The sequence below is a fragment of the Clostridium celatum genome (assembly GCF_021412605.1).
Classification (GTDB): Bacteria; Bacillota; Clostridia; order Clostridiales; family Clostridiaceae; genus Clostridium; species Clostridium celatum.
The window spans coordinates 115,344-164,712 of record NZ_JAJKGM010000002.1 but is presented as its reverse complement, the minus strand read 5'-3'; the positions used below and the strand labels follow the sequence as shown (position 1 = coordinate 164,712).

Sequence of the window (49,369 nt, the reverse complement as noted above, 5' to 3'; positions counted from 1 at the left end):
CACTTGAATATAGGAGTCATACCTTAGCATCATAATTTTTTATTATTTACCCTGTCTACTTGACGGGGGGCAGTTCACGTAATTGGAAACTACTGTTTTTTATTAAATAACTTTAATGCTATCAACTGCCCAAACAACTAAAATGGTATATTAGGCAAATCAGAATATTTTTTTATTTTATTCTTGTGTATATATTCTACATAATTATGCTTATAACAATTTCTTGTATTCACTCATACTTTTCCCTGTCCATACTGTAAATGCCCTAAGAAAAGAATTTAGCTCCTGATATCCAAGTAAATATGCTATATCACTTGTTGACATATCAGTGTTATTTATATAGTTAATAGCTAACATTTCACGTGTATTATTTAACTGTTTTTGAAAAGTTGTACCCTCATCTGAAAGCTTACGTTGTAATGTCCGCTTTGAAACTCCAAGTTTTAAAGCTACATCATCTATTCCAAACATTCCTCCAGGTAGAAGCTCCGTTAATGCAGTCCTTACACGTGCTCCCATAGAAGTATCCACATCAAGCTCTGATAATCTTTTGGATAGCTCCGGTTTAAAATAATTCCACATAGATTCATCGTAACTAATAAAAGGTTTTTGAAGATCCTCCATATGGTATGATATTATGTTTCTTTCTCCTTTTTCTACACTTATACCTAAAAACGATTCAAAAGCTTTTGTTTTAACTGGTATTCTCATTTCTACCTTTGCTGGTATTATTACTTCATTTGTGGCTCTTCTAATAATTTCAGTCAAGAAAACAAACTCTGTTTCCACAAGGAACTGTGGTAACTCATAATTTCCATCCTCTGTTGTATATTCAACAGACATAATACCATCCTTTTCTATTAAAAGCATTACCATTGGACCAATTAGTTTCTTATACTTTGAAAGTCGTTCTAAACATCTAACTCCATTCTTACTGCAATAAGCTGCAAAGATAGGTGGTGAAAAACATTCAATATTATCCATACTTGCCATCTTAACTGGCACTTCTGAATTTTCAATAAAACCACCCACTACCTCCATAAACTTAAAATACTCTTTCTGTAACATAGTACTGGACTTTTTACTAAATAAATCTTCTGGTAATTCTGCTTTTCTTAATACTTCTTCCATGTTAATTCCGTAATGTTTAAATAAATCAACATATTTTCCCTCCAGTATAAACCTTCTCAAAATATCACATCCAATATTATTTTTTTGCACTTCCTGCAATCTGTTGACTATATACAAAATCTAGCATTGCTTTTTTAGGCATTATTGGTGCAAGAGACATAAATATTTTTTGCCATCCTGGTAATCCTGATATTACATTTAACTTACCAGATAACATTCCATTATAACCATCTCTTGCAACAGTATCAGGAGAAACAGCATTAGAAAATAATTTTGTATCTTGTAATCCTCCTGTTTTAGCAAATCCTGTTTCCATCGCTCCTGGCATTAATGCTGTAACAGTAACTCCAGTTCCCTTTAATTCTCTCCAAAGTGAATTAGACCAACTTGTAACATATGACTTTGTTCCATAATAAACAGCTTGTAGCGGTCCTGGGATTATTGCTGCTGTAGAAGATACATTCAATACTTTACCACTACCACGCTTAACAAAGTCAGGAAGAAACAACTTACAAAGTCTTGTTGGTGCTTCAATATTTACTGCTATCATAGACATATCCTGTGACATACTTCTATCCCTTGTAAAATCACCTTGTCCACCAAAACCAGCATTATTTATTAAATAATCAACTGTCCATCCATTTTCTCTACATGTATTATATATTTTTTCTGCCGCATCTAACTTAGATAGATCCACTGCTATTGTATGTACTATAACTTCATATTTCTTTTCAATTTCTTTCTTTTGCCTATCCAGTTTTGATTGATTTCTTCCTACCAGAATTAGTTCTCCACCCTTAGATGCATGAATATTAGCAAAACAAGTTCCAAGACCTCCGTAAGATCCTGTAATTAATGCTACTTTATTTTTCATAATAACATTCCCCTTTCCTACTTTGCATTTAACTGATAGTAATAATATAACCAAACAGCATTTTAATATGAACATCATTATGCGCCAAATTATCATTAGCTTATGCCACATTTCATCTTATATTTAAAAATAAAATTCTAGTAATTTTCTCTTTTCTAAATATAAACATTTATATAAAAATCAATTTATTATATAATTCTTAAGGTACTATACAGATTCCCTTAAGAATTATATTGTTTTAGTTTCTAAAATACATGTACAATTTTTTTAATAAATATTATATCCTTATTTTCGATACCTCTTCATTAAAATCACATACTATTAAATTCTCAGCTAAATGTATAGTAAAAAATATATTATTTATATTTATGCTTTTCTATCACTTATAAACTATTTTTCTTTTATATATCATATTTTTCATAATGCTGTCCTACTTTTGTCTATTAAAGTTGGCCTACGAAATCTACTTTAATATTGACAAAAGGAGTTTTTTCCATACTTACCGCTTAAGCTAATTTGAACACACTTGCATAGCAAGTGGTTTTTTAAATACAAAAAACACCATCAGTATTTATACTGATGGTGTTTTTTCACATATATTATATATCTCTTCTAAAATATTTTCCTTCAAAATTAACCATTTCAGTTAACTTATAAGCTTCTTCTCTAGCTTCCTGAATACTTCTACCTCTTCCAACAACAGATAAAACTCTTCCACCACTAGTTCTTAAAACTCCATCAACTAATTGAGCTCCAGCTAAGAACACTTTATCCTTAATACTTTCATCAATAGTTATTTCAAATCCTTTTTCAAAAGTTCCTGGATATCCCTTAGAAGCTAAAACCACATTAACACAAGCTCCATCATACCATTTAACTTCTACTTCATGTAATCTGCCCTCTAAAGCTGCTTCTACTAAATCTACTAAATCACTTTCCATTAAAGTTAATACTGATTGTGTTTCTGGATCTCCCATTCTTACATTATATTCTAAAAGGTAAGTTCCCTTCTTTGTTATCATTAATCCAAAGAATATAATTCCTTTAAAATCAAAGCCTTCTTCTTGAATTCCTTTTAAAGTATTAGCTACTATGTTTTCTTCAAAATCCTTCATTACATCTTCAGTAACAAATGGGTTTGGTGCTAAAACTCCCATACCTCCAGTATTTGGTCCTTTATCTCCATCAAAGATTTGCTTATGGTCTTTTCCTGAAATAAAAGGTATTAAAGTTTTACCATCAGTAATTGAAAGAATTGAAGCTTCTACACCTTCAAGGAATTCTTCAATAACAACTTTTTGTCCAGCTCCCTTAAATATATCTGAAATCATAAAATCATCAATAGTTTTCATAGCTTCTTCTTTAGTTTCTGCAATTACAACACCTTTACCAGCTGCTAATCCATCAGCTTTAATAACTATTGGATATTCACAGTTTTCTAAATAACCTTTAGCTTCATCACATTCTGTGAAAGTTCCATATTGAGCAGTTTTAACTCCATACTTCTTCATGAAATCCTTAGAGAAAGCTTTACTTCCTTCTAATTGAGCTCCCTTGCTATCAGGACCAAAACATCTCAATCCTGCAGCTTTAAATTTATCTGTTATACCTTTTGTTAGTGGATCTTCTGGTCCAACAAAAGTTAACTCTATATTATTTTCTCTTGCAAATACCACTAATTCATCTATATCAGTGATATTAACATTTTCACATTTATTTTCAATTGCAGTTCCACCATTACCAGGTGCTACAAATATCTTACTAACTCTTTCACTCTTAGCTAATTTCCAAGCAATAGCATGCTCTCTTCCACCAGAACCAACTAATAATACTTTCATACAAAATCCTCCTTCTATCCGCCCGCAGGGTCACTCCATTTTTTTACAATATATCTCTATACAAGTAACTGCCTCAAAAATCACCAACTGTTAATAATTGGTCTGACCCCTGAGGCAGTTTTTTTCTAGTGTTTGAAGTGTCTTATTCCTGTGAATACCATTGCTATTCCATGTTCGTTACAAGCATCAATTGATTCTTGGTCTCTCATTGAACCACCTGGTTGAATTATTGCTTTAATTCCATGCTTAGAACATTCATCAACTATATCTCTGAATGGGAAGAATGCATCTGAAGCTAGTATTGTTGCCCCTTCACCTCTTCTTAAAGCATCCATTGTTGGCCAAATTCTATTAACTTGTCCTCCACCGATTCCTACAGCAACACCATCTTTAACTGTAACTATAGCATTTGATTTAACGTATTTAACTACTTTCATACCAAATACCAAATCTCTCATTTCTTCTTCAGTTGGCGCTTTTTCTGTAACAACCTTTAATTCTTCTAAAAGCTTAGTATCTTCTTCTTGTACTAAAATTCCTCCATCAACTGTTACCATGAATTTCTTATCACATGGCTTAACGTTGCATCTAATTACTCTTAAGTTCTTCTTAGTTCTTAAAACTTCTAATGCATCTTCATCAAACTCTGGAGCTGCAACTACTTCTAAGAATATTTTTACCATTTCTTCTGCTGTAGCTTTATCAATTTTCTTATTGATAGCAACTATTCCACCAAAGATAGAAGTTGGATCTACGTCATGTGCTTTAGTGTAAGCTTCTAAAGCAGTTTCACCTATTGCAACACCACATGGAGTATTATGTTTTAATGCACAACAAGCTGTTTCTTCAAATTCATTAGCAACTTTCCAAGCAATATCTAAATCCTTTATATTATTATAAGAAAGTTCTTTACCATTTAATACTTCAAAGTCATTCATACCACCATCAAATTCATTTGAAACATAGTATGCAGCACTTTGATGTGGATTTTCACCGTATCTTAAGCTTTGCTTTTTCTTATATGAAACTGAAAGATATTCTGGATATTCTTCTTCATCAGCTAACATAAAGTTAGAAATTGCTGCATCATATGCACTCATTAAATTAAATACTTTACCAGCTAACTTCTTTCTTAACTTATAGCTAACATCTCCTGTTTCTTTAATTTCTGCCATTACAGCTTCGTAATCAGAAACATCACTTATAACAACAACATCTTGGAAGTTCTTAGCTGCTGCTCTTAACATTGTTGGACCACCAATATCTATAAATTCAACTTTTTCTTCAAAACTTAAATCTTCTCTTACTTTTTCAAAGAAAGGATATAAATTAACTATAACCATATCTATAGTTTCAATATTTCTTTCTTTTATAGTATTCATATGCTCAGCATTTCCTCTTATAGCAAGTATTCCTGCATGAATAATTGGGTGAAGAGTTTTAACTCTTCCATCTAGCATTTCTGGAAAGTTAGTAACTTCATTAACTTCTGTTACAGCAACTCCATTTTCCTTTAAGTGCTTATAAGTTCCTCCTGTTGAAATAACTTCAACACCTTGCTCTGCTAAAAACTTTGAGAAATCTAAAATTCCAGTCTTATCAAATACACTAATTAATGCTCTTTTAATCATGTAAAAATCCTCCCTATTTTAAAATATTTACTCTACCATCTATAATCTCAATCTTACCTCTGCTAAATAAATCAATAGCTCTAGGTAATAATTTATGTTCTTCCACCAAAACTCTCTTTTGTATATCTTCTGCAGTATCTTTAAAATATACTGGTACTACTTCTTGAAGAATTATTGATCCCCCATCAACTTCTTCATTAACAAAGTGAACTGTACATCCTGTAAATTTAACTCCTGACTTTCTTACTGCATTGTGTACATGCATTCCATACATCTTATCCCCACAAAAACTTGGTATAAGTGATGGATGGATATTAATTATCTTATCTTTAAATTCTTTCAATATTTCCCCATCTAATATTGAAAGATATCCAGCTAAAACTATTAAATCAACTTTTCCTTTTGTTAATTCTAATATTTTATTAGAAGTTTCATTTCCATACTCTTTTCTTGAAACAACATGTATAGGAATCCCTGCATTTTTAGCTCTTTCTAACCCATAAATGCCATCTTTACTTCCAATAACCATTTCAACCTTAAAAGAATCTTGTCCATAATCTAAAATTGATTGGAGGTTTGATCCTCCACCAGATACAAGTACTGCTACTTTAAGCAAACTCCTTCACCTCCAGCTGTTACAACACCAATTTCATAAGCTTTTTCACCTAATTCAATAAGTTCTTTAATAACAGCATCAACATCTTTTTCATCAACGCATAATACAAAACCAATTCCCATATTAAATGTGTTATACATATGATCTCTATTTACACCTTTGTTAATCATATCTTCAAATATTGATGGTAATGGATAGCTGTCCTTTCTTATTTCAGCAGTTAATTCAGATCCATTAAACATTCTTGGAACATTTTCAATAAATCCTCCACCTGTTATATGAGACATCCCCTTAATATCAAACTTTTCAATTAATCTTAATATTGGTTTAACATATATCTTTGTTGGAGTTATTAATGTCTTCCAAACTTCTTCTCCATTAAATTCTTCATTTAAGTCTGTATATAATTTTCTAACTAAAGAGAACCCATTTGAATGTACTCCTGATGAAGCAATACCAATTAGCTTATCTCCCGGTTTAATATTTTTTCCGTTTATTATTTTATCTTTATCAACAATTCCTACTGCAAACCCTGCAATATCGTATTCCCCTTCTTTATAAAATCCAGGCATTTCAGCAGTTTCTCCACCAACTAAAGCACAATCTGACATTACACATCCATCTGAAACACCTTTAACTAAATCTGCAGCAACTTCTGCTTCTAGCTTTCCACAAGCTATATAATCTAAGAAGAATAATGGCTTAGCTCCATGACATAAAATATCATTTACACACATAGCTACACAGTCAATTCCAACTGTATCATATTTCTTAGTTTTGAATGCTAATTCAAGCTTAGTTCCAACACCATCTGTACCTGAAACTAAAACTGGTTTCTTATAACCTTCTGGTAATTCAACCATTCCAGCAAAACTTCCAAGTCCATTTAAAACATATTCGCTCATTGTTCTTTGTGCATATTCTTTTATAAGCTTTACTGATTTGTAACCTTCTTCTATATTAACTCCTGCGTCTTTATAAGTTATCATTGTAAATTACCTACCTTTCAGTTTCTATTGGTGTTGCAACAGGATATACTCCATTAAAACATCCTACACAATATCCTTGGTTTGCATTAAAGCACTTATACATACCTTCCATAGATAAATACCCTAAAGAATCACAACCAATTATTTCTCTTATTTCTTCTAAAGAATGGTTGGCTCCTATAAGTTCTTTTCTATAAGGAGTATCAATTCCAAAATAACATGGGTATTGAACTACTGGTGATGCAACTAAGAAGTGAACTTCTTTTGCTCCAGCTCTTCTAAGTGAATCTACTAAATGTTTTGAAGTAGTTCCTCTTACTATTGAATCATCTATAAGAATAACTCTTCTATCTTTGACATTTACTTTTAAAGGATTTAATTTAACAGCTACTGCTCTTTCTCTCACTTCTTGAGAAGGAGTTATAAATGTTCTTCCTACATATCTATTTTTAACAAATCCAGTATCGTAAGGAATTCCTGATGCTTTAGCATATCCTATAGCTGCTGGTATTCCTGAATCTGGTACTGCAACTACTACATCTGCATCTATTTGATTTTCTCTATATAATTGCTCACCTGCTCTTACTCTTGATTCGTGAACATCCAATCCATCTATTATAGAATCTGGCCTTGCAAAATATATATATTCAAAAGCACAAGTTTGACATTGTGTATTTTCAGAATATCTATATGATTTAATTCCATTTTCATCAATTACAACAATTTCCCCTGGATCAATATCTCTAACAAGTTCTGCTCCGATTGCATCTAATGCACAACTTTCAGATGTTAATATATATCCTTCTTCTATTTTTCCTAATGAAAGTGGTCTAATTCCATGTGGATCTCTTACACCTATAAGTTTATTCTCTGTTAATATAACCATTGCAAATGATCCTCTAACAGCTTGGATAGCATCTAATACTGCTCTTTCAATACCTTTTTTAGCACCTCTTGCAATTAAATTAGCAATTACTTCTGAGTCAATTGACGTGTGGAATACATGGCCACCATCTTCAAGTAATTCTTTTATAACATCGGCATTAACTAATGTTCCATTATGAGCCATAGCAATTGGACCAAGCTTTGTTTGGCTTAATAATGGTTGTGCATTTTCTATTCTTGTATCACCTGATGTTGAATATCTAACATGTCCTATAGCTGCAAAACCTTTTAAGCTATTTATATCCTCTTGAGAAAAAGCTTCTGTAATAAGTCCCATTCCCTTTTTAATATTTACTTCTTCACCATTCGCTACAGCTATACCGGCACTTTCTTGCCCTCTATGTTGAAGTGCATATAATCCGTAATATGTCATTGAAGCTACATCCATTTCTCTATTGCTGTAAACTCCAAAAACTCCACATTCATCCTTAAATTTATCATTACTTGGATCCATTATTATATTATCTAACTTTGGATTCATAACTTTTAACCCCCACCATTAAATTAGTTTTTAGTTAGTAGTTTAAAGTTAGCAGTTTAAGTTTATTTTTCATTAACTCCTAACTACTAACTTCTACCTCCTAACTATTCTTGTATTCTCTTTAATATTTCAACGTAAGCATCTTTAACATTTCCAAGATCTCTTCTAAATCTATCCTTGTCTAATTTTTCTCCAGTAGTTGCATCCCAGAATCTGCAAGTATCTGGTGAAATTTCATCTGCTAAAACTATTTCTCCGTTATATCTACCAAACTCTAATTTGAAGTCTATTAATCTAATGTTAGATTTTAAGAACATCTCTTTTAAAATATCGTTAATTTTAGCTGTTAAAGAATATATTTTTTCTAATTCTTCAAAAGTTGTTGCTCCAATACCAACTGCATGGTAATCATTTATTAATGGATCTCCCAGTGAGTCATCTTTATATGATAATTCAAATACTGTAGTTTTAAGTTCCGTTCCTTCTTCTAGTCCTAATCTCTTAGCCATAGAACCAGCCGCAACATTTCTCACGATAACTTCTAGTGGTACTATTTCAACCTTATTACATAATTGCTCTCTATCATTTAACTTTTTAATAAAGTGAGTTGGAACTCCTTTGTTGTTTAACATTTCAAATAACATTGAAGTTATAGCATTATTTAAAACACCTTTGTCTTCGATTTGGCCTTTCTTTTCTCCGTTAAAAGCTGTTGCATCATCTTTGTAGTAAACTACTACTTCATCAGATTTGTCTGTAGCGTATATTTTTTTTGCCTTACCTTCGTACATCATTTCTAATTTTTCCATTACAATTCCACTCCTTCACCATTTTCAGCAATAAACTTTTCTTTCATATTTTTTCTATATTCAACTAATTTAGCTTTTAATTCTTTATCATTAACTGAAAGCATTTGTACTGCAAGCATTCCAGCATTATAAGCATTATTTATTCCAACTGTTGCAACTGGAATAGATTTTGGCATTTGAACTATTGAAAATAATGCATCTAATCCTTCAATTGCTTCTTTACATGGAACTCCTATAACTGGCATTGTTGTTTGTGAAGCTATTACTCCTGGTAAGTGTGCTGCAAGTCCAGCTCCTGCAATTACAACTTCACATCCTTGTTCTTCAACTTCTCTTAAAGTTTCTTCTAATTTTTCTGGAACTCTATGTGCTGATAAAACAAATGCTTTATACTCAATACCAAATTCCTTTAAGCAATTAGCTGCTCCTCTCATTATTTCAGTATCAGATTTAGACCCAAAAAATATTGCTACTTTCATACTAACCTCCACCTTTTTAGTTAAGTAGTTAAGAAATTAAGTTTTCCACTTAATTTCTTACTATCTTAACCTTGCTTTAAGCAAATTTAACTTTTATTTATTCGCTTCTAATGTAACTTCGCTTTTACGAAGTAAGTTCATCTTGCTAAATCAAATATTTGTAGATTTACTTGAAGTATTTAACTCCTGATTCAAAAATCTTTTGATCAAAGCTTCCTGGTACATTCTTATAAAGGTTATCCCCTATTCTTTCAGAGTGACCCATCTTTCCAAGCACTCTACCATCTGGACTTGTTATCCCTTCTATTCCAAGCATTGAACCATTTGGATTGAATGGCATATTTAATGCTATATTTCCTTTATTATCAACATATTGAGTTGCTACTTGTCCATTTTTAATTAATTGTTTTAATAGCTTTTCTGGAGCAACAAATCTACCTTCTCCATGAGAAATTGCTACATTATGAATATCTCCAAGCTCTACCCCACTAAACCATGGTGATTTTCTAGAAACAACCTTAGTTTGAATTATTGAACTCATATGTCTATTAATTTCGTTATAAGTTAATGTTGCCATGTCTTCTTCTATATCAACAATTTCTCCATATGGTACTAAACCTAACTTGATTAATGCTTGGAAGCCATTACAAATACCTAACATTAATCCATCTCTATTCTTTAATAAATCCATAACAGCATCTTTAATTCTTTCATTCCTAAATACTGTTGATATAAATTTACCTGAACCGTCTGGTTCATCACCTGCAGAGAATCCTCCTGGTAACATTATTATTTGACTTTCTCTAATTTGCCTTTCTAATCTTTCAATTGATTCTACAAAAGCATCCTTAGAATAATTTCTAAATACTAAAGTTTCTGTTTCTGCACCAGCATTTCTAAATGCTCTTTCACAATCATATTCACAGTTTGTTCCTGGGAATACCGGAATTACTACCTTAGGTTTAGCAACCTTTATAATAGGTGACTTACTATTTTCTTCTTTATATAAAACTGTTTCTACTTTTTCATTCTTATATTCAGTCTTAATCTTAAATACTTTTGATAATTTACCTTCATAAGCTTCTTCTAATGATGTTAAACTTAAATTTAAATCATATTCTTCTGAAATTATTGCCTCATCTTCTATTGCATATCCTATTGCCTTATAAGCGCATCCTTCAAATTCTTTATCTATATTTACATCTTGCTTCACTTCTAAAACTAAACTTCCATAGTTTAATCCAAAAAGTTCTTCCTTATCTAGATTAAAGAATTTAACCCCAATTTTATTTCCAAAAGCCATCTTTGAAAGTGTTTCAGCAACTCCACCAAATTTAACTGATGCTGCTGATATTACTTTACCTTCTAAAATTAGCTCATGTAACCTTTCTAAGTTTTTCTTATATTCATCAACTTTCAATGTATAATCTTCATTTCTCTCTGCCTTTAAGAATACTAGCTTCGAACCTACTTCTTTAAGTTCTGCACTAATTATATTCTTTGCTTTTTCAACTCCAACAGCAAAAGCCACTAATGTTGGAGGAACATCTATCTCCCCAAAGCTTCCTGACATTGAGTCTTTACCACCAATTGCAGGTATTCCTAAATCTATTTGAGCTTGGTATGCACCAAGTAATGCTGCAAATGGTTTACCCCATCTTTCTGGATTTTTTCCTAGTTTTTCAAAGTATTCTTGAAGAGTTAATCTTGCCTTTCTGTAGTCGCCCCCAACTGCTGCAAGCTTTGTAACTGCTTCAATTACTGAGTAATATGCCATATGATAAGGACTCCATACTCCTAAATCTGGATTAAATCCATAGCTCATTACGCTAGCCTCTTTAGATACTCCATTTAATACTGGAATTTTAGCTACCATTGCTTCTTGCTCTGTATTTGAATATTTACCACCAAATGGCATAAGAACTGTTCCTGAACCTATAGTTGAGTCAAATCTTTCAACTAATCCTTTTTGTGAAGCTACATTTAACTTCTTTAAATTATTAAGCCATTCTTCTTTAACATCTACATCCCCAACTGTTAAAGGATATTCGCTTGGTAATTTAACTTCTATATTAGTTGATTGTCTTGCTCCATTTGTATCTAAGAAACTTCTTTTTAAATTAACTATTTCTTTGCCTCTCCAATACATTCTTAATCTTTCTGTATCTGTAACCTCTGCAACAACAACTGCTTCTAAGTTTTCTACTTTAGATAATTCTATAAATCTATCTGCATTTTCTTTATTTACTACTACAGCCATTCTTTCTTGTGATTCAGAAATTGCAATTTCAGTTCCATCTAAACCTTCATACTTCTTAGGAACCTTATCTAAGTTAATATCTAGTCCTCTTGTTAATTCTCCAATTGCAACTGATACTCCACCAGCACCAAAGTCGTTACATCTTTTTATCATCTTTGCAACTTCTGCATTTCTAAATAATCTTTGTATTTTTCTTTCTGTTGGTGCATTACCCTTTTGAACCTCTGCTCCGCATTCATTTATTGAATCTTCAGTATGTTCTTTTGATGAACCTGTTGCTCCACCAACCCCATCTCTACCAGTTCTACCACCTAAAAGTATTACTATATCTCCTGGATTTGGCTCTTCTCTAACTACATTTTCCTTTGGTGCTGCTGCTATAACTGCACCAACCTCCATTCTCTTAGCAACATAATTTGGATGATATACTTCCGAAACTTGTCCAGTTGCTAAACCAATTTGATTTCCATATGAACTATAACCATGTGCTGCACCTAATGTAATAGTTCTTTGTGGTAACTTACCTTTTATTGTTTCTTCTACTGGCACTGTAGGATCCGCTGCACCAGTAACTCTCATAGCTTGATATACATATGTTCTACCTGAAAGTGGATCTCTTATAGCTCCCCCTAAACAAGTTGCCGCTCCACCAAAAGGTTCAATTTCAGTTGGGTGATTATGTGTTTCATTTTTAAACATCACTAAGTATTCTTCATTCCCATTATCTGTTTCTATGTTAACTTTTATTGAACAAGCATTTATTTCCTCGGAAATGTCTAAATCATCTAACATCCCTCTTTTTCTCATTTCTTTCATAGTAATAACTGCTATATCCATTAATGTTTCATCTCTATCAGTTTCTCCATAAACGAAATCTCTTGATTTTAAATAAGCTTCATATGATTTTTGTACTGCATTATTTAATTTACCTATTTCAATTGTTACATCTTCAATTGCAGTACTAAATGTTGTATGTCTACAGTGATCTGACCAATAAGTATCAATTACTTTTATTTCTGTAATTGTTGGCATTTTGTTTTCTGATTTGAAATAATCTCTTATCATTACTAAATCATCAATACTCATTGCAAGTCCTAGCTCTTTATGGAATTCTTCTAATTGAGCTCTATTTTTGCCAACAAAATCTTCAAGGATTTCTACATCGTTAGGTTCTGCTAATTTTGAAGAAAGTTCAATATTATCTATTGTTACTTCTCTTGAATCTACTGGATTTATATAATAACTTTTTATCTTATTTACATCTTCTTCAGTTAAATTTCCCTTTAGAACTATTACCTTAGCTGACTTTACTTCTACCCTATCTTCAGCAGTTAATAATCCAATACATTCAGATGCTGAATCTGCTCTTTGATCGTATTGACCTGGTAAAAATTCAACAGCAAATGCTACTTCATCATCAGTTATCGGAAAATTTTCTTCATATAAATTGTCTACTGTTTTTTCAGCAAATATGGTATATAGTGATTTTTTATAATAATCTTCTTTTATTTGTCCCAATATATACTTATTAATAACTCTTACACCCTGAAGATTATCTATTCTAAGGTTACTTTTAAAATCTTCCATAAGACTTTTTGCTTCAACATTAAAACCGTCTTTCTTCTCTACAAAAATGCATTTAAATCCTAACATCTTATACCTCCACACCTTTTAAAAACACGAACATTTTTCATATTTTTTATTTAATATTTCGTATTGATTAAATTTTACCAATCCTTTTTTATTTTGTCAACATTTATTACATTTTATATTTCTATTTTTCGTCACTATTCCGAACTTTATTTTAATTATTATTTATTTTTTTCGGTATAAATTATTTTCTATATATTTTTATCCCTTAATTATATTTTTCTAAATAATATTTTATATTTTTATTTTTATTAAAAATGGATAAATTAGTATTAATATCTATTAAATAAGCAATACTATATAGAAGAATTTATTTAACTATATTTATAGGGAGTGGTATTAAATGAAAATTCCAAATCATATTGGAATAATTCCTGATGGTAACAGACGTTGGGCAGAAAATAATGGCTTAAATAAAGAAAATGGATATAAGTGTGGTATAAATCCTGGTCTTTTTCTTTTTAAACTTTGTCATGAGCTAGGCATAAAAGAAATTACATATTACGGATTTACCACTGATAATACAAAAAGACCTAAAGTTCAAAAAGACGCCTTTACTCAAGCTTGCATTGATGCTGTAAATCTTTTATCTAAAGAAAATGCTGAATTATTAGTAGTTGGAAATACAGAATCTCCTTGCTTTCCAAAAGAACTCCTTCCTTTTACTGAAAGAAGAGTATTTGGTAAAGGAGGAATCAAAGTTAATTTTCTTGTTAATTATGGCTGGGAATGGGATTTAAATTTATCTAGACTTACTCATAAACAAAGAAAGCCTATTGATATAGCACTTCATTCAGAAGATATATCTAGGATTGATTTAATTATTCGTTGGGGTGGCAGACGCAGACTAAGTGGATTTTTACCAATACAATCTGTTTATTCTGATTTCTATGTAGTAGATGATTATTGGCCAGATTTTATACCTCAACACCTTTATGATGCCTTAGATTGGTATTCTGATCAGGATGTTACATTAGGAGGATAATAAGAATAAGGATGTGATTGAAATGAAAAAAGCTATTGTAATAGGAGGTGGAGTAAGCGGATTATCTATAGCTGCTAGACTTTTATATAAGGGATTTAATGTAGAGATTTATGAAAAAAACAAACATATAGGTGGTAAAACAAATTTTCTGACTCTTGGTGATTTTAGATTTGATTTAACTGCCTCTTTAATAATGATGCCTAATGATTATATCCAAGTGTTTACTGATTGCAATAAAAATTTTAAAGACTATTTTACTATTAAACCTATAAATACTTTATATAAAGTTTTTTACTATGATGGTACTTATTACGACTTCAAAACATCATTGCCACAGCTTTGTAAAACAATTGATAATATTAGCTATAATGACATTGCTAGCACCTACGGTTATTTTAACTTTATTTCTTCTAATTATAAAAAATATTTACTTTCTGAAAAATATTTTTTAAATAAACCTTTTATAAATAATCTTGATTTTTTTAATCCACTAACTTTAAATAAAGCTTCAAAACTTCATACATTAACCTCTTGTTATAAAGATTGTAGTAAATATATAAAAAATAATAAACTTAAAAATTATTGTCTATTTCAAAGCATGTATGTAGGTGTATCCCCATATTCATCACCTAATATATATAATTTAATTCCTGCTGTAACTCAATACAAAGGTCTTTATTACATACAAGGTGGAATGTATGCTTATGTAAAAGCTTTAGAAAAGTTAGTTCTTGATTTAGGCGGATCCATTAATACTAGCTCCGCTGTAAAAGAAATAATATTTAATAATAAAAAAGCTGTTGGAGTTAAAGTTAAAAATAGAACTAAATTTTCTGATATAGTAGTTTGTTCTACTGATTATTCTTATGCTATGTCAAAACTTATTAGTTCAAAAAAAATTGAACCATTTAAAACTGATATTAATAATTTTAAATACTCCTGTTCAACTTTTATACTATACTTAGCATTAGACAAAAAATATCCTGTACTTAATATACACAACATATACATAAATAAAGATTTTAAAAAAAATTTAGAGGCTCCTTTTTATAATAAGCTATCTAAAGATCCATCCTTATATATTTATTGTCCTAGTTCAATAGATAACTCACTTTGTCCTAAGAATTGTGAAACAATAAATGTAATGGTTAGAGTACCAAACTTATTATCAAAAGATATAGTTTGGAATACATCGACCATAAAAAACATTGAAAAAAGCATATTTAAAATCTTATGTGGCATAAAAGGCCTTGAAGATATTAAATCTCATATAGTGTATAAATCCTATCTTACTCCTGAAGATTTTAAAAATACTTATAATACATACTATGGATCAGCTTTTGGTATTAGCCATAATTTAAATCAAAGCTTAATATTTAGACCTCAATACTCTATACCTAAGATTCATAATCTTTATTTTACTGGTGCTTCTATCCACCCTGGAAATGGAATATCAATGGTTTTAAAATCTTCTAAAATATGTGCTGACTCAATAAAAAATTAATAGAAGGAGTTAAAACTAACTCCTTCTACATCTTAATTAATAAATATTAATTATCTTTTTCTTTTAAATAATACTATACCTGCAACAGCTAATATTCCACCAACTAATCCAACAGCCATAGCTGATCTTCCACCTGTTTGTGGTAATTTACCACTATTAGATGTACTTCCACTATTTCCTGAATTGTTTGCTGTGCTATTATTTGATGTATTATTTGAACCATTACTATTTTCTGCATTACTTGAATTATTATTTTCATTTCCTGCATTTGATTGTAATGAATTCATAGCATTTCTTAAATTAGCTTCAGCTTTTGCAATTTCTTCTGAAGTTGCATCTTCACTTGCAAATACTTTATTTGCTTCTTCTAATGCTTTTTCAACTGCTTTAAAGCTTGCAACTGTATATTTATTACTATCTAAGCTTTCTGCTTTATTTATTAATTCTTCTAACTTATCCTTACTTGGTTTTAATCTTAATTGTAAGAATGATTTTAATAAGCTTGTATAAGTTTCTGATACTTCATCTTCCATTGCATTTTCATCTGCTATTACATTATTTGCAATAGTTAATGCATCTTGCATTTTGCTCCAAGTTGAAGCTATATATTCTGACTCATTTAATCCGTTAATTCTTTCTATTAATGTTATTAAAGCTGTCTTATCGCCCTTCTTGAATTCTAACATTTGCATTGCATTACTTAATCTATCAAATGATGCATTTACTTCTTCTTGAGTTGCTTCATCATTTGCTAAAATTTCTTGTGCTTCTGCAAGTGCTGCTTTAAATTCATTTGCAACTGCTGGCACTACATTAGAAAGTTCTTCATCAGTTACTTCTAAAGCAGTTTCTACAGCTATTTCTAAATGTAATTTAATTACATTGCTTGGAGGTGTTACTGGCTTTTCTACTAAAGCTTCAATTGCTGCTTCTAAAGCAGATTTTGCAGTATCAACCTCTTCTTGAGTTGCTTCTTCATTATCCAATACTTTATTTGCTTCTTGTAAAGCAGTAGTTAACTTACTCCAGCTTTCTTGAGTATATTCACTTTCAATTAAAGTGTTAGCATTATCAACTACAACTTGTAATACTGATTTATCAACTTCAGGTGTTGGTGGAACTTCTTCTCCATTATCTGATGTTGTGAAGTTTACGCTTGCTGGTACTAATGAAGTATTTCCAGCTGCATCTACAGCAATTACTTTAACAGTATAATTAATATCTTTATTTAATTCTTCTAAAGTATAAGTTAATTCTGATACTTCACCTTGAAGAACTCCATTTAAATAAACTCTGTATGCAACTACAGCAACATTATCAGTAGCTTCACTCCATGTAACTTCTGCAGTTGTTTCAGATGTAACATTTACGTTAATAGCTTCAATATTACTTGGTCTTTCTTTATCTGCACCTACTGTAGTTATAGCAGTAACAGCTTCAAAAGCACTTGCTCTCCCAGCTTCATTTACAGCTTTAACAACAAAAGTATATTCAGTATTTTCATTTAAGTTTGAAACTCTGTAGTAATTGCTTACTGTTTCACCAATCTTTACATCACCTTCATAGATTTCATAAACTACAGCTTCATCTATTACTGGCCATGTAAGAACTAATGTAGAGCTTTCAACACCAATAGCTTCAACCTTTGAACCTGCTGGAATAACTGGCCCTTGCGCTTCTTGAGCAACTAAAGCATTTGCTTTTTCAGTAAGCGTAGCTACTGCATTTGCTACTTCTTCAACAGTCGCTTCATCATTATTCATTACAGTTACAGCATTATTATAAGCATTTTTAAATTCGCTCCATGTTTCAGCTGTATAGTTAGCTTCAGCTTTGTGGCTGTGTTCTTCAATTACATTTTGTAATTCTGATTTATTAACAATTTCACTATCTACTGGTTTTAATACCTTGAAGTAGTCTAAGTTAACTGCATTTTTACCATCACGAGCTACAGCTGTCATTAAAATAGTGTGTTCACCATTTTCTAAATCTTTAAATGCTGCGACTAAAGATTGGTCATCTCCAGTACTACTTCCTGCTAATGAGAAGTTTCCTTGCGCTTTTCCATCAATTGATATATCAAAGCTTGCAAAGTTTGCATGTTTTTGAGCATAAACTTCTATGCCAGTTCCTGTGAATGTGTAAGAAATTGTAGCACCTGTACTTGATTCTGTTTTAGTTCCACCATGGTGTCTATCTGATTCACCAGCCCAAACTGACCAGTTTCCACCCCAAGTTATATCTGGATTTTTAGTATTATCCATATATCCATCTTCAACTATCACTTCATTAACATTTACTTCTGCAAGAGCTACTGTTATATCAACATATCCACTTATAGAAGCATCATCTTTTGAAGTTGCTGTAACTCTAACAGTTCCATTAACTTCACCAGTAGTTAATACTCCATTTTCATCAATAGTTGCAATAGTAGAATCATTTACAGACCATGTAACATCTTTATTAGTAGCATCATTTGGAAGAACTGTTGCTACCATTTGAACTTCACTATTAGCCTTACCTACAGTTGTTATTCCTGATTTAGTTCCAACTGATATTGATGTTGGCTTAACAGATGAATTATCTAATACTTTAAATGCATCAAGTTCAACTTTAGTTCTACTTGCAGCATCAACCTTTGTATTTGTTGCTTTAACAACAATTGTATGCTTGCCATATTCTAAATTTTCATTAGAATATACAACCTTTTGTCTTACTGTAGAAGCACTATATGTGCTAACTTCACCTTGGCTAACTCCATCAATAATTATTTCAAACTTACCTCTATCGTGATTAGTACAGCTAATTACTTCTATTCCTGTACCAACGAATGTTAAAGTAGCTGTTTCTCCACCAACTGGACTTTCAATAAATTTAATTGTTCCAGCATAGTTTACAGACTCACTCCAGTTACCCCATTCACCTGAATAAGAAATACGCGCATCTCTATCATCAATATATCCAGACATATTTCTTAAGTCGTTTACTGATACACTTGAAGATATATTTGATTCTATTCCATTTACTACTGCTGAAACGCTATAAGCAAATGTACCTAATATATCTTGTGCATTATTATCTTCAAAAGTAACTTCTGAAATATTTTCTGCAACTAGTACAACATCACCATTATTAACTTGACGATATACATTATAAGTAACATTGTCTCCTTCAACTGCATCCCATGATAAATTTACTGAACTATCTAATATTCTTTCTGCAGTTAAACCTGTAGGTGCATCTAACTTTTCTTCAGCTCCTGGAATTTCAGTTATTGTATAAGTTTCACCAACTTCTGTATTAAATGAAATCTTATCTTCTTCAACAACTGTAAACTCTATATTTTCTCCCTTAGAGTTAGTTACTTTAGCAAGATTTAATCCAGCATACTTAGCTACTGCTTCTCCACCATTGTTAGATTTAACAGTTAATTCATATGCAACTCCATTTGACCATTTTGCACCAACTTCAAAGTTTCCTCTTGCAAGTAATCCATCATATGAACCATCAGCCCATGTATCTGGAAGTGCTGGTAAGAAGTATACATATCCCATATTACTTTGCATTAACATTTCAGCTATTCCTGCTGTTGCTCCAAAGTTACCATCGATTTGGAAAGGTGGATGTGCATCCCAAAGGTTAGAATAAGTTCCTCCCCCGTTAGCTTGTCCTGTTCCAACTCTCTTTAATTGCTTAGTTAATAATTCATAAGCTTTATTTCCTTCACCTGCTCTAGCCCAAGAATTAATTCTTTGTCCCATTCCCCATCCAGTAGATTGATCTGTTCTATTATTTAATGATACTAAAGCAGCATCTAAAAGCTCTGGAGTTTCAACTGAAATAGAATCTCCTGGGAATAATCCTAAAAGATGAGACATATGTCTATGTCCGTATCCTTCACTTGGAATACTATTTAAAGTAGTTTCTTCAAACCATTCTTTAATTTGACCATCATCACCAATTTGAATTGGATCTAATTTAGATTGAGTATCTTTCCACTCTACAACTAAATCTGCATCTACACCTAATGTTTCTGCAGCTGTAATTGTATCTTCATATAATTGCCATATTAATGTTTGTTCGTATGTGTTACCAACTGTTCTTGGTCCATGTTCTGGAGAATATGTTGGTGAAGAAACCATTCTTTGTTGTACTTCATCCCATACTAACATATTTTCATAAAGATTTACTTCTTCTTTCATCATTGGATAAATTACATCTCTCATGTATTCAACATCACCAGTGTATTCATACATTTCCCAAACATTTTGTAATATCCATGGCACTGCTGCTGGAGACCATCCCCAGTCAAAGCTCCAACCTGGACAAGTCCATCCAAATGGAGTATTTTGAGTATGAGCCATAAATCCATTTGCTTCAATATATTCTCCATTTTCATCCTTAGCACTTTCTACTCCAGCATAAATTCTTGCTGTTTCACGTCCTGGCTCTCTTAATGAATCAATATACTCAACTAAAGGAGTAGCACATTCAGCCATATTAGTAGAATAAGTTGGCCAATAATTCATTTGAAGATTTACATTCATGTGGTAATCTGAACTCCAAGCAGGGTTATTTTTATTATTCCACACCCCTTGTAAGTTAGATGGAAGTTGAGAATCTTCTCTTGAAGAAGCAATTGTTAAATATCTTCCATATTGGAAGAACATTACTTCAAGAGCTCTTCTTGCTTCTTCAGAAACTGTGTTGTTTCCATATCCACTTAAAAGTTCATCTGTTGGAATATTGGGTAAAGCTTGTCCTAAATCTAAATCAACTCTATCAAATATACTTTTATAATCAGCTATATGATCAGCTTTAACCTCTTCATAAGATTTTCCATCTAAAGCTTCAATAACATCTCCAACTCTAGCATCTAATTCTTCAGCAGTTTCTCCTGTACGATACTCAGGATAATCATTTTTATAATCTGTAGCTGCTGATATATAAATTGTAGCTGAAGTTGCATTTTCTACTGTTAACTTATCAGTACCTTCTGTAACTTCACCATCATCACTTACTATCTTTAATTGTGAGTTATATTTTAATTGATTGTCTGATACTTCACCTTCTAATGTAATAGTATCATTTTCTACTATAGTTGTTGCTCCTTGCTTTGAAGGGAAACTTACATCGAAATTAAGTTTATTTTCACCATTAGCTTCAACTCTTATAACCATAACATCATCTGGATGACTTACGAAGTTTTCTCTAATATATTCAGTATCTCCATAAGTATAATTTACAGATGAAATAGCATTTCTTAAATTAAGATCACGAACATAATCTGTTACGTTATTTTCGTCAATTCCAATAAAATCTAAATTTATTTCTCCCCAAGCTTGATATGCTCCATATCCATCACTAATACCAACTAATTGATTACATAAAGAACTAGCTGTAGCATCACCTTCATCTGTATGAAGTGCAAAATTTTCTCTAACTTGTTGTAAAATTTCATACATTGGTGTTATACCATCATTAGCATATTCCTTGTTACCACCATTATAATTAGGACGTTTGTCACTTGGACCGCCTGTCCAAAGTGTCTTTTCATTAAATGTGATACGTTCATGTACTATTTCTCCGTATACATTCCCTCCAATATCTCCATTCCCAATAGGTAAAGTATACTCTTGCCACATATTATCTTCAGTAAGCCCAGCTGCTCCTTGTGAAGAAGGCTTTGTGTACCACAATCTCAAATCGTTTTCATCAAAATGTGAGTTCTTATTGGCTTCAGTATTTGTATCAGCTACAACAGTTTGGCATAAAGATACTGCCATTGTACCTGCTAATACTGCAGACAAAATCTTTTTTCTTCTTTTTCCCATATTATCCTCCTCATTATTTTTAATTAGCTTCCCCTTTAACCTAATTGCAATCCAGTTTTTTTCAAAAAAATATATTTTTCCCTGGATAATTTCATATTATCAAACTTAACTTTTTAGGTCAATAAAATAGCAATTTAGTTACTTTTTTTGCCAATATATTTATATAAAAAAAAATTGCCGCAAGCCTAAACTTACGACAACAAATCCTACGTAACCCTAAAGGGTTATTTATATTATATCCGTTTTCTAGCACATTTATTCATAAATAAAGTTAATATTCCTTACTTGACACAAATTAATATAAACATTAAAATTTAATGACCGTTATTATAAGGAGAATGATGAAATGTTAATTGGAAAAAACATTAATTATGAAAATAAATATTTAAAAAATACTATAAAAAAAATAAATGAACTTTTAGATTCTTATGGTGTTTCAAGTGAAAAACAAGATAAATAAATTATTAATCACAGAAAATTCTTATGGGATAATAGAGCTGAACTAGATGAAATTGAAATAAATGAAAATTGTAGCCAAGTTGCTTTAAATGAACAGCTACACTCTAAAAAACTTTCAAGAATAAGAACATTAGAAAAACAACTTAGCAATCCATATTTTGCAAGATTAGATTTTAAAGAAGATGGTGAAGAACTTGAAAGCTTTTATATAGGATTATCTACCGTTGAAGATGAAGATAATTTTGAAATGTTAGTTTTCGACTGGCGTTCTCCTGTAGCAAATATGTTTTATGATTTTGAAGTTGGTCCTGCATATTATGATGCTCCTGTAAGAAGAATTTCAGGACAAATTGATTTTACTAGACAATATAATATAAAAAATGGTGAAATTGTGTTTATGCATAATTCTGATGAAAGTTTATGTGATGAAGCATTAAATTCTATGCTTAGCAATAATGCAACAGATAAAATGAAAAACATAGTAGCAAGTATTCAAAAAGAACAAAATGATATTATTAGAAGTGATGATAGTAAAATATTATTTATACAAGGCGCTGCTGGTTCTGGTAAAACTTCAATTGCATTACATAGATCTGCTTATCTTTTATATAAGCATAGAAAAAATCTTACTGCAGATAACATTTTAATCTTCAGTCCTAACGAAGTATTTGCTGAATATATTTCTGACGTATTACCTGACTTAGGTGAAAGTAATATTCGCCAAACAACTTTTGAATTATATGCTAAAAAGTTCTTACCTCAAAACTTTATTTATGAAAATAAAAATGATCATTTAGATTATATTTACTCTAATGATAATAACTTAAGTGAATTTAAAACACGAGCTAAATCAATGGAATATAAAAATACTAAAGAGTTTATGGATGTTCTTAATAATTTCGTAATAGATATTCCTAAATTAATAACTAATATTAAACCTATTACTATTGAGGGAACTCAAATAATTTCTAAAAAATCAGTAGAAAATACAATTTTTGAACGTTTTAACGATATTCCATTCTTAAATAGAATTGATGTTATTAAGCAAAGTCTTTTCTCACAAGTTGAAAATAAATATTTATCTAAAAAAGATAATTCTAATTTTGACTATGTAGAGGATAAAAAATTATTCTATGATTATTGCCTTGAGCAAGTTAACTTACAAGTTGATAATATGATAGATACTTTAAATAGCGTTTCTATTTATAAATTACTATGGGAAAACATAGAAAAGTATACTGATAGTAACTTAGATGAAATTAAGAATCTTACATTAAAGTATATTGGATATAACGAAGTAAAGTATGAAGACATTACCCCTATAATATATATTAGAGCCGCATTAGAAGGTTTTAGAAGTTATGGAAACATGAAACATGTTCTTGTAGATGAATGTCAAGATTATAGTCCATTATTCTATGAAATAATAAAGAAATCTTTCCCTAATGCTTCAATAACTATTATGGGAGATTTAAATCAAAGAATAGATAAACATTCAAATGTAAAAAATAGAAATAGTATTACTGAAGTATTTGATGATGTTAAAACAGTAGTTTTAACTAAGAGCTATCGTTCTACTTATAACATAACTACATTCACTAAGGATATATTAGATACTCATGAACCTATTGAAGCTGTAGATAGAATTGGTGAAAATCCAACTATTCATATTACAGATAGTAATGTGGAAAGTTTAATTTCTTCTACAATTTCATCAATGAAAGATAAAGGATATAAATCAATAGCTATAATCTGTAAAAACAAAGAAAATTGTGAAAAACTTTATGATAAATTAAAAGCAATTAATTCTCATATAAACTTAATAACTAGTGATAAATGTGAATTTAAAGTTGGTGTAAATGTAATATCATCTTATTTAGCCAAAGGCTTAGAATTTGATGGTGTTATATTAGCAGATGGTGAAAATTATCTAGGTTTAGAAGACAAGCATCTATTCTACACAGCCTGTACGAGAGCATTACACGAATTACACATATACACTAATAAATCACTAGAAGCTATCCTTCCAAAGGATACTACCCTTTACACAATCACAAGTGAATATTAAAATTAACTATAATGCCGAAAAGTTTGTTATATATCCTTCAGGAATATAACAAACTTTTCTTTATAACCTACTTTAATAATAATACTAAAGTAGCTAAACCTAAAATTTAATACTCTTATTCAAAAGGAGTATTTTCAAATTCCATGAAAAATCCCTTAGGATGTAGGCATACTGGACATGCTTCTGGTGCTCCATTTCCTTCGTAAATATATCCACAATTAGTACACATCCATTGCATTTTAGTTTCATTCTTAAATAACGAATTATTTTCTAACTCTTTTGCATATTTAGAAAATCTATTTGCATGTACTTTTTCAATAGAAGCTATTTTTTCAAATAAAATAGCTATATCTTTAAAACCTTCTTTTTCAGCTACTTCTGCAAAATTCTTATATATTTCATCATGCTCTGCATTTTCATGTTCTGTTGCTAATTTTAAAAGACTTAATGTATTTTCTCCACTTTCTGCTGGATACCCTGCTGTAATAACAATTTCCTCACCTGAAAAATCTTTTAATTTTTTCATAAATTCTTTTGCGTGAGCCTTTTCTTGATTAGCTGTATAATTAAATAAATCCTGTAAAATTGAATATCCTTCTTTTTTTGCTACTGATGCAGCAAATTCATATCTATTTCTCGCTTGACTCTCTCCTGCAAAAGCCCTCATTAAATTCTTTTTAGTTTCACTATTTTTAAAATCAACCATACTTTACCTCCCTTTATATACTAACTTTATATAAGTAATTATATACACTTTTCCCATAAATATACATATAATAATGTTGTTTATTTCTCAATTTCATTTATTACTTATATTAATATACTTTAATCTCTTTTGTATATTTATCAATTTATTTTATTAATCTACTATTTGAATAATTTCTATTAATAAATTTATCTTTAAAATATTAAAAAGTAAAAATGGCAAATGAAAGCTTAAATTCTCTAAAAGTTTATTGAAATAATTAAATTTAATCTTATTCAATAACATTCAACTTTAAGAATTTATTCCTTCAATTTGCCGTTTTATTTTAATTTACTATTTTAAGTTCATTTTTTATAATATTTTTAGCTATAATAATTATTTTTTAATACTATCTTAATGTTTTTATTTATTCTTTATTACCTTTTAGCATTTCTCCAATAGCAGCAATACTTCCAAGTGAAGATAATGTTTCATTTGGTAATATAAGTTTATTAGCTGGATTATTAGCCATTTCTTTTAATGCTTCAACTTGTTTTAATGCTATAACTGTCTCGTTAGTTCCTGATTCAATAATAGCTTGGTTTACTTTCCTAATAGCTTCTGCTTCTGCTATTGCTATTTGTTCTATAGCCTTAGCCTTACCTTCTGCTTCAAGTAATTGAGATTCTTTTAAACCTTCTGCTCTTCTAATATTAGCTTGTTTTTCAGCTTCTGCTCTTAATATTTGTGATTGCTTTTCACCTTCAGCCTTTTCAATTTGAGATTGTCTTAAACCTTCTGCTTGAAGAATCATAGCTCTCTTATCTCTTTCAGCCTTCATTTGTTTTTCCATAGCTTCTTGTATTTCAGCTGGTGGAATTATGTTTTTAATTTCTACTGATAACACTTTTATTCCATAAGCATCTGTAACTTCATCAATTATACCTAATAACTGTTGATTTATAGCATCTCTTCCTGCTAGAATTTCGTCTAAACTCATATTACCTAAAATATTTCTTATATTAGTAGTTGCTGAATAAACTAAACCTGATTTATAATCTTCAATATTATATACAGCATCTTTAGCATTTAACATTTTATAGAAAATAACATTATCAACTGAAATCTTAACATTATCTTTAGTAATAACTGATTGTGGTGGTACATCTAAAATTTGTTGTTTAGTTGATACCTTTTTTCTCACAAAATCTATACCTGGAATTATGAAATGCCATCCTGGTTCTAAAATTCTATGGAATTGTCCTAACCTTTCTACTACATATAAATACCCTGTATTTACAACTTTGATTGATGATAATAACAAAATTAATATAATTACTAATAATGCTACTAAAAATATCATGCCCATCATAATTAATCCTCCTTTAAACTTACAACTAATTTATTTCCTTCTATACCTATTATAGTATATTGTTCACCTTTTTTTATAATTTTTCCTTTATTATAAGCAGTCCAATAAATACCACTTACTTTTATTTTAGATGTTTCTCCCATATCTTCTTCTGCAGTCATAACCATCCCAATGTAGTTTTGTTCCATTGTTTTTACATGATTTACATCAGCTTTGAATTTTTTCTTTGCCCAAGGATAACCAATAGAAACCGTTGCAACACCTATTATTAAGAATGCTACTATTTGCCACGTTACTGATACACCTATTAAAGAAAGAATTATTGCAACTAAAGCTCCGATAGAAAACCACATAAATATAAAACTACTAGTAACAATGTCAATAGCAATTACAACAATAGCAACAATTATCCAAGTAATTACCTCCCACATTCACTTTCCCCCTTCCACTTACTTTATTCTATAAATTTAATAGACTACTTATGATTATATTAATTTAATTATACACCATTTTATTCTATTTTTTCATAAATTAATATTTATTAAATATTAACTACAATCTTATTATAATTTATCACAAACTATTTTGCAAGTTATTTTTTATCTTTAAAAGAGTTATTTTTTATCACTTAATTCTTTTTAAATTGATTCTCCGTTGAATTTCATTGATTTTCTAAGGTTTTCCTTTTATTATTTACTTATGTGTATTTTATTAGCTCACTAATACAATACTAAATTTATATAATGTAATGGAGATGATAATATGGATTTTATTAAAGTAGGATCTGCTTGTCCTAAAACCAAAGTAGCAGATGTTCTTTATAATGTTGAAAATATATGTTATTGCATTGATAAATCTTATGATAGTAATGTAAAGTTTCTTGTTTTTCCTGAGCTTTGCATAACTTCATACACTTGCTCTGATTTATTCTTAACTTCCACTCTTTTAAATAAAGCATTAGACGGTATTAAATTGATTTGTGAAAAAAGTGTTGATAAAGATATGCTTTTAGCCGTAGGTGCACCTTTAATACATAATAATGTTTTATATAATTGTGCCATTATTATATTTAATGGGAGGATTTTAGGTATTGTTCCTAAATCATATATTCCTAATTATAGTGAATTTTATGAAAAAAGATGGTTTACAGAAGGTGTTAATCTAATAGATGAAATAATAAATCTACCTTTCCAAGAAAATATTCCTTTTGGAACTAATTTAATTTTTGCAGCTGGCGACTATAAATTTGGAGTAGAAATTTGTGAGGATCTTTGGGTTACTATTCCACCTAGTTCATACCTTTCACTTTTAGGAGCAAATATTATAGGAAACCTTTCTGCTTCAAATGAACTTGTAAGTAAAAAGGATTATAGAGTTTCATTAATTTCTAATCAAAGTGCTAGATGTATGTCATCATATATTTATTCTTCTGCAGGAGTTCACGAATCCACTACTGATCTTTTGTTTAGTGGTCATTTAGTAATAAGTGAAAATGGTTCTATCCTAAAGCAAAATGATAGATTCCAAAGAGAAAATGAAATTATAACTTCTTGTATTGATATATTTAGACTTAATGCTGAAAGGCTTAAAAATTTAAGCTATAGGGATGCAAGTAAAATGGTTCCTTTTAAAGCTAAAAATATATATTTTAATTTTAAAGATACCAATATTAAAGAATTTGATAGATATGTTGATAAGCATCCATTTGTTCCATCAAATGAACATGAAAGAGAAGAAAGATGTAAGGAAATCTTCAACATTCAAGCTTCAGCTCTTGCAAAGCGTTTAGAGCATACTAACTTAAAGAAAGCTGTTATAGGTATTTCTGGTGGTCTTGATTCTACGTTAGCTCTTTTAGTTGTAGTTAAAACTTTCAAGCTACTTGGTATTGATAATAAGAATATCATAGCAATAACTATGCCTGGCTTTGGTACAACAGATAGAACTTATAATAATGCTTTAACTCTATGTAAAGAATTAGGTACAGACTTACGAGAAATTAATATAGTAGATGCTGCTCTTCAACATTTCAAAGATATTGGTCATGATAAAGATATACATGATGTAACTTATGAAAATGTTCAAGCTAGAGAAAGAACTCAAATTCTTATGGATTTAGCTAATAAAGAAGGTGGATTATTAATTGGAACTGGAGATTTATCTGAACTTGCTCTTGGATGGTGTACTTATAATGGGGATCATATGAGTATGTATTCTGTAAATCCTTCAATTCCTAAAACTCTTGTTAGATACTTAGTTAAGTATGTAGCAGAAAAAGAATCTAATAAAGAAGTATCTCATACATTGTTAGACATTTTAGATACTCCTGTTAGTCCTGAACTTTTACCTAAGAGTGAAAAAGGTGATATAGTTCAAAAAACGGAAGATATAGTTGGACCATATGAATTACATGACTTTTTCTTATATCATTTTATAAAACATGGATCTTCTAAAGAAAGAATACAATTCTTAGCTGAAATTGCATTTAAAGATGATTACTCTAAAGAAGAAATTAATAAATGGTTAGATAAATTTATTTATAGATTTTTCACTCAACAATTTAAGAGAAGCGCACTTCCTGATGGCCCTAAAGTTGGTTCAATTTCTTTAAGCCCACGTGGAGACTGGAGAATGCCTTCTGATGCTTCTTTCAATTCATTTAAATAAAGTTAAATTAAAAATAGCTGTTGCATAAATTGCAACAGCTATTTTATTATTTATTTCTAACTTCTTTTAATTTATCTTCTACCATTTTTATTAATTTATCTTTATCTTCTTCACTATTAACCACATCCATATTGTCCATATCTACAATAAGAACTTGTGATGCTTTATAATGGTTATTAACCCAATTATCATAATCTCTCCATAAGAATTGATAATATTCTTTTAAACTATCGTCAACCTCAAAATCTCTACCTCTAAGATTTATTCTATTTATAACAGTTTCAAATGATCCTTTAAGATAAATCATAATATCTGGAGCCTTCTTTGGTAAAGATTCAAGCTCTTCCATCATATTATTTAATAAATTTTCATATATATTCATTTCTAATTCTGAAATTCTACCAAGCTCCATATTTTTCTTAGCAAAATACCAATCTTCGTATATTGATCTATCTAAAATATTATTATCATTTATTAATGCTTCTTTAATACTTTTAAATCTAGTATTTAAGAAATATAATTGTAATAAAAATGGATATCTCTTTCTTTGAATCTCTTCCTCTGATTCACTGTAAAATAGAGGTAAAAGCGGATTGTCATCCACACTTTCATAAAAAACATCTGATTTAAAATGTTCACCTAATATCTTTGCTACAGAACTCTTTCCAAGTCCTATCATTCCACCAACAACTAGCAACATACTTCACCTATCCTTCATCCTTAGTGCACGTTTTATAATACTTTGTAATATTTTCTGTGTCAAGCTTTGAATTAAATCTCTAATTTAAATATCCTATACTCTCATCTGCCATCATATTTAAAGTTGCACTTACTTCTTCTATTACATCTACATAGCTTAAAAATAAATCTACTTTTATTTCTGAAAAATCTTCACTTATATCAGTTATTTCTCCATAAATAATTTTTCCATAATCAATAAGATTTTTTAAAATTACATTTTCACTCTTAGGAATATACCCTAATAAATATCCATTGTCAGCTAAAATCATTATAGAATTCTTATCATATAAATTATCTTTTTCCCTTTTTAAAAATACTTCTTTTCCCTTTATAAGTTTTTCTTCTATTATAGTTAAATCTCTATATTTAATTCCTGCTATATGAGTTTGTAATAAGAAAATATCTTTTGAATGTGGTTTTACCTTAACATCTTCTATGTTAATAAAACGACTTTCTTTTTCTTCATCATTTCTATTATTTAAAAAACGTTCCATACTTCTTTTTAAATTTTTATCATCCTCTAAAGAACATGCTATTTTAATTTCCTCATTAATTTCTTTGCTTTTATATTCATAAAAATTCTTTAAATTAGCAAAAGCTGCTCTTCTTGTAGCTATATATCGTGTTTTTAACGCTTTAATATTAATATCTATATAGTCTTTAGCTAAGTCTTCCATATCTGAAATTATTAGATATAAAGCAATATCTTGTGCATATCTATAATCTATATATTCTTTATTTATTTCTTCCTCGTATATAGTTTCTTTTTCATAATTTATTTTATCAAAGTCAATATTTTCACATGCAAATTTTATTAAATTATTCTTATCTAACTTGTCCTCTTTTTCTAAAATATATTGATAAATGTAATTATTAAATGGCTCGTACTTTAATACATCTTTAAAATCATTAAATTTTAATTCAATATCAAATACACTTGCAATATCAATTGCTATTTTTTTATCATAACTCCCAAAACTTATTTCATCTTTTATTATTTCTTCATAATTATAAGATAAAATTTTATTTGTAATATTATCTCTTAATTCCTTTTCAAATTCTGAAAGTTCACTTGCCATTTTATTATCTTCATCATATAGTAACATCAACATACTATACATTACATATAAATTATCAAAATTAATATCAAATTTTTTATAGTACTCAAAATATAGATTTATTATCTCAAATGTTATATATTCTCTCAATGTATCTTCAATCTGACACAATAACTTTAAATTTCGTGTAAATATTTCATACTTATTTTTTGTTTTTCTACCGCTACCAAAATAATTTAAATAATCATATTCATTAAATTTTAATATAAGTAATACCTCTTCTAAAATGTTATTTAAACTTCCCTCTTCTATAATCCATTCTTTAATTTCTTCAGTTAGTGGTTCCAAATTACTTACAGCAATAATCTTCCCATACCCATTGCTTGCTTTAGCAATATTGAAAATAATAGAATTACACATACTATATTCTTTTATTGCCTCTATGCAATAAAAGATAAACTCATTGTGATTTGAATATATCTTTAAAATTTCTAATGCATCTATATTATCTGCAAATCTTAATAATGTTAATCCTAATTTAATTCCTTCGCTCTCTTCACATTCATTTGCATAATATTTTCCTGTAATAAACAATTCCTCTTTAGTTATCATTCTTTCTTTCAATAAAATTTTTATTTTATCTATAAATATAAAATAATAATCTATTATAGGAAATCTTTTTATAAATCTAATAACATCTTCAGCTTTTCCCTCATATTTGAATGATTCTATTAAAATTTCTAATAACCCATTAGCTAGTTCTTCTTTTTCCCTTGCTGTAATAGATTGATCTAAATAAATTGCGTCACATTCTTTTTCCCCAGCCATTAGCATATCAATTTTTTCATAGGGTTTATATTTATACTTATTCCACCATTCCATTAAATCTACAAACTTTTTTGTTTTCATACCCCACCTCTTTATCCCATTATTTTAAGTACTTATATTATATTATATTTTATCATATCATTTAACGTTTTAGTAAAAAAAATGATACCTTAAAGATTTAAGATATCATTTTTAATATTATTTATTTTTTAAAGAATCTATATATTTTACTGCACTTAAAGCTGCAATATTTCCTTCTCCAGCTGACTTGATATATTGATATGGCTTTCCTACACAATCTCCGGCTGCAAAGCATCCTGATATATTTGTTTTCATTTCTCTATCAACATTAATGTGTCCATCCACTATCTCTAGTCCTGGTACTAATTGACCTGGTGATATGCTATCTTTTAATACAAATACACCATCAGTTTGTAATTCTGTATTTTGAAGTTTTAAACTTGAAACTTTTCCTTCACCAATAATTTCTACTGGTTTTTCTTCTATAACTTCTACATTTTCACCAATATCATAATTATCTTTATACATAGGTACATAATATACTTTGCTAGCAAGTTCACTTACGTACTTAGCTTCTTCTTCAGCTTCTTTATTATATCCAACTATAGATACAACCTTATCTCTATACAATGGTGCATCACAAGTTGCACAGTATCCAACACCTTTTCCTAAAAGTTCAACCTCACCTTTAATAGGCTTATTGTATTCCATACCAGTAGCTAAAATTACAGAAGTTGCTTCATACATTTTATCATTTACCATTAAAGCAAAATAATCTCCCATGGCGTAAATATTATTAACTCTTTCCTCAGTAATTTTGATCCCCATTTTATTAATATGCTCTAAAAACATGTCCTTAAGTTCACTACCATTAGAACCATAAAAACCCAAATAATTATTAATTTTTGGAGCTTTAATAAGCTTATTACTTAAATCTTTATGTCCGAAGATAATAAAACTCTTATTTCTTATCTTTGCATTTAGAGCTGCTGATAATCCAGCTGGGCCGCTACCTACTATGGCTATATCATATCTCTCCATAGTATTCACCTTTTTTATAAATGTTTTGCAACAGCATCTTTTAATTGAGTTTTAGGCATAAATCCAACTAAAGTATCTATAGGAGCTCCATTTTTGAACACCATAATTGTTGGTATACTTGCAACTCTATATTTTCCTGCTAAATTTGGACATTCATCAACATTAACCTTTGTGAATTTAGCATTAGTTAATTCTCCTGCTACTTCTTCATATATAGGCCCTATCATCTTACATGGTCCACACCAATCTGCCCAGAAATCTACTATACTAACACCATCAAATTCAACAACTTCTGAATTAAATTCATTTTCTTTTAAATGTTTAACCATTATACTTCCTCCTAATACCTATTATGGCATATTATTATTTTTATTAATTGTACAGCGATAATAATTATTAGTCAATAATTTTATGTTCCTAATAAATTTACCTTTGTACTTATTTTACCCCTTTTAACTTTAATAATTCTATGACTTAGTCACTTTTAGTTAGCTTTTGCATATTTATTTAAATTATTATAAATTCCCTTCTTTTTGATTAACTCATCATGGCTTCCTCTTTCCTCAATTCCATTATCAGTTAATACTATTATTTCATCTGCATTTTTAATAGTTGATAATCTATGTGCCACAACTATTGTTGTCCTATTTTTACAAAGCTCTTCTAAAGATTTTTGGATTAAATATTCAGTTACATTATCTAATGCCGATGTAGCTTCATCTAAAATTAATATAGGTGGATTTTTCAAAAATACTCTTGCTATAGAAATTCTTTGTTTTTGTCCACCAGATAATTTCACACCTCTTTCCCCAATAAAAGTATCATATCCATCCTTTAAACTCATTATAAACTCATGAATATTAGCTTTTTTTGCAGCTTCAATAATCTCTTCATCTGTTGCATCTAACTTACCATAGCTTATATTTTCTTTTATTGTTCCTGTATACAAAAATACATCCTGTTGAACTATACCTATATTTTGTCTTAATGAATCTAACTTTAAATCATAAATGCTAGTCCCATCAATTTTAATATCTCCACTATCAACATCATAAAACCTTGGTATTAAACTACAAAAAGTTGTTTTTCCTCCACCAGAAGGTCCAACTAAAGCTAACATTTTTCCACTATCAATAGATAAAGAAAGTCCATCTAAAATTTTTTCATTTTCATATGCAAAAGTAACATTATCAAAAGTTATTTTTCCTTGTACTTCCTTAAGTTCTATTGCATTATCTTTTTCCTTTTCGCATTCAACTTCCATAATATCCATAAATCTTTTAAAGCCTGTCATTCCATTTTGATATTGCTCAACAAAATTTATAAGTTTCTTTATTGGGTCAGTAAATAATTTTACGTATAAAAGATATGCAAAAAAATCTCCTAAATTTATTGTTCCATAATAAGTAAATACTCCACCAGCAATAAGAACTACATAATCAAGTATATCTACTCCAAAATTAACACCTGAAAAATACTCAGCCATAACTTTATAAGCCTGTCTTCTTACTTCCTTAAATCTATTATTACCATCATTAAATTTTTTCTTTTCATACTCATGAGCAACAAAAGCTTTAGAAATTCTAATTCCTGCTATTGAATTTTCTAATGTAGAATTTATTTCTGAAGTATGTACTCTAGTTTCCATAAAGCATTTATTCATTTTTTCTCTTTTCTTTAAAGTATAAATAACTATAAAAGGAACAAATGCAAATATAATAATAGTAAGTGGAACATTAATTGTACATAAAATTATAAATGATCCTAAAAACATTATAATTGATATAAATAAATCTTCTGGACCATGATGAGCAAGCTCTGATACCTCCATAAGATCATTAACCATTCTACTCATTAAATCACCTGATTTATTATTATCAAAATATGAATTTGGTAAATTTTCAAGATGATTAAACATATCTCTTCTCATATCACCTTGCATTCCAACACCAACAAGATGTCCAAAATATTGCATGAAATACGTACATCCCGCTTTTACTAAATACAGTATTATTAGAACTATAGCAAATATCCCTATTACTTTAATATCATTATTAGGAATTGCTTCATTTACTAAATTTCTAGTCATCATTGGATATATTAAATTGCATATTGTTGCCACAGTTGCAACTAACAAATCTAAAAAGAATAATGTTTTATATGGTTTATAATATGATATAAATTTTTTTATCATTACACCCTCCCCTTTTCTATATTACAAAAATAAGAACAAGGAACTGTACACCTTGTTCTTTAAAATATTATTATGTAAAAATCTAAAAACATTTCTTATTATTTAACGTTCAAAATTTGCTTTTATTTTAATTATTAAAGAAATCTTCTAAAATTTTCATATCTTCATCATTAAATTTATAGTTACTAACTTCTTTTTTATTTATCCACTTAATACAATTTATATTTCTATGGCAAGTCATATATTCTTTTACAGTGCCCTTAAAAACTTTTAGTGTTTCTTCTGTTTCTCCTAATTTATATTCTTTAAAAGGTTCTAAATCAAATATAGTACATTTTAATTCTTTATCTATAGCTTTACAAATACACTTATCCTCTGTTTCTTTCCCTTTCATTTCTTTTCCAAATAATCCCCAAATTTTATCTACCTTTTTTCCTCTCTCTGCTATTAGCACATTATTAAAGTCATCATAAATAACAATTGAACATCTTACTACTTTCCCCATTTGTACCTCCAATAATATAAATATTAGCTTATGCTATACCTGTATACTTAATATTAATTATAATACCTTTAAATAGATTTTTAAATATTTTTTTACATAAATATGCTAAATTTTAGCTTATTTTGCTTTAATTATCTGTATATACTTGTAATTTATGGATAATAATTATATAGGAGGTGATTTTTTTGATTATTAAATATATTCCACTTTTAGTACTATTATTTTTTTCCTTAAAACTTTTAATTTCATACGTAGAAAAATCTACAAATTCCTTAAAAAACAAAGTAGAGGATTCTAAAATAGAAAATGGTATTTTATCAATAAAAGATTTGCAAAAAAATAATTATGATAGATTTATAAAAACAATAGAATATTATTTGAAATTTAATGGCTTTACCAATATATCATTAATTGAAAATGGAACTAGTGAATTAACAAGCTTTACAGCAACTTTAAATAATGAAAAAATCTATATAAGTTGTTCTCAAAATACTTTACTTGGTAAAGAAGCTAAAGATGAAGATAATTGGTCATTAACAGGCAGACCTGATATCCAATGCTTTTTAGCTAGAATAATTAGCAATAATTATTCTAAAGGTATTTTTATTACTAACAGTTCATTTACCCCATTAGCCATTGATTTTGTTAATGAAGTAAATAATAAAAATTCTAATATAGAATTAAAACTTATTAATGGCTATGAATTAACTAGATCAGTTAGAAACTTTAATGATTATTGTTTTAAGGAGGATTTAATTAATGAGGTTTAATACATTATTTGGTTATTTTATATTAATAACATTTTCTCCTTTAATAGGAAAATTAATTAAAAATATTATTTTACTTTATAAGCAATATAAAAAATTTAAAACGCCTAATTCATTGGTACAATTAATATATAGGCTAACCCCTTATGAATTTGAAATTTGGAGTGGTGAATACCTTACAAAATTAGGCTTTACTAATGTAACTGTACTTCCTTTAGAAATGGATGGAGAGAAGGACATAATTTGCTATAAAAATAATGAAAAATACTATGTAAAATGTAAGAGGTATTCTCTAACTAACTCAGTTACTTTATATCAAGCAGAAAAATTATTAGGTGCAATGATTGCTGATGATGTAGATAATGGAATAATAATCACAACAGGACATATTTCAAAGGATGCTAAAGCTTTCTTATCTTCATTAAAAAAACCCTATAATATAGATATAATAAGTGCTGATGATTTAACCTTAACATATTCCCAATACATTTTAGAAACTAAAACTTCCTAATTATATTAAAATAAAAAAGCTAAAGACTATATCAAGCACACTTATTATAGCTTGATATAGTCTTTTAATTTTCACCTAAAGAAGTCTACTTCCTTCTTTGTCTTGTGCAAGCTTTCCTGCTTTCATAAGACCACCTAATGCCATTTTAAAGTAATTTTTACTAGTTCCAAAAGTAGCCTTTATATCTTCTGGATTAGATTTATCATTAAATTCCATAAATCCTCCATTTTTTCTCATATATGCTACTATTTTTTCTTGAAGCTCCTCTCTTTCACTTAATCTAGTTTTTCTTGGTGTTAATCCTATAACCCCATCTTCATAAATTCTTTTAACTCTTAATTTCATTTCATATCCTGGATGAACTTCATCATAATATTCATTAGGTAAAACTAGTCCACGATATTTAGCATCAATTGCAACATTTAATGTTCCAGATGGTGTTTTTGAAAATACCATTGCAGTTACTTCATCTCCAACTTTAAAAGTTCCCTCTTCTGCAATTTCTATATAATTTTCTACTTCTGTAGTTGCTGCAAGTCTTCCTGTCTTATCTAAATATATGTAAAATAAATATTTTTTACCTGTATGTAATTTATATCTTTGCTCTTTTAATGGAACAAATATATCTCTATCTAATCCAAAATCAACAAAGGCACCAAAATCGCCTTGCTGTACAACCTTTAAATAAGCAACATCACCAACTGTAGCTAATGGCTTTTTAAAAGTTGCTATTGGTCTATCTTTAGAGTCTCTATAAATAAATACCTCTACTTCCTTTCCAACTTCAACTCCCATACCTTCTGCTAGCGATTTTGGTAATAATACATCCTCTTTACTTTGTTTGTCAAGTAGATAGAACCCAAAATCTTTTTCTCTATCCACTAATAAAGTATTATACTCACCTATTCTTAACATATATCCTCCTATTTTGTATATTTTTTACTTAAGTTAACATAGTTATTAGCTGAATTCTTTATGCTTTCTATTTCAGCTTCACTTAATTCTCTAACAACTTTTGCTGGATTTCCTAAAATAAGAACACCCTCTGGAAATACTTTTCCTTGAGTTATCAAAGATCCTGCTCCTATAATAGTATTCTTTCCAATTTTAGCATTATTTAATATTATTGATCCCATTCCAACTAATACATTATCACAAATTTCACATCCATGTATAATAGCTCCATGACCTATAGTTACATCTTTACCTATTAAACATGGGCAATTTTTATCTACATGGACTACTGTATTTTCTTGAATATTAGTGTTTTTTCCAATAACTATTTTATTCATATCACCTCTTAATCTAGTTCCAAACCAGATATTAGCATTTTCTTCAATAGTTACATCACCAATTATATCAACACTTTCTGAAATATATGTACTTTCATCTATTCTAGGAATATTCCCCTCAAACTCTTTTATCATTCTGAATCTCCTTATGACCTTTTAAATTACCATAAAAGTTTAACTTTATTTTATCACCCTTTATAATTATTGTCATTATTTTAATGTATTAAGTACTATATATTAGTAATGAATAATTTTAAGAGGCGTATATGTGAGTAAAAGTAAGCATAAAAATAAAATAATATTTGATCAAAATAAAATTAAATACTACTATGGTATACCTCATTGTCATTCTAGCTACTCAACGGGGAAAGGTACTCCTTTAGATTTATATGAATATGCTATTAAATGCGGTTTGGATTTTCTATTCATAACTGATCACAATGACTTTTTAATAAATAAGGCTACAATAAAAAGCAATACTGTGAATAGATGGACTGCTACTAATTATTATGCAAATAAAATTAAAAAAAATAAAGAAAGCTTTTTGCCTATAGTTGGTTTTGAATGTAAAACAGTTTCTTATGGTGACTTAAATATAATTAATCCACTTAATTTTTTTAGTGGTACTGTTAAAGACATAAGATTACTTACACTATGGATGTTAAATAATAGTAATGCATTTATTAGCATTAATCACCCCCATAGAAACGTCACAACTTTACCTTATAATGAAGTTTTAAATAAACTAATTACATCAATTGAAGTTTTTAATGGAAATCCTGCATCTAGATATACAAATCATGAGAAGCAATATTATACTTTGTTAGATCAAGGCTGGAAACTTGGTGCTATTAATGGTCAAGATAATCATAAGGTTAATTTCGATGAATCTGAAAACCTAACTGTATATATAGGAAATAGCCTAAATAAGGACTCTCTTATAGATGCCTTTAGAAATCATAGAACATATTCTACAGAATCTAGATTTTTAAAACTTTATTTCACTATTGATGATACCTTTATGGGTGATACCCTATTTGTTAGCTCTTCAAAAATAAAATTTTGTATCTTTGCTGAGGATATAAGATATAAAATTAATGAGATTCAAATTTTATCAAATGGTGGAAAAATAATAAAAAAAATAACAGACATAAATTTAAGCAGTATCAAATACATTTACGAACATACTACCTCATTGGAGGAAAACTGGTATGTTATAAAACTTCTTCAAGATAATAAAAAAGTAGCTATAAGTTCTCCTATTTTTATAAAACATCCTGATCGAAGTTACATCTAAATAATAAAACACCAGAATATTCTGGTGTTTTATTGTTATTTCTTTTCATTATTTTTATTATTATTTAAATGTTTAACTCTATTTGGTTTTGCCTTAGGCACAATTTTAATTTCTTTTTCCTTCTTCTTTGGTCCTCCAGTAGTTTGGATATCTAAGAACCATAAGAAGAAAGTTAATGTTATTATCATTAATATAAATGAAACCCACCAAATGTTTCTACCTAAAATCGTAGGCATAAACAGTTGTAATACAAAAAATGCAATTGCTATTCCTAAAGGTATATACTTATTAATCTTAACTTTTGAAAATATGTATTTTCTACCTAAAATCATTATACCAAACATGATTGCTAATATTATTACAAAATATAGTATTGTAAATAAAAAATTTCCCATCAATATTTCTCCTTCCTTTAACTTTCTCATAGTATATATTACCGATTATTTCACATATTTTCAAGATACTTTCCCTTCCAAATTTTATAAATTGTTAATTTTATTATTAGTTTCGTAAAAGAATTTTATTTTTCACTTCATTTTTCATATAATATTTGATAAAATGTATTAAAGATATTATAAATTTATTAAAGGGGTGTTATCATGGGTTTAAATCAGTCCTATCAACTTGATGAATTAGATTTTCAAATTTTAGATATATTAATAAAAGATTGTAGAACTCCATATTTAGAAATAGCTAGACTTTGTCACGTTAGTGGTGGTACTATACATGTTCGTATGAAAAAAATGGAGGAACTTGGAATTATAAAAGGCACTAAAATATTATTAAACCTTCCAAAACTTGGATATGACGTTTGTTGTTTCGTTGGTATATATATAGATAAAACATCTTCATTCTCTGCTGTATTTGATGAAATATCTAAAATTAATGAAGTTGTTGAATTACATTTAACTACTGGTGATTACTCTGTATTTGCTAAAGTTATATGTAAAAACATTAGTGATCTTCAAGATATTCTACTAAATAAAATCAATGTAATACCAGGAATTCAAAGAACAGATACAATAATTTCATTAAATCAACCAATCGATAGAAATATATCTATATAATTATATATTAATCCCCTCTCTAAAGTAGATAAATTTAATTATCTTCTTTAAAGAGGGGGATTTTAATTAGTTCATAATCTATTTTTATAAATTATTTATTATATTAAATAATTCTATAGCAGCTTTTCTTGGTCCATTTTGTTCTTCACCCTTAATTCCTAAGCAAGTTTTTATTTGTCCAACTTTTACATTTTCTTTAAACATAATCTCAAAATAATCATTTATTAATATTTCCATTTCTTCTTTCTTTTGAGCTGGTCCAAATGGGTTAGCAAAATAACTTTCCACAAATCCTTTCTCAGATGTAGTCCCTTTTGCCATTCTTGGCCCTGATTTGAATAAATTAATTGCATCTTCTACATTTTCAAAATACTCAATAGATTTTTCATCTTTATTAACCTTAGTAAAGTTATTAGCATATAAAAATAAATCTACTTTATATCCCTTTACAATTTCACTATATGGTGCAATTGGCATAACTAATCTAGCATTAATCTTATCTGGATTCATAAATATACTTCTATCAATTTCTCTAAATGCATACCCTTGTGATAAATCGTCTAACCTAACAAAAGCTCCAATCTCAGTTCCATAACCGTAAATTCCATCCTCTTTCTTTTTAAATGTCCCCATATCATCAAAAATAACTGTCATATTACTAATATATTCTTCACTTAAAGTACGAAAAGCTTCTAAACTTTCTGATTTACCTGCTCCACTGTCTCCCATTATCACTACATTAGCACTCTTTCCATTTTTCAATTCAACATTTACCATTGCACCATGTATAGGTAAATTTCCTCTTTTTATCATTATTAGGTTATGCAATGTTAATATCATCTTTTTCATATATCCAAAATAATCAATTTCTTCTGAATAATTTATATAACCTAACATAATATTATTCTCATCATCATCATAAAATATAGTTTTTAGCTCTTCTTGATCATTAGCTCCAAATACAAAAACTATATCTGGCTTTCTTCCTCTACACTCTTCTATCTTTGCCATTTCAAATAAATTACATAGAGTAATACCATGACTCATAAAATCTCTATGAAAATAAACATATGCAATTAATTCTCCTACCTTTGCTGGATAGCAAAACCAATGATCCTTATTTATATGCATATACTTTAATGGATTATACTTAACCTCAGTAAACATCCCACTTCTAGTATTTTTCTTTGGATATGTTATAAAAGGTGGTTCTAAAAGAATACAATCTATAAAATTAATATACTCTAGTGCTTCATAATCATTAGGTACTGGCCACAAAAGTCTCCCTATCATAACACTACAATTTCCACCTGCTGTTATTTGTCTAAATACTTGTGGACTTCTTCCTAAAACATTTTGTTCTACTTTTCTATAAAGCTTCAATATAAGCTTTGAAAAAGATGAATTTGCCTCTGTAAAATTCATAGCTGCAAGACCTTGACTCACCTTATCATTTTGAATAATTGTATATCTCTCGAGATTTCTCCAAAATAAATAAAAATCTTCTATTAGATTTATAAACTCGTCCTTATTTCCTAAAAGTTCTAAATATGATGGATTAAGTTCTATAACTTCTTTAACGCCCATTATTGTTAAGCATTTAAAAACTTTAGTAAGAGTATCTCTTATCTCATTTTTATCCTCTGTATTTAAAGTTCTAACTAAATATCTATAAGATAGACTTCTTTTCTTCTCTGATTTTTTTAAATATACATTTAGTACCCTTCTAAATCCCTCACTTTCTAATAAACTCTCAAAATTATTACAAAATTTTGTTGAAAAGTTTATCAGCACCTTATTATTGCTTATTGAAAATTCATTTTTCACATATAGCCCCCCTTTGATAAACTATCTAATTTTTCTCAAACAATCTATTATTTGATTATACCATTTTTTACCTAATGTTTCATTAAACAAATTTTTATTTAATTTTTAATTAACTGTAAATATTATTTATTTAAAATTTGGATATAATTTATACTACTATGATAAGTTTATAAGGGGTGATTTATGCGATTAAAAAAACTAATATATTTATCCTTATCTTTATTTATTTTATTATGCTTATTTAAATCTCCTATAAATTTCTTTAATAAAAATATAAATTCCAATAATCTACTTATTCACTATATTGATGTCGGTCAAGGTGATTGTATTTTAATTCAATTAAATAATAAAAATTTATTAATCGACTCAGGCCCTAAAGATAGTAAAAAATCATTAATTTCATATCTTGATAATTTAAATATTAAAGTTATTGATTATTTAATAGCTACCCATCCACACGAAGACCATATTGGCAATATGTCTACAATTATAAAAAGGTATGCTGTAAAAAAATTTTATGCCCCAAAAGTTTCTCATACATCTACAACATTTGAAAATATGGTTTCAGCATTAATTGATAAAAATCTAAAAATAAGTATTCTTAAAGAAGGTACAGATAGTATTACCTTAGGTTTAAACGCTAAATTTTCTGTGTTTTCTCCACCTGAAAATCTTATTTCTGATAACTTAAATGACTATTCTCCTATTATTAAGCTTGAATACTTAAATACTTCTTTTTTATTTACAGGTGATGCTGAAAGTATATCTGAAAATTATGTTTTACTCTCAAAATATAATTTAAAAGCTGATGTTCTTAAAGTAGGCCATCATGGTTCTTCAACTTCAACTAGTTCAAACTTTTATAATTCTGTAGCTCCCTCTATAGCTATAATATCAGTTGGATTAAATAATACTTATAATCATCCTACTTCTGAAACATTAAGCATATTAGAATCTAACAATCCCCTTATTTATAGAACAGATATTAATGGAACTATAATCTTAAATTCTGATGGTAATAAAATAGAAATAACTACCAAAAATAAATACTCCTATAAATGATAGATGCTCCTAAAAAATTTAGGAGCATCTATCATTTAAGGATATTAATCCTTAAAATAATACAAATCTATCAATTTGTAACTTATTCTAAAAGATATCTATCTTCAGTATTATTTTTTTCTTCTTCACTTTCTTCTAGGCTATCTTCACTACTTTCTATATTATCGCTCTCATCATTATCGCTATCATCAACTTCTTCAATTTCATCTATATCTATGTTTTCAACATTTTCTAAAGATTCTTCTATACTATTATCCATATCAATTTCTTCATCTTCAATGCTATCTTTACATTTTATATACTTTTTCCAATCAACAAATATTTTATATAAATTCACTACATCTTGTTCATTATATAATAATATAGTTTCAATTTTTTCTTTCGGCATTCTTAGTATATATTCTTTATCTTTTAATACTTTATGGAAAGTTTTAGCTAAATTAGATCCACTAATAACTTCACTTTCTCTATATATTTCAAATACTTTCTCTAAATTTTTAAGTCCTATAGATGTATTCATTTCTTTTTCATATTCTTTTTGAATATCAACTGACTTAAATTCTTTTTCAAAATCATAATAAATATTGAATTTATTAAATAAATATTTAATAACAGTAAAATCATTATTTCCCGAAAAAGTGACTATTACCTTTTTACCTAACCTTTTCATTCTCATGAAATACCTTTTAGCTAAAAGAAGTATTTCAACTACCTCTCCTTTATTTTCAATCATATATTGAGTAACATATATTTTCTTATCACTTTTATTATATACACATGCTCCAAATACACCTATACATTTTGGTTTCTTATATACATAATGTTCTAAATCAAAAAATATAATTTCTTCTGGACTACACTCTCCCTCCTTACTTTTTAATATTGTTTGTAGATTATATTCTCCTACATCAATAACATTTTCTCTAATTATCACACTATCACTCTTTCTTACATTTATTTTATCTCCTGTATTAAAACTAATGCTAGTATTTTTATCTTTTTATTATACCATGTAATTAAATTAGTGAATACCTTTTAAATTGCCTAAAAACACCTAATTCTATACTTATCTAACACTTTACTCTGCTCCTCCTAATATTGACCTTTTTTTTATTTTCTGATATTATATTTGTATAAATTTATTTGATAATGATTTTCAATTTGAGGTGAAATAAATGTGCATTTGCGATTTAAAACTTGGTGAAAAAGCCAAGATAGAACAAATAAATGGAGATTCAAAATTAGCTAAAAGACTTTCTGCCTTAGGTCTTATACAAGGTACAGAAATTGAACTTAAAAGAGTTGCCCCTTTAGGCGATCCTTTAGTAGTAAACTTAAGAGGTTTTGATTTAGCCATTAGAAAAAAAGATGCAAAAAATATATTATTAACAGCATAGTTTATAAATTAAAAGGGGATGACAAAATGAAAACTATTGCTCTACTTGGTAACCCCAATGTTGGTAAAACCACACTTTTTAACAGCTTAACAGGAGCTAATCAAAGAGTTGGAAATTGGGCCGGAGTAACTGTAGATAAAAAAGAAGGTTCTTTTAATGATTTTAATATCATAGATTTACCTGGAATATATGCAATGGATACTTATTCGAACGAAGAAAAAGTATCAAAAGATTTTTTAGAAAACGGACAAGTTGATTTAATATTAAATATTATAGATGCTTCAAATATAGATAGAAATTTATATTTAACAATGCAATTAAAAAGATTTAAAAAGCCTATTATATTAGCTGTTAATATGATAGATGTTGCTGAAAAAAAAGGAATAAATATTGATTATGATAAGTTATCTAAACTTCTAGATGTCACTGTAATTCCTATACAAGCATCTAAAGAAGAAGGAATAGACGATATTAAAGCTGCATTAGAAAAAATTAATTATAAGACTATAGATGAAAATGATTATAATTTTTCTTCTGAAAAAGAAACGTATAAATACATAGAAAATATATTAGATGATTGTACTGAAAAAGTTAATAGCACACATAAGTCTACAAAAGAAAAATTAGATAACATAATGCTTAATCCATGGCTTGCATATCCAATTTTCTTTGCAATTATGGCATTAACTTTCCAAATTACTTTTTCATGGATTGGACAACCACTTTCTGATCTATTAGATACATTGCTAAATGATTCATTAGTTCCACTTATAGAAAACTTAATTCATGGAATGTCACCATGGTTTCAATCACTTATTCTTGATGGTATCATAGGTGGAGTTGGTGGAATATTAGTTTTACTACCTATAATTTTATCACTTTTTGCTTGTATTACTGTCTTAGAAGATAGTGGTTATATGGCAAGAGTTGCTTTTATAATGGATAAAATCATGAGAAAAATGGGGCTTTCAGGTAAAGCTTTCATCCCAATGATTGTTGGATTTGGATGTTCTGTTCCTGCAATTATGACTGCAAGAACTTTAGAAAGTGAAAAAGATAGAAAACTTACTGCGCTTTTAATTCCACTTATGAGTTGTAATGCAAGATTACCTGTTTATAGTGTATTTGCTGCTGTATTTTTCCCAGATAAAATCGGGCTTATAGTTGCCTCTCTTTATTTCCTAGGAATTTTATTAGCATTTATACTTGGTATTATATTTAAGCATACAATATTTAAAAATGAAGAAGAACCATTACTTATAGAGTTACCAGAATATAAGTTACCATCACTAAAAAATCTTTTTAATCAACTTTATGAAAAAACTAAAGGATTTTTAGTTAAAGCAGGTACTTTAATCTTTGCAATGAGTATTGTTCTTTGGTTCTTATCAAACTTTAACTTTAACGGAATGACTGATGTTAATAATAGTATTTTATCTTCAATAGGAGGATTTATAGCACCTATATTTAAACCACTTGGATTTGGTAACTGGCAATCTTCAGTATCATTATTAACTGGTTTAATAGCTAAAGAAACTGTTGTTTCTTCAATGGGGGTAATATTTGCTGGAGATTTATCAGCTATGCTTCCACTTCACTTTACAACACTTTCAGCTTTATCTTTCTTAGTATTTGTATTATTATATACACCGTGTATAACAGTAGTTGGTACTATGAAAAAAGAATTTGGTACAAAAATTACTTTATTCTCAGTATTTTATCAACTATCTTTAGCTTGGATAGTTTCATTCTTAGTATTTAATATAGGTTCGTTATTTATATAAATACTTTTAAATTTAGTTTAGATAAAGTAAAGTTTTCGAACTTTTAAAAAGAAGGTGACTTATTTGGAAATTATAATTACAGCGCTTTTGCTTGTAGCTGCAGTATATATATTATTTAAGAATGTAAAAAAATCTTCAAAAGGAAACTGCAACTGCGGAAGTTGCTCTTCTAAGTGTGATAAATATAAAAAATAAGGAGTTGCATTTGTAACTCCTTATTTTTTAATTTATAAATACATTTTTAAAGATTATTGTTTCTTTATTATTAATCATTTATTCCGCTAAGAGCTTTTTTATTTTTCTCTAATAGCTTTCCATAATATATTTTTATAGTTGCTGCTGTAGGAGAGGCTAATAGCATACCTATTGGTCCAAAAAAACCTCCTCCAATAACAACTGAATATATTATCCAAAAAGGTCTAACTCCTACCTTATCTCCTATAAGCTTAGGATCTAAATACCACCCATCAAACATTTGCAACGAAAATAATACTAAAAATACTACTAACCCCTTAAAAGGTGATACAAATACATTTATTAAAAAACCAATTATCTCTCCTATAAATGGTCCAAAATACGGTATCATATTTGTTATTCCAACTAATATTGCTATTAAAATAGAATATTCAGATTTAACTATATTTAGTAATATAAATGCTAAAATACCTATTATAGTTGAATCTATAGCCTTTATCCCTATGTATGTTCCTATCATAGAATTATATGTTTTTATGAATTCTATTATTTTATCTGAATTCTCCTTCTTAAAAATTAAATACATAACTCTTTTTGCTTCAAATAATAGCCTTTCTTTATCAATAAGGATATATATAGCAACTAATAATCCTAAAATAAATTTTACTATTAGAGATGAAATACTAACCATCTTCATAAGTGAACCTTCTATAGCTGCTATTGCAATTTCTCCAGCTCTATCTATGTAATAATCAATATTTATTTTTGTTCCTGTTGTGCTAATTAAGTTTTGTATTTCTTGCTTATCTAAAATATCATTAATAAATTTTTCAACAGAATTTATATATTCAGGAATATTACTTACTATATCCTTAATATTCTCTATAAGCTCTGGAATACAATATAATGCTAACAATGATATAGCTCCTATTAAAACAGCATAAGTCAATACAATAGATACTCCCCTACTTAGCTTTGCTTTTTTTTCAAATATTTTAACTAACGGATTTAAAACATATGCTATAACTATTCCGTATATGAATGGCATTGAAAATGATATTATTTTTCTTAAAACCCCTACTAAAACATCTAAATTGTCTATTAATTTAAATATAACTAGAGATACCCCTATTATAATTATTACAGCTATTATTAATTCTTTATATCTATTACTCTTAAAAATCAAAGCCTTCCCTCCTTTTTATTTATCTATTAAATTGATTATAACAAAAATATAGTTCTAAAGTAATTCTATCCCAATTAAATCTAAAGTATTTTTAATAATTTTACAGCCTGATTTAATTAAAACTACTTTTTCTTTATTTAATTTCAATTCTTCTCTATTTAAAGCTTTGTAGATATCGTTTAAAACATTAATAAGTTCTATAATATATCTACTTAATATTGATAAATCTAAATTTACTGTACATTTGTTAAGTACACTTGGAAAATCCTCTAAAATTTTAATTAACTTGCTCTCTTCATTTAATAACTTTTTATTTAAATTACATATTTCTTCATTTTCATTTAGGTAACCACAAAGTAATTTTAATCTATTATATGAATTTAACACATATATATAATTTTTCTCTTTATATGAAATAATTTTGTCTAGTTCAAATAATATTGTTTTTTTATTTGAATTATTTATATAATAAAAAACTATTGAATCTCTTACTATTTTATTTATTGTATTGCTATCATATAATATCCCATTTATATTATGATAATTTAAAATCTTTGCTGAAAACTTCTCTATTAAAGAATCTAACGACAAGAATTCATCTTTTCTTATGAAAATGTTATTTTCTAAAATCTTAACTATTCCCAGCTTATAGCAAGAATAATTTTTAGTATTACCATATCCACTAACTTCTAGAATCTTTACTAGTTGCTTAAAATGAGTATATTGTGATGAATTTATAATATATATATTCTTGTGATAACTATATTTTCTATTATATCTTGTAGCTTTATTTAAAATAGTTGCATTAATGGTATTTATTTTTCCTTCATTTGATATTATATACGGGGGCATATTATATTTGTCCAATAATATAACCTCACATCCATTTTCATAAGTCACTAGATTTTTTGCTTTAAAGTCTTCTATTATGTTTTTTATATTTTCTTCATTATTTTCTTCATTCATATTATTGGGGTATTCTATTTTATACCCCTGATTTTCAAATACTCTTTTTAATGATTGCATTGATATTTCTAAAAAAACTCGCTCTATAGCAGAAATTTTATCCATATTTATTCCATAATATTCAATAACTACACTTTTACTTTCTTCTCCACTATTTTTTTTATAAATATAATTACTTTTTAATATTTCTTTTATAATATAAGTTTTATCTATAAAAAAATTTAAATATGCACCTACACTCTCTGTCCTTTCAAAATATATACTATTTATTTGTTCTTTCAATTCTCTAGCTATAATAATAGGTGATTTTTCAATCTTATCTACTAATTTAAAACACGGTAAAGTGAAATCTC

The 49,369-nt window shown here is 28.4% G+C and carries 39 protein-coding genes (1 of these 39 running past the window's edge); 12 read left to right on the top strand and 27 right to left on the bottom strand.

Going from position 1 to position 49,369, the window contains the following annotated elements; translation table 11 throughout:
* Positions 1-210 precede the first annotated feature (210 nt).
* From LPC13_RS01940 to LPC13_RS01895, 10 genes are all read right to left on the bottom strand, one after another.
* On the bottom strand, positions 211-1,131 hold the full coding sequence (locus tag LPC13_RS01940) for an AraC family transcriptional regulator (RefSeq protein WP_083875408.1): 921 nt from the start codon (positions 1,129-1,131) through the stop codon (positions 211-213).
* Between the two features lie 76 nt (positions 1,132-1,207).
* Complete coding sequence (locus LPC13_RS01935; RefSeq protein ID WP_195245638.1) at positions 1,208-2,005, bottom strand: SDR family NAD(P)-dependent oxidoreductase; 798 nt, start codon at positions 2,003-2,005, stop codon at positions 1,208-1,210.
* 599 nt (positions 2,006-2,604) lie between these two features.
* Positions 2,605-3,843 carry a phosphoribosylamine--glycine ligase gene (gene purD, locus LPC13_RS01930; RefSeq protein ID WP_005213777.1) on the bottom strand — a complete coding sequence of 413 codons (1,239 nt, stop codon included), beginning with the start codon at positions 3,841-3,843 and terminating at the stop codon, positions 2,605-2,607.
* Between the two features lie 125 nt (positions 3,844-3,968).
* On the bottom strand, positions 3,969-5,474 hold the full coding sequence (purH, locus tag LPC13_RS01925; RefSeq protein ID WP_005213778.1) for a bifunctional phosphoribosylaminoimidazolecarboxamide formyltransferase/IMP cyclohydrolase: 1,506 nt from the start codon (positions 5,472-5,474) through the stop codon (positions 3,969-3,971).
* A gap of 13 nt (positions 5,475-5,487) precedes the next feature.
* Positions 5,488-6,090, bottom strand: coding sequence for a phosphoribosylglycinamide formyltransferase (purN, locus tag LPC13_RS01920; RefSeq protein WP_005213779.1), 603 nt, complete (start codon positions 6,088-6,090; stop codon positions 5,488-5,490).
* Entirely contained in the window at positions 6,078-7,079 is a 1,002-nt protein-coding gene (purM, locus tag LPC13_RS01915; protein ID WP_005213780.1) for a phosphoribosylformylglycinamidine cyclo-ligase, read from the bottom strand. The genes purN and purM overlap by 13 nt, the downstream gene beginning before the upstream one ends.
* Positions 7,080-7,089: 10 nt before the next feature.
* Complete coding sequence (gene purF, locus LPC13_RS01910; protein ID WP_195245464.1) at positions 7,090-8,505, bottom strand: amidophosphoribosyltransferase; 1,416 nt, start codon at positions 8,503-8,505, stop codon at positions 7,090-7,092.
* Between the two features lie 104 nt (positions 8,506-8,609).
* Positions 8,610-9,314 carry a phosphoribosylaminoimidazolesuccinocarboxamide synthase gene (gene purC, locus LPC13_RS01905; RefSeq protein WP_005213782.1) on the bottom strand — a complete coding sequence of 235 codons (705 nt, stop codon included), beginning with the start codon at positions 9,312-9,314 and terminating at the stop codon, positions 8,610-8,612.
* Positions 9,314-9,793 (bottom strand): 5-(carboxyamino)imidazole ribonucleotide mutase, encoded by a 480-nt coding sequence (gene purE, locus LPC13_RS01900; RefSeq protein WP_040419586.1) that lies wholly within the window; start codon positions 9,791-9,793, stop codon positions 9,314-9,316. Before purE ends, purC begins: the two co-directional genes overlap by 1 nt.
* A gap of 166 nt (positions 9,794-9,959) precedes the next feature.
* Positions 9,960-13,706 (bottom strand): phosphoribosylformylglycinamidine synthase, encoded by a 3,747-nt coding sequence (locus LPC13_RS01895; protein ID WP_005213784.1) that lies wholly within the window; start codon positions 13,704-13,706, stop codon positions 9,960-9,962.
* A gap of 340 nt (positions 13,707-14,046) precedes the next feature.
* Here LPC13_RS01895 and LPC13_RS01890 point away from each other — a divergent pair, with 340 nt between their 5' ends.
* Both LPC13_RS01890 and LPC13_RS01885 read left to right on the top strand, forming a co-directional pair.
* Positions 14,047-14,688, top strand: coding sequence for an undecaprenyl diphosphate synthase family protein (locus LPC13_RS01890; RefSeq protein ID WP_005213785.1), 642 nt, complete (start codon positions 14,047-14,049; stop codon positions 14,686-14,688).
* Positions 14,689-14,710: 22 nt separating this feature from the next.
* Complete coding sequence (locus LPC13_RS01885) at positions 14,711-16,192, top strand: phytoene desaturase family protein (RefSeq protein ID WP_234088494.1); 1,482 nt, start codon at positions 14,711-14,713, stop codon at positions 16,190-16,192.
* Positions 16,193-16,242: 50 nt separating this feature from the next.
* On the opposite strand, the gene LPC13_RS01880 is transcribed toward LPC13_RS01885, so the two are convergent.
* Positions 16,243-22,026: a glycosyl hydrolase family 95 catalytic domain-containing protein gene (locus LPC13_RS01880; protein ID WP_234088493.1), complete on the bottom strand. Its 5,784-nt coding sequence runs from the start codon at positions 22,024-22,026 to the stop codon at positions 16,243-16,245.
* Positions 22,027-22,732: 706 nt separating this feature from the next.
* On the opposite strand from LPC13_RS01880, the gene LPC13_RS01875 reads away from it, so the two are divergent.
* The gene (locus LPC13_RS01875) at positions 22,733-24,553 is read left to right on the top strand and encodes a HelD family protein (protein WP_234088492.1); all 1,821 of its coding nucleotides are present in this window, start codon (positions 22,733-22,735) and stop codon (positions 24,551-24,553) included.
* 115 nt (positions 24,554-24,668) lie between these two features.
* Here LPC13_RS01875 and rbr read toward each other — a convergent pair whose 3' ends face one another.
* From rbr to LPC13_RS01860, 3 genes are all read right to left on the bottom strand, one after another.
* Positions 24,669-25,259, bottom strand: coding sequence for a rubrerythrin (gene rbr / locus LPC13_RS01870; RefSeq protein ID WP_005213790.1), 591 nt, complete (start codon positions 25,257-25,259; stop codon positions 24,669-24,671).
* Positions 25,260-25,665: 406 nt separating this feature from the next.
* Positions 25,666-26,610, bottom strand: a complete 945-nt coding sequence (locus tag LPC13_RS01865) for an SPFH domain-containing protein (RefSeq protein WP_005213792.1) — start codon at positions 26,608-26,610, stop codon at positions 25,666-25,668.
* A gap of 2 nt (positions 26,611-26,612) precedes the next feature.
* Positions 26,613-27,041 carry an NfeD family protein gene (locus LPC13_RS01860; protein WP_005213793.1) on the bottom strand — a complete coding sequence of 143 codons (429 nt, stop codon included), beginning with the start codon at positions 27,039-27,041 and terminating at the stop codon, positions 26,613-26,615.
* Between the two features lie 331 nt (positions 27,042-27,372).
* On the opposite strand from LPC13_RS01860, the gene LPC13_RS01855 reads away from it, so the two are divergent.
* Positions 27,373-29,277, top strand: coding sequence for an NAD(+) synthase (locus tag LPC13_RS01855; RefSeq protein WP_005213794.1), 1,905 nt, complete (start codon positions 27,373-27,375; stop codon positions 29,275-29,277).
* Between the two features lie 46 nt (positions 29,278-29,323).
* Here LPC13_RS01855 and LPC13_RS01850 read toward each other — a convergent pair whose 3' ends face one another.
* The 6 genes from LPC13_RS01850 to LPC13_RS01825 all read right to left on the bottom strand — a co-directional run bounded on the left by LPC13_RS01850 (position 29,324) and on the right by LPC13_RS01825 (position 35,665).
* The gene (locus LPC13_RS01850; protein WP_005213795.1) at positions 29,324-29,977 is read right to left on the bottom strand and encodes a deoxynucleoside kinase; all 654 of its coding nucleotides are present in this window, start codon (positions 29,975-29,977) and stop codon (positions 29,324-29,326) included.
* Between the two features lie 79 nt (positions 29,978-30,056).
* Positions 30,057-31,985 (bottom strand): HIRAN domain-containing protein, encoded by a 1,929-nt coding sequence (locus LPC13_RS01845; protein ID WP_005213796.1) that lies wholly within the window; start codon positions 31,983-31,985, stop codon positions 30,057-30,059.
* 117 nt (positions 31,986-32,102) lie between these two features.
* Positions 32,103-32,966, bottom strand: coding sequence for an NAD(P)/FAD-dependent oxidoreductase (locus tag LPC13_RS01840; RefSeq protein ID WP_005213797.1), 864 nt, complete (start codon positions 32,964-32,966; stop codon positions 32,103-32,105).
* A gap of 14 nt (positions 32,967-32,980) precedes the next feature.
* Positions 32,981-33,295, bottom strand: a complete 315-nt coding sequence (gene trxA / locus LPC13_RS01835) for a thioredoxin (protein ID WP_005213798.1) — start codon at positions 33,293-33,295, stop codon at positions 32,981-32,983.
* A 155-nt stretch (positions 33,296-33,450) separates the two neighbouring features.
* Positions 33,451-35,160 carry an ABC transporter ATP-binding protein gene (locus LPC13_RS01830; protein ID WP_005213799.1) on the bottom strand — a complete coding sequence of 570 codons (1,710 nt, stop codon included), beginning with the start codon at positions 35,158-35,160 and terminating at the stop codon, positions 33,451-33,453.
* Between the two features lie 127 nt (positions 35,161-35,287).
* Positions 35,288-35,665, bottom strand: a complete 378-nt coding sequence (locus LPC13_RS01825; protein ID WP_005213800.1) for an NUDIX hydrolase — start codon at positions 35,663-35,665, stop codon at positions 35,288-35,290.
* Positions 35,666-35,850: 185 nt separating this feature from the next.
* Between LPC13_RS01825 and LPC13_RS01820 the strand changes: the two genes are divergently transcribed.
* Both LPC13_RS01820 and LPC13_RS01815 read left to right on the top strand, forming a co-directional pair.
* Positions 35,851-36,435: a restriction endonuclease gene (locus tag LPC13_RS01820; protein ID WP_040419589.1), complete on the top strand. Its 585-nt coding sequence runs from the start codon at positions 35,851-35,853 to the stop codon at positions 36,433-36,435.
* Positions 36,425-36,943: a restriction endonuclease gene (locus LPC13_RS01815; protein ID WP_005213802.1), complete on the top strand. Its 519-nt coding sequence runs from the start codon at positions 36,425-36,427 to the stop codon at positions 36,941-36,943. Before LPC13_RS01820 ends, LPC13_RS01815 begins: the two co-directional genes overlap by 11 nt.
* A 75-nt stretch (positions 36,944-37,018) precedes the next feature.
* Here LPC13_RS01815 and LPC13_RS01810 read toward each other — a convergent pair whose 3' ends face one another.
* Both LPC13_RS01810 and LPC13_RS01805 read right to left on the bottom strand, forming a co-directional pair.
* Positions 37,019-37,858 carry a CvfB family protein gene (locus tag LPC13_RS01810; RefSeq protein WP_005213803.1) on the bottom strand — a complete coding sequence of 280 codons (840 nt, stop codon included), beginning with the start codon at positions 37,856-37,858 and terminating at the stop codon, positions 37,019-37,021.
* An 8-nt stretch (positions 37,859-37,866) separates the two neighbouring features.
* Entirely contained in the window at positions 37,867-38,370 is a 504-nt protein-coding gene (locus LPC13_RS01805; protein ID WP_195244826.1) for a gamma carbonic anhydrase family protein, read from the bottom strand.
* Positions 38,371-38,503: 133 nt separating this feature from the next.
* Here LPC13_RS01805 and LPC13_RS01800 point away from each other — a divergent pair, with 133 nt between their 5' ends.
* On the top strand, positions 38,504-39,532 hold the full coding sequence (locus tag LPC13_RS01800) for a CehA/McbA family metallohydrolase (RefSeq protein WP_005213805.1): 1,029 nt from the start codon (positions 38,504-38,506) through the stop codon (positions 39,530-39,532).
* A gap of 35 nt (positions 39,533-39,567) precedes the next feature.
* Here LPC13_RS01800 and LPC13_RS01795 read toward each other — a convergent pair whose 3' ends face one another.
* A complete protein-coding gene (locus LPC13_RS01795) occupies positions 39,568-39,957 on the bottom strand; it encodes a hypothetical protein (protein ID WP_195244824.1) in 390 nt (129 codons plus the stop codon).
* A gap of 174 nt (positions 39,958-40,131) precedes the next feature.
* Here LPC13_RS01795 and LPC13_RS01790 point away from each other — a divergent pair, with 174 nt between their 5' ends.
* Entirely contained in the window at positions 40,132-40,599 is a 468-nt protein-coding gene (locus LPC13_RS01790) for an Lrp/AsnC ligand binding domain-containing protein (protein WP_005213807.1), read from the top strand.
* Between the two features lie 84 nt (positions 40,600-40,683).
* Here the strand turns inward: LPC13_RS01790 and LPC13_RS01785 are convergent, their stop codons facing one another.
* On the bottom strand, positions 40,684-42,426 hold the full coding sequence (locus tag LPC13_RS01785; RefSeq protein ID WP_005213808.1) for a phosphoenolpyruvate carboxykinase (ATP): 1,743 nt from the start codon (positions 42,424-42,426) through the stop codon (positions 40,684-40,686).
* Positions 42,427-42,609: 183 nt separating this feature from the next.
* Between LPC13_RS01785 and LPC13_RS01780 the strand changes: the two genes are divergently transcribed.
* Positions 42,610-43,488: a ComEC/Rec2 family competence protein gene (locus LPC13_RS01780; RefSeq protein ID WP_005213809.1), complete on the top strand. Its 879-nt coding sequence runs from the start codon at positions 42,610-42,612 to the stop codon at positions 43,486-43,488.
* A gap of 82 nt (positions 43,489-43,570) precedes the next feature.
* Here the strand turns inward: LPC13_RS01780 and LPC13_RS01775 are convergent, their stop codons facing one another.
* Entirely contained in the window at positions 43,571-44,422 is an 852-nt protein-coding gene (locus LPC13_RS01775) for a ribonuclease H-like domain-containing protein (RefSeq protein WP_005213810.1), read from the bottom strand.
* Between the two features lie 241 nt (positions 44,423-44,663).
* On the opposite strand from LPC13_RS01775, the gene LPC13_RS01770 reads away from it, so the two are divergent.
* The 3 genes from LPC13_RS01770 to LPC13_RS01760 are packed head-to-tail and all read left to right on the top strand — an operon-like array spanning position 44,664 to position 46,864.
* Positions 44,664-44,885, top strand: coding sequence for a FeoA family protein (locus LPC13_RS01770; RefSeq protein WP_005213811.1), 222 nt, complete (start codon positions 44,664-44,666; stop codon positions 44,883-44,885).
* 26 nt (positions 44,886-44,911) lie between these two features.
* Complete coding sequence (gene feoB, locus LPC13_RS01765; protein WP_005213812.1) at positions 44,912-46,669, top strand: ferrous iron transport protein B; 1,758 nt, start codon at positions 44,912-44,914, stop codon at positions 46,667-46,669.
* 54 nt (positions 46,670-46,723) lie between these two features.
* Positions 46,724-46,864: a FeoB-associated Cys-rich membrane protein gene (locus LPC13_RS01760; RefSeq protein WP_394371310.1), complete on the top strand. Its 141-nt coding sequence runs from the start codon at positions 46,724-46,726 to the stop codon at positions 46,862-46,864.
* Positions 46,865-46,934: 70 nt separating this feature from the next.
* Here the strand turns inward: LPC13_RS01760 and LPC13_RS01755 are convergent, their stop codons facing one another.
* Both LPC13_RS01755 and argS read right to left on the bottom strand, forming a co-directional pair.
* Complete coding sequence (locus tag LPC13_RS01755) at positions 46,935-48,050, bottom strand: AI-2E family transporter (RefSeq protein WP_207733669.1); 1,116 nt, start codon at positions 48,048-48,050, stop codon at positions 46,935-46,937.
* 54 nt (positions 48,051-48,104) lie between these two features.
* Positions 48,105-49,369: the 3' portion of an arginine--tRNA ligase domain-containing protein gene (gene argS, locus LPC13_RS01750; protein WP_005213816.1), read on the bottom strand. Its footprint extends 106 nt past the window's final position; the window shows 1,265 of its 1,371 coding nt (coding positions 107-1,371); its start codon lies beyond the right edge, outside the window; its stop codon occupies positions 48,105-48,107.

Bases quoted from the DNA above. Each gene is read 5' to 3' on its own strand.
- LPC13_RS01940 (WP_083875408.1), bottom strand. From the start codon at position 1,131: ATGGAAGAAGTATTAAGAAAAGCAGAATTACCAGAAGATTTATTTAGT.
- LPC13_RS01935 (WP_195245638.1), bottom strand. From the start codon at position 2,005: ATGAAAAATAAAGTAGCATTAATTACAGGATCTTACGGAGGTCTTGGA.
- purD (WP_005213777.1), bottom strand. From the start codon at position 3,843: ATGAAAGTATTATTAGTTGGTTCTGGTGGAAGAGAGCATGCTATTGCT.
- purH (WP_005213778.1), bottom strand. From the start codon at position 5,474: ATGATTAAAAGAGCATTAATTAGTGTATTTGATAAGACTGGAATTTTA.
- purM (WP_005213780.1), bottom strand. From the start codon at position 7,079: ATGATAACTTATAAAGACGCAGGAGTTAATATAGAAGAAGGTTACAAA.
- purF (WP_195245464.1), bottom strand. From the start codon at position 8,505: ATGAATCCAAAGTTAGATAATATAATAATGGATCCAAGTAATGATAAA.
- purC (WP_005213782.1), bottom strand. From the start codon at position 9,314: ATGGAAAAATTAGAAATGATGTACGAAGGTAAGGCAAAAAAAATATAC.
- purE (WP_040419586.1), bottom strand. From the start codon at position 9,793: ATGAAAGTAGCAATATTTTTTGGGTCTAAATCTGATACTGAAATAATG.
- LPC13_RS01895 (WP_005213784.1), bottom strand. From the start codon at position 13,706: ATGTTAGGATTTAAATGCATTTTTGTAGAGAAGAAAGACGGTTTTAAT.
- LPC13_RS01890 (WP_005213785.1), top strand. From the start codon at position 14,047: ATGAAAATTCCAAATCATATTGGAATAATTCCTGATGGTAACAGACGT.
- LPC13_RS01885 (WP_234088494.1), top strand. From the start codon at position 14,711: ATGAAAAAAGCTATTGTAATAGGAGGTGGAGTAAGCGGATTATCTATA.
- LPC13_RS01880 (WP_234088493.1), bottom strand. From the start codon at position 22,026: ATGGGAAAAAGAAGAAAAAAGATTTTGTCTGCAGTATTAGCAGGTACA.
- LPC13_RS01875 (WP_234088492.1), top strand. From the start codon at position 22,733: ATGTTAGTTTTCGACTGGCGTTCTCCTGTAGCAAATATGTTTTATGAT.
- rbr (WP_005213790.1), bottom strand. From the start codon at position 25,259: ATGGTTGATTTTAAAAATAGTGAAACTAAAAAGAATTTAATGAGGGCT.
- LPC13_RS01865 (WP_005213792.1), bottom strand. From the start codon at position 26,610: ATGATGGGCATGATATTTTTAGTAGCATTATTAGTAATTATATTAATT.
- LPC13_RS01860 (WP_005213793.1), bottom strand. From the start codon at position 27,041: ATGTGGGAGGTAATTACTTGGATAATTGTTGCTATTGTTGTAATTGCT.
- LPC13_RS01855 (WP_005213794.1), top strand. From the start codon at position 27,373: ATGGATTTTATTAAAGTAGGATCTGCTTGTCCTAAAACCAAAGTAGCA.
- LPC13_RS01850 (WP_005213795.1), bottom strand. From the start codon at position 29,977: ATGTTGCTAGTTGTTGGTGGAATGATAGGACTTGGAAAGAGTTCTGTA.
- LPC13_RS01845 (WP_005213796.1), bottom strand. From the start codon at position 31,985: ATGAAAACAAAAAAGTTTGTAGATTTAATGGAATGGTGGAATAAGTAT.
- LPC13_RS01840 (WP_005213797.1), bottom strand. From the start codon at position 32,966: ATGGAGAGATATGATATAGCCATAGTAGGTAGCGGCCCAGCTGGATTA.
- trxA (WP_005213798.1), bottom strand. From the start codon at position 33,295: ATGGTTAAACATTTAAAAGAAAATGAATTTAATTCAGAAGTTGTTGAA.
- LPC13_RS01830 (WP_005213799.1), bottom strand. From the start codon at position 35,160: ATGATAAAAAAATTTATATCATATTATAAACCATATAAAACATTATTC.
- LPC13_RS01825 (WP_005213800.1), bottom strand. From the start codon at position 35,665: ATGGGGAAAGTAGTAAGATGTTCAATTGTTATTTATGATGACTTTAAT.
- LPC13_RS01815 (WP_005213802.1), top strand. From the start codon at position 36,425: ATGAGGTTTAATACATTATTTGGTTATTTTATATTAATAACATTTTCT.
- LPC13_RS01810 (WP_005213803.1), bottom strand. From the start codon at position 37,858: ATGTTAAGAATAGGTGAGTATAATACTTTATTAGTGGATAGAGAAAAA.
- LPC13_RS01805 (WP_195244826.1), bottom strand. From the start codon at position 38,370: ATGATAAAAGAGTTTGAGGGGAATATTCCTAGAATAGATGAAAGTACA.
- LPC13_RS01795 (WP_195244824.1), bottom strand. From the start codon at position 39,957: ATGAGAAAGTTAAAGGAAGGAGAAATATTGATGGGAAATTTTTTATTT.
- LPC13_RS01790 (WP_005213807.1), top strand. From the start codon at position 40,132: ATGGGTTTAAATCAGTCCTATCAACTTGATGAATTAGATTTTCAAATT.
- LPC13_RS01780 (WP_005213809.1), top strand. From the start codon at position 42,610: ATGCGATTAAAAAAACTAATATATTTATCCTTATCTTTATTTATTTTA.
- LPC13_RS01770 (WP_005213811.1), top strand. From the start codon at position 44,664: ATGTGCATTTGCGATTTAAAACTTGGTGAAAAAGCCAAGATAGAACAA.
- feoB (WP_005213812.1), top strand. From the start codon at position 44,912: ATGAAAACTATTGCTCTACTTGGTAACCCCAATGTTGGTAAAACCACA.